We start from the raw sequence: 55,274 nt of genomic DNA, 5'->3' as shown, positions 1-55,274 counted from the left end.
TGGCGGAAAAGGACGGCGGCATCAGCCTCGCCAAGATCGCGCCCAAGGCCCGGGTGTATTGAGGATCGAACATGGTCGAACTGACGCTCCCCAAGAACTCGAAAATCCAGCAAGGCAAGTCCTGGCCGAAGCCGGACGGCGCCACCAACCTGCGCGAATACCGCATCTACCGCTGGTCGCCGGACGATGACGAGAACCCGCGCATGGACACCTATTTCGTCGACATGGACGATTGCGGGCCGATGGTGCTCGACGCGCTGCTGTGGATCAAGAACAAGATCGACCCGACGCTGACCTTGCGCCGCTCCTGCCGCGAAGGCATTTGCGGTTCCTGCGCCATGAACATCGATGGCTCCAACACGCTTGCCTGCACCAAGGGCTGCGACGACATTTCCGGCGCCGTCAAGGTCTATCCGCTGCCACATATGCAAGTGGTCAAGGACCTGGTGCCCGACCTCACCAATTTCTACGCCCAGCACGCCTCGATCGAGCCGTGGCTGAAGACGGTGTCGCCGGAGCCGGCCAAGGAGTGGCTGCAGAGCCATGAGGACCGCGAGAAGCTCGACGGGCTCTACGAGTGCATATTGTGCGCCTGCTGCTCCACCTCGTGCCCGAGCTATTGGTGGAACGGCGACCGCTATCTGGGCCCGGCAACGCTGTTGCAGGCCTATCGCTGGCTGATCGATTCCCGGGACGAGGCCAAGGGCGAGCGGCTCGACAATCTCGAAGACCCGTTCCGGCTCTATCGTTGCCACACCATCATGAACTGCGCGCAGACCTGCCCCAAGGGGCTGAATCCGGCAAAGGCGATCGCAGAGATCAAGAAGATGATGGTGGAGAGAAGGGTTTAGCGACAGGCAACTGACGATGGGCGGAAGGCTTCGGTAACCTTGAGGCATTGCGGCAGTGTACGCAGAAAACCGATTTCTTGGAGTTGAGTAGCCGATCCAATGAGTGATGACCTTCCTATCCTTTCCCCCATCGAAGCCCGCGTGCTCGGCTGCCTGATCGAGAAGAAGGAGCTGACGCCGGACGTCTACCCAATGACGCTCAATGGCGCGCATGCCGCGGCCAACCAGAAGACGGCGCGCGAGCCGGTGATGTCGGTCGAGCTTGTCGAGGTCAGGCGGGCGCTGAGCCAGCTCGAGCAGAAGGGTCTGGTCCGGCAGGCCTTCGCTTCGCGCGTCGAGCGCTACGAGCATCTGGTGGCACAGCGTTTCTCACTGACTTCGGCTCAGATCGCGCTGATCGGCCTGATGCTGTTGCGCGGACCGCAGACGGCGCATGAACTGCTGGCGCGGGCCGAGCGCATGGCACGGTTTTCGTCGATCGACGCGCTGCGCACCGATCTCGACCTGCTGATCGGCCGCAAACCGCCGCTGGTCATGCTGATCGAGCGCGGACCCGGCCAGCGCGAGGAGCGCTTCATGCACCTGCTGAGCGGGACACCACAGATCGCGACTAACGCCATGCACCATATCCCGCCGGCCGCCTCGCCTGGCTGCGCGAGCGCATCGAGGCGCTCACCGGCGAAGCGCGCACCTAATCTTTCGTTTGAAGAGGCCTCTTCAGCCCAGCTTGGCGTCGAGCGACACCTTGATGGCGCCGAGCGCCTTTGAGACCGGGCACTCGGCCTTGGCCTTCTCGGCCAATTCCTTGAACTTGGCCGCATCGATGCCGGGCACCTTGCCGACCAGCGTAATGGCGCTGCCGGTGATGCCGGTGCCGGGAACCAGTGTCACCACGGCCTTGGCGTCGAGTTCGGTGGCGGGCGTGCCGTTCTCGGCCAGGAAGTGCGAAAGCTGCATGGCGTAGCAGCCGGCATGCGCAGCGGCGATCAGCTCTTCCGGATTGGTGCCGGATTTGCCGCTCTCGTCCTCGAAGCGCGCCTTGAACGAATAGGGCGTGCCCTTCAGCGTCCCGCTCTGGCTGTCGATCGTGCCGTTGCCCTCTTTCAAATTGCCTTTCCAGACGGCATTTGCGGTGCGGTCCATGAAGTCCTCCTTGGTTGTCGTGACTTTGTCCTGGGTGAGCCCGGCGTCCGGTCAACTATAGCGCGCGCGGACACGAAGGCCACCGCGCTCTTTGGGCAACCGCATGATGTCGCGGCGGCGGCCCCAATTTCTTTAAAAAAATGCGGGTGCAAAAATGTCGACTTCGATCCGCCCCGGCCGTCCTGCGGGCGGCCACGCTAGTGATGGCCGGATGGAGGCTCGTATGAACAACCTGTTTTCTGCTCATTGGACAAGCACCGGCCGAAAGGCCGGTGAACGCGAAACCGACTGGTCGCACCTGCCGCCCTCCGGCTTCGGCCGGCTGCTGGTGGCGATCGTCGTCATCGGGATTGCGGTATGCCTTCTCGATCATGCGGACAAAGGCCCGGCTGACAGCTTGATCGCCTCATCCTATGTTTCGTCATCACAAGGGATATAGACATGAAATATGTTTGCCTGGTCTACGGCGAGGAAAAAGACCTCCATGCGATGACACCGGAGCGATTGGCCAAGCTCGACGCCGATTCGATGGCTCATGACCGGTCACTGGACCAACGCGGGATACTGATCATCGCGCAGGCGCTGCAATCGGTGAAAACGTCGAAAACCGTGCGCAGACGCAAGGGCAAGAGGCTGGTTACCGACGGCCCGTTCGCCGAGACCAAGGAGCAGTTGCTCGGTTTCGTCATGATCGAGGCGGAGGATCTCGACAAGGCGCTGGAGATCGCCGACGAGATTCCGCTGGCTGAAATCGGCACCATCGAAGTGCGGGCGATCTACAACGTGCCGGGATCATAGACGTGTTTTGTGCCTCGCCGTTTGCGACGGCGCCGCCGCGCCGGAGCGCTGACGGAGCGAGGCGAGGTTTCTTCGCCGGGAGAACTCTTGCGTGTTGAAGCACGGCAAGAGTTCTCCTATCGTCGCCGGGGCTTTGGGGGATTTCGACATGCCTTTCCTGATTGCTGTCCTTGGCATCGTGGGAGCGGCGGCGTTGTGGTGGTATCGGATGAAGGCCATGAACGAGGCCGCGCGTGACGTCGCCGACGTCATCGGCCGGGTCCAGGGCTCCGTGCGCCGCAAGAAACTGCGCAGGCAGGCGGCCCTGTCGCCGCTGACGGCGATCGACGATCCGGTGGTGGCCGCTGCGACGCTGATCGCATCCATCGTCTCCGAAGATGGGCCGATCCTGCCACAGCGCGAAGCCGTCATCCGCGCTGTGATCTCCGAGATCGCCGACAAGAAGAAGACCGACGAAGCGGTGATCTACGCCAAATGGGCGGCCTCACAGATCGATGACACGACTGTCGTCATCGACAAGCTGGCGCCGTTCCTGCGCCAGCGTCTCGATGTGGCCGAGCGGAACGATCTCCTGCGGATGGTCAATCGCGCGGCCCAGGGCGGAGAGAAACGCCTTGTTATATCCGATCAGAGAATATTGCGGCTGCGGCAGAAGCTCGGCTTCGAAGTGAATTGAGCGACAACACTCGGGGCGTTCAAACGCCGAACCGCGTTATCTCGTTCTTTTAGGTAACTCTAGACGGAGAACCGTTCACGCTCTTCCCGGCCGGGATTGCCTTAGATCGCCTCGCCTTTCAGCAGCCTGGGCGTCCCGGCGGAAAGTCCAGACGCCTGCCGGATGAAAAAATCCTTCAGCCTCGGCATCCGTTCGACGAGGCCAAGGCCGATGTCGCGTGCGGCCCGCAGCGGACCGATGTCGTTGGAAAACAAACGGTTCAGCACATCGGTGGTGATGCCCATCTGTACCGTGTCGAAACGGCGCCACTGCTGGTAGCGTTCGAGCACGTCGAGCGCGCCGATGTCCTGGCCGAGCCGGTCGGCCTCGACGATCACTTCAGCCAAAGCGGCGACATCCTTGAAGCCGAGGTTAAGGCCCTGGCCGGCGATCGGGTGGATGCCGTGGGCGGCGTCGCCGGCAAGCGCGATGCGCGGCGCGACGAAGGCGCGGGCAAGGGTCAGGCCGAGCGGCCAGGCGCGCGGTTTGTCGGCGACCCGTATCTCGCCGAGCTTCAGGCCGAAGCGCTGTTCAAGTTCGTGCTCGAAGACGAGATCGTCGCCTTCCACGAGCGTTTTCGCATCTTCCGCGCGTTCGACCCAGACGATCGACGAGCGGTTGGTGCCGTCATCGTCCGGTTTGAGCGGCAGCGTGGCAAAGGGGCCGGCGGGGAGGAAATGCTCCTCGGCGCGGCCATTGTGCGGACGTTCATGCGCCACGGTGCAGACGATGCCGGACTGCCCATATTCCCACTTCACGGTCTTGATGCCGGCCATGTCGCGCAGCTTCGAGTTGACGCCGTCGGCGGCGACCAGCAGCCTTGCCTTCAGCGTCGCACCGTCGGCAAGATGCATTGTGATGCCGGTGCCGTTGGTCTCGAAGCTTTGCACCGCGACGCCTTCGATGATGTCGATGCCGAGTTTTTCGGCGCTGGCCCGCAAGGCGCCGTTCAAGACCTTGTTGGCAACCATATGCGCGAAAGGTTCGCCCGGCGCCACCTCGCCGTCGAACGTCAGGAAGACCGGACGGACCGGATCGGCGCTGCGCGAATCGGTGATGATCATCTCGGTGATCGCCTGTGCCTGCGGCGCCATCTCGGCCCACACGCCGAGTTGGTCGAGCATGCGGCAGGCGGCCGCGGCAATGGCGGAAGCGCGGCCATCCCTTTGCCAGGCGCCAGCGGGCGCGGCATCGACAAGGGCGACGGCAAGGCCCGGCCGGGCCTGCTTCAGCGAGACGGCGGCGGCGAGGCCGACATAGCCTGCGCCAGCGACGAGAACATCGAGCCCGGATCTGGTCTTGGCGTCCGTCTTGCGTTCCATTGTCGTTGCTCCTTGCGCGCCAGCCTGGGCCTGCGCCCTTGACGGCTCGTTGTTCCTGTCGGAAACCGCCATAGCAATTTTGAGGCGAGGTCACAAAACATGACGGCGGCCATGGACGAGCTTCTCGGCATTCTCGACCTCGAGAGGCTGGAGCACAATCTGTATCGTGGTCGCAGCCCCCAGGTGGAATGGCAGCGCGTTTTCGGCGGCCAGACCATCGCCCAGGCCCTGGTTGCGGCGCAACGCACCGTACAGCCCGACCGGTTCGTGCATTCGCTGCACGGCTATTTCATGCGGCCCGGCGATATCAAGGTGCCGATCGTCTATGAGGTCGACCGCATCCGCGATGGTGGCTCCTTCACCACCCGCCGCGTGCTGGCGATCCAGCACGGGCAGGCGATCTTTTCGCTGGAAGCCTCGTTCCAGGTCGACGAAAAGGGGCTCGAACATCAGTTCGCCCTGCCCGACGACGTGCCACCGCCGGAAGGCTTGCAGACGCAGCGGCAGCTGCTCGAGAAGGCCGAGCGGGTACCGGAGGCGGTGCGCCGCTTCTGGGCGCGGGAGCGGCCACTGGAGCTCAGGCCGGTCAATCTCCAGCACTATGAAAGCCGTGATAAGCTGCCGCCCCGGCAGAATGTCTGGATCCGCCTTGCCGGACCGGTTCCGGACGACCGCGCGCTGCAATCGGCGCTGCTCGCCTATCTCTCGGACATGACGCTGCTCGACACGTCGACCTTCGCGCATGGGCGCGGGCTGTTCGACCCCGATATCCAGGCGGCCAGCCTTGACCACTCCATGTGGTTCCATCGGCCGCATGCGCTCGACGGCTGGCTGCTCTATGCGCAGGACAGCCCGTCGAGCTCGGGATCGCGTGGTTTCAGCCGCGGCACTCTCTATGCGCGCGACGGCACGCTGATCGCCTCGATGGCGCAGGAAGGGCTGATCCGGCTCCGGCGCTGAGGCGGCCCAGGATGGAGATTGTTCGCCGCAGCTCCTTGTTTGAGCACGAGCGTTTTGAGATCCCAGCCCGGACGCCCGTAAAATGGGCGTTTTTTAAAAATTGCATCTTTTTTAGGCAACTGCCTGGCCGCTGATCCAGACATCTGATGGCTGCAGCGGCATCAAATCCATTGTTTACAATCAGTTAACACCCTGCCTCGGCAATTGGCACGGAGCTTGAATTGTGCCGGGCACTCTCCGGCTCTCCTTGGGATCGGTGAAGTCGTGCAAACGCGGGGGACCGCAACAGCAAAAGGGTGAAACCTTATGAAAATCGTGATGGCAATCATCAAGCCGTTCAAGCTCGACGAGGTACGCGAGGCGCTTACCGCAGTCGGCATCCAGGGCCTGACCGTCACCGAAGTCAAAGGCTACGGGCGTCAGAAAGGGCATACGGAAATCTATCGCGGGGCGGAATACGCGGTCAGTTTCCTGCCAAAGATCAAGATCGAGGTCGCGGTCAGCGCGGACATGGTCGACAAGGCCGTGGAAGCCATCACCGCTGCCGCCAAGACCGGCCAGATCGGCGACGGCAAGATCTTCGTCTTCGGCATCGACCAGGCGGTGCGCATCCGCACCGGCGAAACAGACACCGACGCGCTTTGAGCGGCGAACACGTATTCCAATGGAGAGTTCAATGAATATTCCTTCCACCTTGAAGACGACGGGACGCGCCGCCCTTTTGGGCTCGCTCGCTCTCGCAGCGTTGGGCACGGTCGCCGCCTTCGCGCAGGAAGCGGCGCCGGCCGCGGCCGCTCCGGCCCCCACTCCGGTGCTCGACACCGGCAACACCGCCTGGATGCTGACCTCGACGGCGTTGGTGCTGATGATGACCATCCCGGGCCTGGCGCTGTTCTACGGCGGCATGGTGCGCAACAAGAACGTGCTCGCCACCGTCATGCAGAGCTTTGCCATCACCTGCCTGGTGACGGTGCTGTGGTTCATGTTCGGCTACTCGCTGGCCTTCTCCGACGGCGGCGGCATGAACGCCTATCTCGGCGGTTTCTCGAAATTCTTCCATCAGGGCATCACCACCTCGACGCTGTGGGCGCCAGGCGTGGCGAACATTCCTGAATTCGTCTTCTCGATGTTCCAGATGACCTTCGCCATCATCACGCCTGCCCTCATCGCCGGCGCCTTCGCCGAGCGCATGAAGTTCTCGGCGCTGCTGATCTTCATGGCGCTATGGCTGCTGGTCGTCTATGCGCCGATCGCGCATTGGGTCTGGGGCGGCGGCTTCCTTGGCGCGGCCGGTGTGCTCGACTTCGCCGGCGGCACGGTCGTCCACATCAACGCCGGTGTCGCGGGTCTGGTCTGCGCGCTGGTTCTCGGCAAGCGCGAAGGCTACGGCACCACCAACATGGCGCCGCATAACCTGGTCTATTCGGTGATCGGCGCTTCGCTGCTGTGGGTCGGCTGGTTCGGCTTCAACGCCGGTTCGGAACTGGCGGCTGACGGTCTTGCCGGCGCCGCCATGCTCAACACCCAGGTAGCCACCGCCGCGGCGGCACTGGCCTGGATGTTCGCCGAATGGATCGTCGCCAAGAAACCCTCGGTCCTCGGCATCATCTCGGGCGCCGTTGCCGGTCTCGTCGCGGTGACGCCGGCTTCCGGCTTCGTCAACCCGACCGGCGCCTTCATCGTCGGCATCGTCGCCGGCGTCGGCTGCTACATCTCGGCGGTCAAGATCAAGCACATGTTCGGCTATGACGACTCGCTGGATGCGTTCGGCGTCCATGGCGTCGGCGGTGTGATCGGCGCTCTGCTGACCGGCGTGCTCGCCGACCCGGCGATCAACAGCCTCGGGGCGGGCGCTTCCATCGGCAAGCAGCTCTACGGCATTGTCTTCACCATCCTGTGGACGGCGATCGCCACCTTCGTGATCCTCTACATCGTCAAGGCGCTGGTCGGTTTGCGTCCGAGCACCCAGGAAGAGGTCGAAGGCCTCGACATCTCCCAGCATGGCGAAGTGGTGCCGTAAGGCCAGCTCTGCCTACGGGCCGGTGGACCCTCCTCCCACCGGCTCCCTATCTCTACGCAGTTCCGAACGGAAAACCGCTGCACACTTTTCCCGGAATCGCTTTGAAAAGATCCCGTCGTGATGCTCTCGAAAGGAGTTCACGCATTGAGGCCCGGATCATTCCGGACCTCTTTTTTGGCAAAACGTTCCGGCAATGCCGGCAGTCGGGCAATCACGTTCGCGTGATTGGCCTTTGGGAAGAAACATTCACCGCATCGGTTCCGAACTGTGAGCAACGACCGCCATTCCGGCGTTCGTTACGAACAACAGGGAAGGAACCGTTTTCATGAACTTCAGGACCATCTGCCTTGGGGCACTCGCTCTTTCCATGGTCGGCGGCGTGGCATTTGCCGGCGCTCTCGATGAGCCCGACAACATGGCGCCGTTCTTCACGGATACCAGCATGAAGACCATGAAGCCGATGGCGGAATTCAAGACCGCTTTCATGGCCATGCCGAAGGAGAAGCACGAAGCCATGAAGAAGGAATGCAACGACGCGGCGATGAGCAAGCCGCATGCCGAATTCTGCGCCAACGTCCAGGCGCTTGGCGGCGCCAACTGAGCCGAGGACGCGATCGGGCCGAAGCCTGATCGATTTCCTGTCACAAACGAATGATGGCGGGCAAGGTGCCCGCCATTGTTGTCAACATGGCGCCGTATGACCGCTCACTTCTTGGGCCAGCCAGATGCACTAGTAGCCGGTCTTTTAGGATTTGTGGGCGTAGGCGGGGCTGGACGATCTATGGAGCGCGGAGGCGGTGGATTTATACCGCCTTTGCGCTCGTACCCCTCTTCGAGTTTGATGCCGTAAGCACGGTTCTCAGAGGTCTTTGGCGGTACGGCTCTATGTGACATCAGCAATAGCCTCCGGGCGCATTGGTTGGATGGGGAACTCGATGTGGAGTCCCTCTGGGGCTCTGGCTATATATAATCTCGGAGGCGAAGATATCAGGTTGCCTTCAAAATCGTAAATGTCAACTTCGGACAGTACCAGTTCACGGAGTTTCTCGGTCTCTGAAAAAACCGATACCCAGCCCGAATAGACGACCCTATTCGCGAAATCGCGAATGTGGACAAACTGAACATCGGCAGAGTCCGAATTAAAAGTGAATTCCCAAACGTCCTCGTCGCCATATCGCTTGGTAGCGCGAACGCCTTGAAGGATGCGGGTCAAGATTTTGTAATTTACGGCGTAAAGCCAAATGATTGAGGCAGAAAATCCTATCAATATCGCCCAAAGGGTCTGGGTCACCATACCTCGGGTAAGGACATTCTTATCAGCCGCGTTGGCAAGGTCGATCATTTCAAAAGGTGCATTCAGCAACAGAAACAACATGTACGTTGCCGCATACGAGGTAAGGCCAAACAAGACCGCCCGAATACCGAACTCGAATTGGGATTGGTCTCTTTTGCTGCCATATGCGGAGTCGATCCTTGCCCAAAGGACGCCGGGCAGCAGCAAGATAGCGAGCTGAATAAAGAACAAACTTGGCGTCATTGTAAGCCTTCACGATATGTGAGTTTTAAACACCTATCACTTCGCGAATTGTTCGAATAGTTCTGTGGGAGACATGGTCGCTTTTTAAAAGCTCTGCGAATAAGAGACGTGAGATTGCCTTGAGCCGGGCACGCGGGAAGCGGCAAGAGCAGGCAAACTTCCTGAGTTGAAGATGTCCTCTTCGGCGGCCGCGCCCATGGTTAATGCGCCCTTAACCTTCCCGCCGCTAGTCTTGCCTCCGAATCTGCCGGAGTGCGCCATGCGCTCGGGCCAGGCAATCACTGACGGGGAAATGCATGCGTTCAGGGGCTTCAGCACCGCTCGCGCTGACCGATACGGGGCACGGCATCCAGGCTTTCGCGCGGCGCCAGGTCGGCCGGCTCGCGGGCGCCGGGCTGTTCGCTCTGACCGCCTTTGGCGTCGCCAGCCTGGCAACGTGGAACGTTGCCGATCCAAGCTTCTCGCACGCCACCAACAACATCGTCACCAACGCCATGGGTTATGCCGGCGCGGTCTTCTCCGACCTCGCCATGCAGTTCTTCGGTCTTGCCGCCGTCGCGGCGCTGGTTCCGGCTGTTATCTGGGGGTACCTCCTGTTTTCGGCGCGCGGCGTCGACAGGCTTCCCAAGCGCGGGCTGTTCTGGTTCGGCTTCGCGCTGCTGGCCGCCGCCATCGCCGGCTGCGTGGTGCCGCCCAAGACCTGGCCGCTGCCCACCGGCCTCGGCGGCGTGTTCGGCGACATGGTGCTCAGGATTCCGGGCCTTCTTACCGGCGGCTATCCGACCGGGCTGATCGCCAGCGTGCTCGCCATATTGATGGCCGCGCCGGCGCTGTGGCTGTTTGCCTACGGTTCGGCGCTGATCGGGCGCAAGAATGGCTTCGCCGTCATGGAAGAACCGGCCGTGCCCGAGCGGCGCGAGGACGACCTGTTGTTCGACAATGACGATGATGAAGGCAACGAGGGCATATTGGCGCTCGGCGCAATCACCCATTGGTGGCTGTCGCTGCGCGCCTGGATGCACCGCCGCGCCGTGCGCCGCAGGCAGGAGCGCGACGAATACGGGCCGGAGATGGAGCCGCGCGCCAGCGCCTGGCGCCGCGCCGCCGAACGGGTCGAGTCGGCCGAGTTCGCCGAGCAGCGGATGAGCCATGATGGCCGCGCCCGCGTCGAGCCTGAATTCTTCGCCGCCATGGTCAATGACCGCAGCGTTTCCGTCGATCCGGCCGATGACGACGTGTTCGGCGATCGCTTCGACACTGACGGGGAAGATGCCGACTTCGACGATGAACCAGTCGTCCAGCGCCGCGCCGCTCCGACCGCCAAGGTCCAGCAGTTCCGCTCCGATGCCGCCACCCGCGTCGAAGCGCCGGCGGCGCGCCCCGTGCCAGGCGCCCGCGTCCAGCGCGAAGCGCAGACATCGCTGATCGGTTCGGAGACATTCGAAATGCCGTCGCTGCATTTCCTCTCCGAGCCCAAGAACGTGGCGCGCGATCCCAGCCTGTCCAAGGATGCGCTCGAGCAGAACGCCCGCCTGCTCGAAGGCGTGCTGGAGGATTTCGGCGTCAAGGGCGAGATCATCCATGTCCGGCCGGGTCCGGTGGTCACGCTCTACGAACTCGAGCCCGCGCCGGGTATCAAATCGTCGCGCGTCATCGGCCTCTCCGACGACATCGCCCGCTCGATGAGCGCGATCGCCTGCCGCGTCGCCGTGGTGCCGGGCCGCAACGCCATCGGCATCGAACTGCCGAACGCCAAGCGCGAGACTGTGTATCTCCGAGAGATCATGGCCAGCCGCGATTTCGAGACCACCAAAGCCAAGCTGGCGCTGGCGCTAGGCAAGACCATCAATGGCGAGGCGGTCATCGTCGATATCGCCAAGATGCCGCACGTGCTGGTCGCCGGCACCACCGGCTCGGGCAAGTCGGTCGCCATCAACACCATGATCCTGTCGCTGCTCTACCGGCTGACGCCGCAGGAATGCCGGCTGATCATGATCGATCCGAAGATGCTGGAACTCTCGGTCTACGACGGCATCCCGCATCTTCTGACGCCCGTCGTCACCGATCCGAAGAAGGCGGTGGTGGCGCTGAAATGGACCGTGCGGGAGATGGAAGACCGCTATCGCAAGATGTCCAAGGTCGGCGTGCGCAACATCGACGGCTTCAACGCACGCGTCCAACTGGCGGAGAAGAAGGGCGAGAAGATTTCGCGCACCGTGCAGACCGGCTTCGATCGCCAGACTGGCGAGGCAATCTACGAGACGGAGGATCTCGATCTCGAGCCGATGCCCTATATCGTCGTCATCATCGACGAAATGGCCGACCTGATGATGGTCGCCGGCAAGGACATCGAAGGCGCGGTGCAACGCTTGGCACAGATGGCGCGCGCCGCCGGCATCCACGTCATCATGGCGACGCAACGGCCGTCGGTCGACGTCATCACCGGCACGATCAAGGCCAACTTCCCGACGCGCATCTCCTTCCAGGTGACGTCGAAGATCGACAGCCGCACCATCCTTGGCGAGCAGGGCGCCGAACAGCTGCTCGGCATGGGCGACATGCTCTACATGGCCGGCGGCGGCCGCATCCAGCGCGTGCACGGCCCGTTCGTCGCCGACGAAGAGGTCGAAAAGATCGTCGCGCATCTGAAGCTGCAAGGCGTGCCGGAATATCTCGATGCCATCACCGAGGATGACGACGAGGACGATGACGAACCGTCCGGCAAAGGCGGCGGCAGCGGCGGCGGTGGCAATTTCGAAGATTCCGACGACCCATACGACCAGGCGGTCGCCGTGGTGCTGCGCGACGGCAAGGCTTCCACCAGCTATATCCAGCGGCGGCTCGGCATCGGCTACAACCGCGCCGCCTCGATCATCGAGAAAATGGAGAAGGAAGGCATCGTCGGCCCGGCCAATCATGCCGGAAAGCGCGAGATCCTGGTGCCGACCGAAGACGACAAGTTCTGATGGTGAGGATGCGGCGGCAACTTTGAACCTTCTGGCGCGTTCAAGCGACGGCGCAGTGTTCGCCGCGCCAAATTTCAGCCCAACTGGGGGTTCAGGACAGCGGCAAATCAGGAATCAGATGAGAGTGACCGACATGAAAAATGATCTTTCCGCGCTCAGCGATTTTGCTCCCAGCCGGCGCCAGCTGCTTGGCCTCGGCCTGTCGCTTATGGGTGCCGCAGCTTTCAATGTGGCGCCTGGATTCCAGTTGCTGGCCTCGGCACAGGCGGCCGTCCCGCCGGCCGCGCAGAAGATCGCCGATCATTTTTCCTCGGTCAAATCGATGAGCGGCGAATTCGTGCAGTTCGGCCCCAAGGGCGAGCAGACCGGCGGCAAGTTCTTCCTGGAACGGCCGGGCAAGATCCGCTTCAACTATGACGGCGCGTCGAATTTCCGGGTGATCTCGGATGGCAAGTCGGTGGTCATCCTCAACAAGAGGCTCAACACATCCGATCTCTATCCGCTGTCGAAGACGCCGCTGAAGCTTTTGCTCGACGACCGGATCGACCTCTCCGGCGATCGTGTCAAAAGCGTCAAGCAGGAAGACGACCTCACCACCATCCAGCTCGCCGACAAATCGGTGTTCGGCAATTCGAAGATCACCATGATGTTCGATCCGAAATCCTACGAACTGCGCCAGTGGACGATCACCGACGCGCAGGGCAAGGACACCACGGTGATGATCTTCAACGTCAAGGAAGGCGTCAGCTTCGCCGCCGATACGTTCGCCATCGATTATGCAGCCAATCGCGAGCTGAATACCAAGACGAGATAGCTTTCCTCGATCTGGGGAAGCTTTTCGTGCAGCGTCAGCGCCGCCCGGCTGTCGCCATCGGGCGTGGCGCCGACTTCTGCAACTGTTGCAATGCTTGTCTTTATGGCGTGGGGCTGGCAGTAGTTCGGCGATCTTTCGCCGGACCCGCCAAATGCCCTTTTCCATTGCCTCCTGGAACATCAATTCCGTTCGCCTGCGCATGCCGATCGTCGAGCGCCTGCTCGATGAATACGCGCCGGATGTGCTCTGCCTGCAGGAAACAAAAGTTCCCGACGAGCTGTTCCCCGAAAAGGCCTTCCGCAAGCTCGGCTACGAGCACATCACGTTTCATGGCCAGAAGGGCTATCACGGCGTGGCGACGGTGGCGCGGCGGCCGATCGAGATGGTCGAGAAGCGCCGCTTCTGCGAGATCGAGGACAGCCGGCACCTGTCGGTGAGGGTGCAGGCCGGCGGCAAGGCGATCCTGCTGCACAATTTCTATGTTCCGGCGGGCGGCGACGAACCGGACCCCGAGATCAACAGGAAGTTCAGGCATAAGCTTGATTTCGTCGCCGAGATGAATGCCATCCGCGCCGAGCACGACGCGGTGTCCGCCTCGGTTCTGGTCGGCGACCTCAACATCGCGCCGCTCGAGCACGATGTCTGGTCGCACAAGCAATTGCTCAACGTGGTCAGCCATACGCCTGTCGAAACCGAAAATTTCGAGGCGATGCGGCTGGCCGGCGGCTGGGTCGACCTGATGCGGCTCAACGTGCCGCTTGAACAGAAGCTCTATACCTGGTGGAGCTATCGCGCGCAGGACTGGGAGGCATCGAACCGCGGCCGGCGGCTCGACCATGTCTGGTCATCGCCAAATCTGGTGCCTGATTTCGCAGGCTACGAGATCCTGCGCCCGGCGCGCGGCTGGGAAAGGCCGTCGGATCATGTGCCTGTCATAGCGCGGTTCGATCTGGATTAGGCGTACCCTTGGTTCGTCATTCTAGGGTCTGCGCCGCGTTGCTGCGCTCCTTGCTTCGCCCCAGGATAACGAAGGTCATGCGGTCGCGCCAATTTCGCGGATAGGAAGCTGCGCCTCACTCCGAAAACCGTGGCGCCAGCTTCTCGATACGGCTGATCATCGCCTGAAAATCCTCAAGGATGCGCTGGTGTAACTGCACCGCCAGCTCCGGATATTCCTCCAATATGCGGCGGAACATCTTGCGGCTGAGCCGAATCACTTCCGAATCGATCTCGGCCGACGCGCTGGTCAGCCGGTTGGTGTCGGCGATCAATGCCAGCTCGCTCAGCATGGTGCCGGGGCCGGCCGTGCCGATCGGGACACGTTGGCCATCCTGCTCGCGATAGAGCACGATGCGCCCGCTGACCACGATGTAGGCCGAATCGGCCTCGTCTTCCTCGCGGTAAAGCTTGTGGTCTGCTTGCAGCAAGGTGGTCTCGGCGCCGAAGGCGAGCAGACGCAGTTGTTCCTGCGTGAAGCCCTCGAAAAGCCTCACGGCGGACAGGATGCGGATGTCGTCATCCAGCGCCATCTCTAGCTGCGTCCCCGAACGGTCAGTCCAATCCCTCCTTTACGAGCCGATCCTGAATCCCCTCCAACAGGATCGCACCCGAAAACGGTCCCGCCCAGACCGCTTATTGGATAATGAAATGTTTAAGGAACCAGCTTGTAGCCGCCGCTTTCTGTCACAAGAATTTCCGCATTGGAAGGATCACGCTCGATCTTCTGGCGTAGTCTGTAGACATGGGTCTCCAGCGTGTGGGTGGTGACGCCCGAGTTGTAGCCCCAGACTTCCTCCAGCAGCACGTCGCGCGTCACCACCTTCTGGTCGGCGCGATAGAGATATTTGATGATCGAGGCTTCCTTTTCCGTCAGCCGCACCTTGCCGCCGCGCGGATCGATGAGCAGCTTCTGGCTAGGCTTGAAAGTATAGGGCCCGACCGAAAACGTAGCATCCTCGCTCTGCTCGTGCTGGCGCAACTGTGCACGAATGCGCGCCAGCAGCACAGCGAAGCGGAATGGCTTCGTCACATAATCGTTGGCACCGGCTTCGAGCCCCAGAATCGTGTCCGAATCGGTGTCGTGACCGGTCAGCATGATGATGGGCGCCTTGTAGCCGCCCTTGCGCAGGAGCTTCACCGCCTCGCGGCCGTCCATGTCGGGCAGGCCGACATCCATGATCAGCAGATCGACGAGGCCGCCGCGCGCCGCGGCGACGCCTTTTGCCGCAGTCGATTCCTGCAGCACGTCGAATTCCTCGTAGAGGGACAATTGCTCGACCAATGTGCCGCGCAGGTCGTCATCGTCGTCGACAATCAGGATGGTGCGTGAAGTCATGGATCAATCCGTTGTTTTGAAAAGAAAATTCAGTTGACCGCTGCCTGTTTATGCGGAAGCTGACCGGGACAATAGCCGATCACAGTGATTTGTTCCGTGGCACGATCATACAAGAAAAAACGCGATCGCAATGCAGCCGGCGCAATTTTGCCAAAAGGGCTGCGTGTGCTGACCGTGCGGGCGAGGCCGGGCCGCCCAAGCCAGGGCCTGCTGCAGGCCGGAAAGATGGTGTTTGCGTGCGCGCTGGGGCGCGGCGGCATCTCGGCCGACAAGCGCGAAGGCGACGGCGCCACGCCGCTTGGCGCCATGCGGATCCTGTCGGGCTATTTTCGTGGCGACCATTTTTCCGGCGGCCGCAAAAGCCGGCTGGCTATGGCGCCGATCGGGCCGGATCTCGGCTGGTGCGAGGTGCCTGACGACCGCAACTACAACCGCCCGGTCAGGATTCCGTACGGCGCCAGCCACGAACGCATGCGGCGTGACGACAGGCTCTACGACGCCTGCCTGGTGCTCGACTGGAACATCGCGCCCCGCCGCCGCGGGCGCGGCAGCGCCATCTTCTTCCACCTGGCGCGTCCCGGGTTCACGCCGACGCAAGGCTGCGTGGCGGTGACCGCGCGCACCATGACGCGGCTTTTGCCGCTGCTGTCGGATCGAACGGTGGTGAGGGTGGTGAGATAGGGGAGTAGGGGAGTAGGGGAGTAGGGGAGTAGGGGAGTAGGGGAGTAGGGGAGTAGGGGAGTAGGGGAGTAGGGGAGTAGGGGAGTGGCTCCGTGCTACCCGACTTTCCCTACTGCCGTATTGCCTTACTCCCCTATTCCCTTCCGTTCCGGCTGCTGCCAGCCAATGTCGAGAAGCCCGAGCCGGCCCATTTCGCGGTCCATGGCGCGGGCGATGTCCTTGCGGGCGGCACCGACATCGCGCAACTGGCGATCGGACAGGTCTTCGACGTTCTGGTGCGGAAGATTGACGGCGACCCTGGCATGACGCAGCCAGTCTAGGGTCGCGGTCAGCCAGGCCGGCCTGACATGAACAGAGTTGAGAGCGATGTGTGACATGGCGCGATCCGTTCGTCCTGACATCAAATTCTGTTTGATGGTGCTTCGATGCTCACATCATGCCCGATTGAAATCCGGGGAGGAAACGAGTAGTTTTTTCCAGATCATCAAGTTTTCTTTGAGGATTAGGATGCCATGGGCCGCTTCGGCAAGGTAACGCTCTGATGGCAAGTCCGCTGCCGGGAACGCGTGCGTTGAGGACGCTCGAGGCGGCGGCTCGGCACCTCAATTTCACCCGCGCCGCCGACGAGCTCGGCCTGACGCCGGCCGCGGTCAGCCATCAGATCAAGGAAATCGAGGATCAGCTCGGACTGGTGTTGTTTACCCGCACCAGCCGCACGATCCGGCTGACCGAGGCGGGCACGGTGCTGTTCGAAGCCGCGACCGACACGCTTGACCTGCTCGGCCGGGCCGTCATGCGAGCGCGCAAGACGGCACGCGGGACGGAATTTCTGAAGGTGACGCTGGACGCGCAGTTCGCGACGAAATGGCTGATGCGGCGTGTCGAGGATTTCCGCAAGCAAAGGCCGGGCATCGAGCTCAGATTCGACATCGCCTACGGATTGCGCGATTTCGAGCTTGACGATGTCGATGTCGGTATCCGTTTCGGCGCCGGAAAATATCCGGGGCTCTGCGCGCACCGCCTGTTCGACAACATCATTATTCCGGTATGCAGCCCAAGTCTTTTGGCATCCGGGCCGCCCTTGCGCGAGCCGCGCGATCTCTTCCACCACACGCTTGCCCATATCGAATGGGCGCGGCAAGGCGTGACGTGGCCGAACTGGCGCATGTGGATGGCGGCGGCCGGCGTCGACGATTTCGACGACAGCCGCACCATCGTCTTCGGCACGTCAGCCGATGCGGTTCAGGCGGCGCTGGAGGGCAGCGCGGTGGCGCTCGCCGATTTCGCCATGGTGGCCAACGACCTTTCCGAGGGCAGGCTGGTGCGGCCTTTCGAACTCGGCATCAAAGTCGCGCCCGAATACGCCTATTTCCTGGTCTACCCCCAGGCGATGGCCGACGATCCTCGCATCGTCGCCTTCCGCGAATGGATCCTCGAGGAAATGGCCAAGACACGCACCACGGACACGGCGTAGCCGTCGCGCCAAATCCGAAACTCCCGTTCAGGACCGGGCGCTATGGCCGAAGATCATCCGGGTGTATTTCTTCCATTTCCATTGCAGCTTGCTGTACAGGAGCGGACGCGATTTTCCGGCCACTGAAGTGTGAAACGCTCCGTTTTCGCTGCCTTGTTCGGCAATCGGCCGCTCGAACCACAGCATTTCAATTCCCAGTTCGCCATCCATGTGTTCGATCTGGTGGTCGATCGGCCAAGATATCCTGTTCTCGGCAATCCAGGCGCAGCGGGCTTCCGCGACGGGGCGGGTGATGAGGTAGGAATCGGCGCATCGGGCGTGGAGCGCCGGATAGAGCTTGCGGCCTTTTCGCAATTTCCAGCTCGGCGTGTAATAATTGCTGCCATTGCCGAGATAGATGACGGCCTTGCGCAGGGGGTCGCCGAGTTCGGCCAGCCCTTGCCGGAACCCGGCGACAAAATCGCGGGCCAGAAACACGTCATCCTCGAAAACCAGGCAATACGGCAGGTCGGTTTCGAGGAAGTCGCGCCATATGCCGACGTGTTTGAGCGCCAGCGAGACGCGCGCCGGATGGACAAAGTCGGGAGCGATCAATTCGCTGCGTATCTCCGGGGTGATGTCCGGCTGGTCCCAGTCGGTGTAGAAGTAGACCGGCACGCCGCGCCGCTCGAATTCCTTGACGATGTGCCGGCGCCGGTCGTCATAACCCTGCTTGACGTGACAGATCCGGGTGAACACCAGGTCGCGAGGGAATTCTCCCGGCATCAATGCACCACCACTCATTCAGCTTGCCGCGGCGCCGAACCAGCCGATGATGGCGCCGATGATCAACAGCACGCCGAGCCAATGGCCGCCGTCGATAAGGGTCAGGTCCCAGCCGAAATTCTCGTAGCGATGGTTGACCGAGAGCGTGGTGGCGACGAATCCGAGCCAGAGCACGAAGCCGAAGACGAGACCGGCGAGCCATGTCGGCTCACCGCCGGTCAATGCGCCGACGACCAAGGCCATGACGAGCGCCATGACCAGTTCGGCGATGAAGCTGATGGCGAAGGGCAGCAACGACTTTTTCATTGTCGCCGGATCGATTTTGGCGGCCTTGAGCCACGGCTTGCTCAAGCCCATGTACCAGGCGGCGCCGAACAACCACGCGGCGACGGCGGCGGCGATCACCGCCAGCCAGTTTACTGCTGAAAAGTTCATGTGCTTCCCCCTCCGATGCAGATTTATGGAAACGCCTGTTCGGCGATGGCGTCAAGCCGAACGCCGGCACTCCATCGCCAGACGGTCGTGCGCTTGGTCTCGGCGTCCTCGAGCGCCCGCGTCACCGGCACTTCGTAGACATCGAGCGGCTCCAGCCCCGATCGCGGCAAGTAGGATCGGCCGGGATCGCCGACCAGGATGTCGGCACCGCGCCCTTTGAGAGCCGAGAACCACGGCATCAGCCGGTCCGCGAAAGGCTTGTCGTAGAAGACGTCTCCGGCCAGGATCACATCCCAGCCCGTGTCGGTCCCGATGCAGTCCGTGCCGAGGAATTCGATCCCGACGCCATTGGCTTGCGCATTGAGCCGGATCGCGGTCGCACAGAACGGATCGATATCGGCGGCGATCACCTTGGCGGCACCGGCCTTGGCGGCGGCGATGGCGACAAGGCCGGAACCGGAAGCGAAGTCGAGCACGCGCTTGCCCCACACCGTGGCCGGATTGTCGATGACATGGCGGGCGAGACCCTGGCCACCGGCCCAGGCAAACGCCCAGAAAGGCGGCGGCAAGCCGATTTCGGCCAGCTCGTCTTCCGTGCGCAGCCACAGATCATGCGCTTCATCGGCGAGATGAAGCTCGATCTCGGGCACATGCGGCGGCGCCATCAGCGCCGTGTTGTCGAGAATGAACTGCTTCGCGCCGGTTGGCGTCAGCACCGTCACGGGGCAGGTATCAGGCCGCCCATACGGCAGACTTCCTTCCATTCGGCCGGCGTCACCGGCTGAACGGAAAGCCGTCCGAGCCGGACCAGCGCCATGTCGGCAAGCTTCGGATTGGCCTTGACCTGTTCCAGCGTCGGCGGGTTGGGCACGTCCTTGAAGGCGCGGATGTCGACGCATTCCCAGCGCGGATCGTCCGATGTGGTGTCCGGATGGGCCAGCGCGCAGACCTCGGCGATACCGACCACGTTCAGCCCCTCATTGGAGTGGTAGAAGAAGCCGAGGTCGCCGATCTGCATCGCCTTCATGTTGTTGCGCGCGGCGTAGTTGCGCACGCCGTCCCACTGCGTGCCGGCCTTGCCCTTGGCCTTCAACGCCTCGAAGGAGAAGACCGAAGGTTCGGATTTGAACAGCCAGTAGTTCATGTCTTTGCTCCCTCCTTGCGGTTCGCCTGCCGGCGACCGGAATTAACTAGCCGCCGGCTTGTTGAACGTCCAGTTCCACTGGCGGACTTCGACGCTCTCGAACAGGCCGGCCTTGGCGTAGGGATCCGCGGCGGACAAGGCTTGTGCAGCGGCCAGATCGGGAGCCTCGACGACCACGAGGCTGCCATTGGGCTTGCCTTCGGCGTCGAGGAACGGACCGGCAAAGGCGAGTTTCTTGTCGCCGTTCAACCCTTCGAGAAAGGCTATATGCTCAGGCCGCGTGTCGAGACGCACCTGCAGGGTCGCGGGCTTGTCTTTGCAAATCAAAGCAAAAAGCATGGTCTTCCTCCCGGGGATGGATCAATCGTTGGTTTCGGTTTTCAGCGGCCGCGTCATCAAGGCCGTCACTGCCTGCCGGATGGTGATGGTGCCATCCAGTATGGCTGCGGCGGCGGCGATGATCGGCGCGTCGATGTTGCGCTCGGCGGCGATGCGGGCAGCGATCGCGGCCGTCGGCACGCCCTCGGCCAAGGGCAGTCCGGAAAGCGGCTTGCCTTGTCCGAGCGCCAGGCCATAGGCGAAATTGCGGGACTGGGTGGACGAGCAGGTGAGCATCAGGTCACCGAGGCCGGAAAGGCCCATCAGCGTTTCCGGCCTGGCGCCGAAGGCTGCACCGATGCGGCGCAGTTCGACGAAGCCGCGCGTCACCATGGCGGCCTGGGCGCTGGCGCCGAGCCCGGCGCCGGTGACCGCGCCAGCCGCGATGGCGAAGACGTTCTTCAAGGCGCCGCCGATCTCGACGCCGATGAGATCGTCGCTCGAATAGCAACGCAGGTTTTCGGCGGAAAAGCGGGCGGCGAGCTCGGTGGCCAGGCCTTCGTCGCGGGCGGCAACCACCACCGCTGTCGGCAGGCCGCGGGCGACATCGATGGCGAAGCTTGGGCCGGACAGGGCGGCGACGGGGTTCTGCGGCAAGATCTCTTCGACGATTGCCGACAGCAAGGCGCCGGTATCGCGCTCGATGCCCTTGGCGCAGAGAACGAGCGGAATGCCGGCCGGCATATGCTCCTTGGCGACCGTCAGCGTTGCCCGCAGCGACTGCGCCGGCGTCACCGCCAGCACGCAATCGGCACCGTCGAGCGCGGCTTGGATGTTGCTCGTCGCCACGATGCCGGCCTGGAGCGCTATGCCCGGCAGGTAGCGTGGATTTTCGCCGCGGTCGATCGCGGCGACGGTCGCCGGGTCGCGGGCATAAAGGCGGACGAAATGGCCGACGCGCAGCATGGCCATCGCCAAAGCGGTGCCCCAGGCCCCGCCGCCGAGCACGGCAACACGCCAGCCGGTTGGAACAGTGTCGCTGCCGCTCATGTCTCCTTCGATCCTGCTTGCCTCGATCATGCCTCCCTTGATCATGCTTTGGCTCCACGCCGGCCGGAGCCGACCATCGGCGTCGAGACGCTGTCCAGCGGCCAGCGCGAGCGCGGCACGAAATCGAAACCGTTCTCCTGCGCCATACCTTCGCGCAGCCGTTCGATGCCGGCCCAGGCGATCATCGCCGCGTTGTCGGTGCAAAGCTTCAGCGGCGGCGCGACGAAGGCGAAGCCGTCCTCGGCGCAGAGCCGCTCCAATGTCGCCTTGATCGTGCGGTTGGCGGCGACGCCGCCGGCGACGACCAGCGCCGGGTTTTTCGTGCCGGGAAATGTTTGGCTGAAACGCGCCAGGGCACGCGCGACGCGATCGGCAAGCGCATCGGCGACAGCCGCCTGGAACGAAGCGCAGATATCGGCGACGTCCTGGTCACTCAGGGGCTCGATGGCGGTCGCGGCCTGGCGCACGGCGGTCTTCAAACCGGAGAAGGAAAAGTCCGGCTGGGCCGAGCCCTTCATCGGACGCGGAAAGGCAAAGCGCGAGGGACTGCCGGTTTGTGCCGCCTTCTCGACATTCGGGCCGCCGGGATAGGGCAGGCCGAGCATCTTGGCCGTCTTGTCGAAAGCTTCGCCGAGTGCGTCGTCGATGGTGGTTGCCCAGCGCTGATAGTCTCCGACGCCGCGCACGGCGAGGATCTGCGTATGGCCCCCGGAGACCAGCAGCAGCAAATAGGGGAAATCGAGCCCGTCGGTCAGCCTGGCGGTCAAGGCGTGGCCTTCGAGGTGATTGATGGCGATCAGCGGCTTGTCGGCCGCGGCGGCGATCGCCTTGGCCGTCATCAGCCCGACGATCAGCCCGCCGACAAGGCCAGGGCCGGCGGTGGCGGCGATCGCGTCGATATCGGCAAGTGCGGTGCCCGAATCGGCCAGCGCCGCCTCGATGATGCCGTCCAGCGCCTCGACATGGGCACGCGCCGCGATCTCCGGCACCACGCCGCCGAATGCGGCATGTTCCTCGATCTGGCTGAGCACGATGTTGGACAGGATTTGCGGCGCGGAATCGCCGTCGACCGCCACGACGCTGGCGGCGGTCTCGTCACAACTCGTCTCGATGCCCAGGACGCGGATCAATTCGTCGCTATCTCCGAAGATTGTATCGCGGAGCTTTCCCCTTTAGGAGAAACCCCGGAAGACCTCGCTCGCCGGGGGTTATCACGGACTGCGCGCCATGCAAACAACCTTGAAAATCGGAACACGCGGCAGCCCGCTGGCGCTGGCACAGGCGCATGAAACGCAGGCGCGGCTGATGGCCGCCCATGGCATGCCGGCGGAAGCTTTCGAGGTCGTCGTCATCTCGACCAGCGGCGACCGCATCCAGGACCGGCCGTTGTCGGAAGCCGGCGGTAAGGGCCTGTTCACCAAGGAGATCGAGGAAGCGCTGCTCGCCGGCAGGATCGACATCGCCGTGCATTCGTCGAAGGACATGCCGACGCAACTGCCCGATGGTCTGGAACTCTCTGCCTTCCTGCCGCGCGAGGACGCGCGCGACGCCTTTGTCGGCAAGGCGGCGAGGGCCATCGCCGACTTGCCGCATGGGTCGAAAGTCGGCTCGTCGTCGCTGCGGCGGCAGGCGCTGATCCGCAGGATGCGGCCCGATCTGGACGTCGTGATGTTCCGCGGCAATGTACAGACGCGCCTGCGCAAGCTGGATGAAGGGGTCGCCGCCGGGACGATCCTCGCCTATGCCGGGTTGAAGCGGCTCGGGCTGGAGCACGTCGTCACCGATCTGATGCCGCTCGACATCTTCCCGCCGGCGCCGGGCCAAGGCGCGATCTGCATCGAGAGCCGCATGGGCGATGGCGACGTCGAAAAAATGCTGACCGCTATCCACGATGTGCCGACCGGCCAGGCGCTGGCCTGCGAGCGCGCCTTCCTCGCAGCGCTCGACGGTTCCTGCCGCACGCCGATCGCCGGTTATGCGGCGATCGAGGCCGGAAAGCTCAATTTCGCCGGGCTGATCATCTCGCCCGACGGCACCCAGTCGCACACGGTCGAACTGCAAGGGCCGGCGCGGGAGGCCGCCCGTATCGGCGGGGAAGCAGCCCGGACGGTGCGGGCCAAGGCCGGCGAAAAGTTCTTCGACGGCTGGCTCTGAAATGCTGCGCGTTCTGGTGACCAGGCCGGAACCGGGGGCGTCGCGCACGGCGCGAAAGCTGCGGGAGACAGGCTTTCAGCCGATCGTTTTGCCCCTGACCGAAACGACGGCTTTGCCGGTCGAGGCCCGATCGGTTCCAGGCGACGCCATCGCCGTTGCGGTCACCAGCGCCAACGCCGTGCGCCATGCGCCAAGGGATATAGTCACGGGACTCGCCACTCTGCCTTGCCATGCCGTCGGCAAAAGGACGGCGGAGGTCGCCCGCGAAGCGGGTTTCCTGTCGGTCGCGGAAGGTCCGGGCGATGCCGAGGCACTGGCCGACAGCATGGCTGCTGCATTTTCCGGCAAGACCGTCGCCTATCTCTGCGGGCGCGTGCGGTTTCCAGTCTTCGAACAGACGCTGAAGGCGGACGGCGTTCGGATCCAAGCCGTGGAGACCTATGACACGCTGGCGGTTGCTTATCCGGATAAGGCCGTCGTTGAGCGCCTGTCCGGCCAACCTGTCGACGCGGTGCTGCTCTATTCGGCCGTGGCGGCTGCCGCGATGCGCGGCTTGATCGGGCGGCCAGCTCTACAAGGTCTGTTTGAAGAGACGCGGTTCCTCGCGCTTTCAGCGCGCATCGCCGCCGCCTTTGACGACAGCACCGGTAACGAAATCCGTATTGCCGCGCAGCCTGACGAGGAGGCGCTGCTGGCACTTTTGCGGGCGCGGCCCTGAGCCGCGTCATCACACCGCCCCTTTTCACCGCTTGGTGATGTGCTAGACCCTTTCTAACCATTCAAGCGCCACCCGGCGTTGAGACGAAGCGAATTTTGCGGAGCCCAGGCATGGTCAAGACGCCGAAGATGCGACACTCGAAAAGCCGCCGCGACCCGGTGACTATCGACCTCGATCCGGGCGCCGTCTCACGCATCGCCGACGAGGATGCCGCCGGCGATGAGGCCAAGACCGACGAGGCGAAGGCCGAGGAAGCCGCGAACGCCTCGCAGCCGGAACCGCCGGAAGAACCGGTCCATGCCGACCAGACCGATCTTGAGCCATGGGAGCACGCCGCGACGGGGGGTGACGCTGAAGCGCCCGCGGATGCCGGGACCAAGGCCGTCGAGCCGGAACTGCCCTATCCCGGTTCGGACGTGCCGCCCAGCCGCGCCGCGGCCTCCGACTACGATTTCGAGGACGCGACCGCCAAGACTGGCGAGGCCAAATCGGCGGGAAAGTCGGCAGCGGGAAAGGCCGATACGTGGAGCGAACCGATGGCAGCGCAGCCTAAGCGTGGCGGCATCAACGGCATCGCGGCCGGCATTATCGGCGGTGTCATCGCGCTGGTCGGCGCCGGCGGCCTGCAATTCGCCGGCCTGCTCGGCGCGCCGGGCTCCGGCTCGGGTGTCTCGCTCGACGGCGTCAACGGCGAGATCGCCGCGCTGAGGACCGAAATCGCAGGCTTGAAAGAAGCCGGCGGCAACAGCGATGCGTCGGCCAAGGTTGACGGCCTCTCGGCGGCACTGGATCAGGTCAAGGGCGATGTCGCGGCGCTGAAATCGGCGGTCGAATCCGGTGGTGCCGGCGACAATGCCGGGCTTGCGGCACTTGGCGATAAGGTCCGGCAGATCGAAACGGCGGTCGCCGCCCTCGGCAAGGCCGGCGGCACGGCTCCGGTCGATCTTGGCCCGCTCAACGAAAGGCTGGCTGGGATCGATGCGCAGGTGCGGTCGGCCGGCGAGGCTGTAAAATCACAGGATGGCCGGCTCAGCGCGCTCGAACAGTCGGTGTCGCAGCTCTCCGGCAAGGTCGAGGCGCAGGCGGGACAGCCGAAGATCGCGCTCGCCATCGCCGCTTCGGCGCTGAAGGCGGCACTCGAGCGCGGGGCGCCATTCTCGGCCGAACTCGAGACCTTGGCCGCTATCTCGCCTGACGCGCCGCAACTCGCGACGTTGCGCGGCTACGCCGAAAAGGGCGTTCCCACGCGCGCCGAGATCGCATCGCAGATGGATGCCGCCGCCAATGCCATGGTCGCCGCCGCGACGCCGGCCGACGAGAATGCCGGCTTCCTGCAGAACCTGCTGTCGAGCGCCGAATCGCTGGTCAAGGTCAGGCCGATCGGCGCCGTCGAAGGTGCCGGCGCGCCGGAAACCGTCGCGCGCATGGAGGTGGCGGTCAACCAGGGCGACTACGCCAAGGCGCTCAGCGAATATGACACGTTGCCTGAGCCCGCGAAGGCCGCCGGCGCCGATTTTGCCGGCAAACTGAAGGCGCGCATCGAGGTCGAAACCCAGGTCGACGCGCTGATCTCCGGCGCGATGAAGGCGTGAGGGCAACATAATGATCCGCCTGCTCGGCTTCCTCATCGTCGTTTTCGCGCTCGGGCTGGGCTTTGCCTGGCTGGCCGACCGGCCGGGCGACATGGTCATCACCTTCAGCGGCTATCAATACCAGGTTAGCCTGATGGTGGCGGCGGTCGCCGTCGTTGCCGTGGTCGCCGCGGTGATGATCCTGTGGTGGCTCGTCAAGTCGCTGTGGAACAGCCCCTACACCATCTCGCGCTATTTCCGCGTGCGTCGCCGCGACCGTGGTTACCAGGCGTTGTCGACCGGCATGATCGCGGCCGGCGCCGGTGACGGCGCGCTGGCCCGCAAGAAGACCAAGGAAGCGGCCAAGCTGATCCGTTCCGACCAGGAGCCGCTGATCCATCTCCTGGAGGCGCAGGCGTCGCTGCTCGAAGGCGACCATGAAGGCGCACGGCAGAAATTCGAGAGCATGCTCGACGATCCTGAAATGCGGCTGCTCGGCCTGCGCGGCCTATATCTCGAAGCCGAACGCCTCGGCGACCGCAATGCGGCGCGCCATTATGCCGGCCGCGCCGCTGTGGTGGCGCCGCAACTGGCCTGGGCAGCCGAATCGACACTCGAAGAGCTGACCGCGCGCGGCGACTGGGACGGCGCCCTGAAACTGGTCGATGCGCAGAAATCGACACGTCAGATCGAGCGCGATGCCGCCAACCGCAGGCGGGCGGTGCTGTTGACCGCCAAGGCGCAATCGCTCGCCGACAGCGACCCCGCCGCCGCCAGGACCGCGGCGATCGAGGCCAACCGGCTGCAGCCTGATTTCGCGCCTGCCGCGGTTGCCGCCGCCGCCGCGCTGTTCAAGCAGAACGACGTGCGCAAAGGGTCGAAAATCCTGGAAGCCGCGTGGAAAGCCGAGCCGCATCCGGAGATATCCGAGCTTTATACCCATGCACGGCCAGGCGATGCCGTGCTCGACCGCCTCAACCGGGCGAAGAAGCTGCAGGAGATGAAGAAGAACCACGCCGAATCATCCATGACGGTGGCACGCGCCGCGCTCGACGCGCAGGACTTTTCCACCGCCCGCCGCGAAGCCGAGGCCGCGATCCGGATGGACCGGCGCGAAGGCGCCTATCTGCTGCTGGCCGATATCGAGGAGGCCGAGACTGGCGACCAGGGCAAGGTGCGGCAGCTCCTATCGAAGGCGGTGCGGGCGCCCCGCGATCCGGCCTGGGTGGCCGACGGTGTGGTTTCCGAGCGCTGGGCGCCGGTTTCGCCGGTTACCGGGCGGCTCGACGCGTTCGAATGGCGCGCGCCGATGGAGCGTCTTGGGCAACTGATCGACAGCCGCGACGATGCGCCGGATATGGCGATACCAGCTATCGAAGCGCCAGCCGGCCCGGCACGGGAGAAGCCGGCCGAAGTGATCGATCACGCTGCTCCGGGCAATGAAGGCAAGGAAGCCCGCGAAGACCATGTTACGCCTGTGACCGCCGCGGCTTTTGCGGCCGTGCCGGCCGATGCCGAGGCCGTCGAGCCCGCGGAGGAACTCGCACGCTTGCCGGACGACCCCGGTGTCGATCCGGACGACGAGGCGGAGAAATCGTCGCGTCGGTTTCGCTTGTTCTGAATTGGGCCGGCTATCGCGCCGCTGGGAATGGATCGATGTTCGAACGTGTCTTGTCGTTTCTGAGAGATTTGCCTGCGGGCGCCGGCGCCCGTCCGAGCGCGGACGATCCGCGCGTTGCGGCATCGGCGCTGCTCTATCACGTGATGAACGCCGACGGCGTGCGCCAGGATGTCGAATGGGAACGGCTCAAGACCGTGCTGGCGGAGAGCTATTCGATCAGCGGCGACGAACTCGATGCGTTGGCCGCCGCCGGCGAACGCGCCGACAACGAGGCGATCGACCTCTATGCGTTCACCAGCGTGCTCAAGCGCCATCTCGACGCGGATGGGCGCAAGGCCTTCATCGGCCTGATGTGGGAGATCGTCTATGCCGATGGCGAGCTGCACGAGCTGGAGGACAACACGGTGTGGCGCGTCGCCGAGCTGATCGGCGTCGAGCGCCGCGACCGTGTCGAGGCGCGACGCAAGGCGGCGGCGCAAGTACCTGACGCCCGTGGAACATCAAACGACGAATAAGGTTGCGCCTGCCAATGCCGCCAAAGCCGAGCTCGAAAGCCAAGGTCCTGATCGTGCTGCATCAGGAGAATTCGAGCCCCGGACGTGTCGGCCACATGCTTCTCGAAGAAGGCTTCGATCTCGACATCCGCCGGCCGCCGCTCGGCGACGTCTTGCCGGAAACGCTGGACGGGCACGCCGGTGCCGTGGTGTTCGGCGGGCCGATGAGCGCCAATGACGAGGACGAGTTCGTCCGCCGCGAGACCAACTGGCTGGAAGTCCCGCTCAGGGAGAACCGGCCGATCCTCGGCATCTGCCTCGGCGCGCAGATGCTGGCCAACCATCTCGGCGGCAAGGTCGAGGGGCACGGCGAAGGGCTGGTCGAGATCGGCTGGTATCCGCTGAAGGCGACCGAAGCCGGCCAGAGACTGATGCACTGGCCCGAGATGGTCTACCAGTTCCATCGCGAAGGCTTTTCGCTGCCCAGGGACGCGACCTTGCTGGCGACTGCCGAGACCTATCCCAACCAGGCGTTCCGATACCGCGACAATGCCTGGGGCATCCAGTTCCACGGCGAATTGACCAGGGTGATGATGCAGCGCTGGGTGGTGCGCGGCGCGCATCGTTTCGAGTTGCCGGGCGCGCAGCCCGGCCGCGATCACCTCGGCGGGCGGCTGATCTGGGACATGCACCTGAAGCGCTGGCTGGACGAGTTTTTGCGCACGATTTTCGGCAGGCCGGCCGTGCGATAGGCGTCAGTTTCGTCCGTTGAGGTGACGAACCTTGCGCAGTTGCGGGAACAGCACCATCCACAGCCCGGCGACGGCGATCGCGCCGACACCGCCGATCACGACCGCCGGAACCGTGCCGATCAGCGCCGCCATCGTGCCGGCGCGGAACTCGCCGAGCTCGTTGGAAGCGCCGACGAAGACCTGGTTGACGGCGTTGACGCGGCCGCGCACGTGGTCGGGCGTCCACAGCTGGATCAGGGTTTCCCTGATGTAGACGCTGAACATGTCGGTGGCGCCAAGGAAGGCCAGTGCCGCGATCGACAGCCAGGTGATGGTCGACAGGCCGAACAACACGGTGAAGGCGCCGAATGCCGCGACGAAGCCGAGCATGATCATGCCGGCGTGATTACGGATCGGATGGCCGGCCAGCCAGATGGCGACGCAGATGGCGCCGACGCCCGGCGCCGAGCGTAGCAGGCCGAGGCCCCAGGGACCAAGTTGCAGGATATCGCGGGCATAGATGGGCAGCAGTGCCGAGGCGCCCGACAGCAGCACCGCGAACAGGTCGAGCGAGATGGCGCCAAGCACGATCTTCTCGCCCCAGATATAGCCGAAACCGGCAAACAGCGTCTGCATCGTCGGCTTGGCGGTCTCGCTGCGTTGCGCCGGCCGTGGAATGGTGAAGATCAGCACGCCCGCCACCAGCATCAGCATGGCGGCGGTGCCGTAGGCTACTTCCGCCGATACGCCATAGAGGAGGCCGCCTGCAACCGGGCCGACAATGGTCGCCGTCTGCCAGGCCGACGAGTTCCAGGCGATGGCGTTGGCGAAATCCTGCGGCGGCACCAGGTTTGCGAACAGCGAGGCCGATGCCGGGCCGAAGAAGGCGCGGGCGACGCCGAACATGGCCAGCACGACGAAGATCGGCAGCGGACCGCCGATGCCGCGCAGTGTCATAAGCAGCAGCGTGAGCGCGCAGATCGCCTCGATCAGCACCGCCAGCGCCATGATCAGCCGGCGGCCGAAGCGATCGGCGACGACGCCGGTGACCAGCACCAGGAACAGCGACGGCAGGAACTGGACGATGCCGACGAGGCCGAGATCGAGCGGGTCGCGGGTCAGGTCGTACATCTGCCAGCCGACCGCGACGGACACGATCATGGTGGCGAATGTGGTGAGGAAGCGTGCCGCCCAGTAGCTTAGGAAAGCGCGGTGGCGAAAGGCGGCATAGCGCTGGTCCGGGAAGGTCTGTTCGGCAGTCATGGACAAGCGCCCCATTGCGATGGCGTCAGAGCGTCCGAAGTACGCTCCACGTTTTCAATCTTCGCCAGCGGGGCACTTCCCAGATGGGCGCTGTTCCGGCCAAGGGAATTTCAGCAAAGTTCGTGGCGGCGATTTGCGCCAAAAACGCTGCCGGATCAAGGAATTTTCGACTTGCGGGGAAGGCCGCACGGAAATTTACTGCCTCAGCGCCGCCGATATGGCGTCGAGGCCGCCCCTCAATTCGGCTTCCGTGGGCCAGCCGAAGCCGACACGGAAGAAGCGCTTCGGCATTTCGAACCAGTGGCCGGGTCCTACATAGGTGCCATGGTTTTCCAGCAGGTTCCGGTAGAACCGGTCGAGATCGAAGCCGGCATCGACGTTGAGGCGCGGGAAGCCGACGACGCCGCCTTCAGGCCGCACCCAGTCGGCCAGCGGCTCGCGATCGATCCATGCCTGGACGATGTCGCGGCGCTTTGCCATTTCGGGCAGCAGTGTCGCCAGGAACGCATCCCGGCGCTCGAGCATGCCGCGCGCTATGCCCTCGTCGATGACGCTGCCGCAAATGCCGATCTGCTCCTTGGCGGCAAGGAACGTCTCTTGAAGGGTGGCATCCCTGGTGACCAGCCAGCCGATGCGGATGCCGGGAATACCGAAGGCCTTGGACAGCGAGGAGACGCTGATCGCCTTCGTGCTCAGCGAGGCCGCCGTCGGCAGGCGCCTGCCATAGGAGAGATCGCGATAGGTCTCGTCGACCAGCAAATGGCAGTTCGTGCTCTCGGCAAGAGCGACCAGCGCGTCGAGCCCGGCCCGGCTCATCATCGTACCGGTCGGGTTGTGCGGACAGGTGACGCTGATCAGCCTGGTGTTCGGGCGCATCGCCGCCTTGACGCGCTCGACATCGATGGCGAAGTCTTCCTCGAAGGCCAGATCGACAAAGCTGATGGCGCAGCCGATCGCCCGTGGGGTTTCGATGTTGGTGGCGTAGTTGGGCCTGATGACGACCAGATGATCGCTGGCCGACAAAAGCGAGGTCGAGACGATGAACAGCGCGCCGGCGGCACCAGCGGTGACCAGCACATCATCCGGCGTGACGCCGGCATCCTGCGCCGCGATCAGCGCGCGCAATTCCTTGTCGCCGCGGTGCTCGCCGTAGAACAGCGTCAGATCGGGCAGCGACAGGCCGATGTCGGACAGCTTCTGGTCGGCGATCGAGCTTTCGGAGAGATTGTAGCGGATGCGGTCGTAGCCGTATTCCTCCGGCGCCTCTTTCTCGATCACCATTCTTGCGTAGTTCATGCCTTCCCCCAGATCGCCCGCGCGGATTTGTTATTGCGCAATTCCGGAAGGAAATCGCTTCCGGGAATTGCTCCAGCCATAAAAAGCATGAAGCCTGCCAGGCGAATTCGCCGGCAGGCTCCAATCGATCCATTGATTGAGCGCCGAACGGGCTCAGGCCGAAACCTTGGCCTTCCTGCCCTTGACGGCTGGCTTCGGGGCGGCCTTGCGGCCGAGACCGATAGACTTCGCCAGCTCCGAGCGCGAGGCTGCGTAGTTGGGAGCAACCATCGGATAGTCAGACGGCAAACCCCATTTGGCCCGATAGGCGTCGGGCGTCAGGCCGAAATGCACGCCGAGATGGCGCTTCAGCGATTTGAACTTCTTGCCGTCCTCGAGGCAGATGATGAAATCCGGCGTCACCGATTTCTTGGGATTGACCGCGGGAACCTGCGGTACGCTCACCGGCGCGGCCGGCTTGCCGAGCCCGCTGATCGAGGCGCTGACGCTGGCGATGAGGTCCGGCAGGCCCGAGACGGGCAAGCGGTTCTTTTCGACGTAAGCGGACACGATATGGGCGGTTAGTTCGAGAAGGTCGATGTCTTTGCGAGCGGGGTTGCTGTCGTCTGTCAATCTATGTCCTCCGTCTATGGCGCACCGCTTCGAAAATCGGGATCGTTTTCGAAGGGTCGATGCGCAAACTCAAATGCTGAAGCGTCTTTCGCGTAGCCCTCGGGGGCCGCGTCGTTTTGTAGTATGGCGAATTCCTAGTCGGCAAATCTGCGCAAGGCAATCATTCAGCGCGGCGTCACACGTTATTTTGAACAACTATACTAAACTGTAACAATTCAGACGATCAAGGCCTTGTCTCGCCACAGACGAAATCCGCCTTCGAACGCACGCGTGTTATCGCCGCGCCTGGAATCGGCCGGCAAGGTGTCGAGCTTGTCGACATTGCCGCCGCCAATGACGACGTAGTCGGGCTGCATGGCGGCGCGCAACCGTTCGACGACGTCGAAAACATATTTGCGCCATTTCTTCTTGCCGCGTTTTTCAAGGCCGCGTTCGCCAACATAATCCTCGAAACTCTTGCCGTTCTTATAGGGAAGGTGGGCGAGTTCCATCGGCTGGGCGACATTGTCGACGATCATCGCCGCACCCAGCCCGGTTCCCAGGCCGAGGAACAGCATGCGCCCGCCCTCGTAGCTGCCGATGGCCTGCATCAGCGCATCGTTGACCACCTTGACCGGCTTGCCGAACTGCGGCGAAATCGAAACCGGCCCAGCCCTTGCCGAGATTGGCGGGGTCGAGCAGCGGCCTGTTGTGGTGCACCGGGCCGGGGTAACCCATGGAGATGACGTCGAAGGACAGGCCCTCGGCGAGCTTCTTCACGGTGTCGGTCATCTGCTGCGGCGTCAGGCCGGGCCCGGAATCGGCGCTGCGCTCCGCGCCGCCGGCGCTGCTGAGGATCTTGACATGCGAGCCGCCAATGTCGATCGAAAGCACGACCTTGTCGGTGCCCGACGCTGCTTGCTTCACCGACTTGGCCATTGCGTCACCTCCACTCACGCCACCGGGTCGATCCAGCCATTGGGCGGCCCGAAGCCGGCCATGGCGTCCGCCGGCCCCCATGTCCCCGGCTCGTAAAGGTGCGGTGGCGTGGTGTCGCCAAGCACCGGGCCGACGATGCGCCAGGCAAGCTCGGCTGCATCCTGCCTGGTGAAGAGCTGTCCATTGCCGTTCATGGCGTCGCCGATCAGCCGCTCATAGGGCGGCATGTCGCCCTTGCTGTCGTCGAGTGCCGTCAGTTCCACCTGCTCGCCGATCATGTCGTCGCCCGGCGCCTTGCGTTGGGCGCCGATGGCGATCATCACCTGCGGGTCGATGCGGAAGCGGACATAGTTCTGGTCGGCGGGCTTGATCGGGTCGAAGACGTCGAGCGGCGGCCGCTTCAGGCGCACCACCACCTCGGTGACATGCACCGGCATGTTCTTGCCGGCGCGGATGAAGAACGGCACGTCCTGCCAGCGCCAGGTATCGACGGAGAAGCGCACCGCCGCGAAGGTCTCGACCGGCGAGTTCGGCGCCACGCCGGGCTCGGTGAGATAGCCGGCGAACTGGCCGCGCACGACATCGTCTTTCGTCAAGGTGCGGATCGCCCTGAGCACCTGTACCTTCTCGTCGATCAGATCGTCGGCGGAGCGGCCGACAGGCGGCTCCATGGCGAGCAGCAAGAGAATGTTGAGCAGATGGTTCTCGATGACGTCCCTGATGCAGCCGACATCGTCATAGAAGCGGCCACGTCCTTCGATGCCGAAATCCTCGGCCATGGTAATCTGCACGCTTTCGACGAAATTGCGGTTCCAGATCGGTTCGAGCAAGGAATTGGCGAAGCGGAAATAGAGCAGGTTCTGGATCGCTTCCTTGCCGAGATAATGGTCGATGCGGAAGATCGATTGTTCGTCGAACACCAGGTGCAGCACCCGGTTCAGCCAGCGTGCCGATTGCAAATCGTGGCCGAAGGGTTTTTCCACCATCAGCCGCGCGCCGTGCGCGGTGCCCGATTGCTCAAGTCCCTGGACGACGGTCTCGAACATGGTCGGCGGCACCGCCATGTAGTGCAGCGGCCGCTGGGCGCTGCCGAGAGTGCTCTTCAGCTTCTCGAAGGTGGCCGGATCGCGATAATCGCCGCTGACATAGCGCAGCAGGGAGGCAAGCTTGGCGAAGACCTCCTCGTCGATCTTGCCGAGCGCGTTGACGATGCCGTCGCGGGCACGCGCCTGCAATTGCTTGAGGTCCCAGGCATCGAAGGCGACGCCGATCACCGGTTCGGTGAGCGTTCCCTTGGCGACCATCTGGTAAAGTGCCGGGAATATTTTCTTATGGGCGAGGTCGCCGGTCGCCCCGAAGAGCACCAGCGTGTCGGACCGTTCCTGGCTCATTGGCGTGTCTCCCTTGCCGCCGTCATGAGCCGGCCTTCGGCTTTTCGAGATGGCCGCCGAAGGCGTAGCGCATCGCCGAGAGCAGCTTGTCGGCGAATTCGGATTCGCCTTGCGAGGAGAAGCGGTCGAACAGGGCGGAGGACAGAACCGGCGCCGGCACGCCGGTGTCGATCGCCGCCTTCAGCGTCCAGCGGCCTTCGCCGGAATCCGAGACCCGGCCGCCGAAATTCGCCAGCGAAGGATCCGACTTGAGCGCACCGGCGGTCAGATCGAGCAGCCAGGAGCCGATGACGCTGCCATGGCGCCAGACCTCGGCGACCTCGGCGAGGTCGATGTCGAACTGATAGTATTCGGGGTTCTGCAATGGACTGGTCTCGGCATCGGCGGTGCGTTTGACCTTGCCGGCATTGCCGGCCTTGAGAATGTTCATGCCCTCGGCATACGCGGCCATGACGCCGTATTCGATGCCGTTGTGGACCATCTTGACGAAGTGGCCGGCGCCGCTCGGACCGCAATGCAGATAGCCGAAGGCAGCGGTGCCGGCGGCCTTGTCGGGCGAGGCTGCGCCGGCATCGGCGCCAGGCGCCAGCGTGGCGAAGATCGAATCGAGGTGCTTGACGGCATCGTCGGGCCCACCGATCATCAGGCAGTAGCCGCGATCGAGGCCCCAGACGCCGCCGCTGGTGCCGACATCGACATAGCTGATGCCTTTGGCCGCCAGTTTTGCCGCCCGGTCGACGTCGTCGTGATAGTAGGAATTGCCGCCGTCGATCACGATGTCGCCCGGCTCCATCAGCGCCGCCACCTGGTCGACGATCTTGCCGGTGATCGCGGCCGGCAGCATCAGCCAGACGCAGCGCGGCTTGGCGAGCTTGCCGACGAATTCCTCCATCGACGCCGCCCCGGACGCGCCGTCGGTCACCAGCGCCGCGACGCTGGCGGGATTGATGTCGTACACCACGCATTGGTGGCCGTCGCGCATCAGGCGCCGGACCATGTTGGCGCCCATCCGGCCCAGTCCCATCATTCCGATCTGCATGGTTTCGTCCCTGTTTCCTTGAGATTTTCTGGGTTAGTCGAGGATGGACCTACTGGCTATCCCGATCGCCTGACACGACGGAGAAGTCGACATTCTCCCAATCGCCGGTTGCGGGCCAGAAAAAAGTGAAGATCAGCGTGCATCGGCAGGCGCCTCGGCGGGCTGGTCCGTGTCGCCGGGCGGCCGGTTCTTGATCGGGACATAGCCGTCCTTCGGCGAGCCGGCGTCGGCGCTGTCCGGTGGGGCGATGCGGACGTAGTAGCCCTCGACGCCTGCCGTCTTGCTGATTGCCGTGGCGGTGACATAGGTCCAGCGCTCGACCTTCCAGACATCGGCGGTCTCGCCGCTCTTGGCACTTGACGTCCAGCGCGCCGGAATGCCCGGTGCGCCCGGGGGAACAATCGGCGTCGCTGCCATGCTTCGGTCTCCTGCATGCATGCCTAGCCCATCAACCAAAGCTATTTCAATCGTTGCACTGCAAGTTGATCGGCAGGCTCTTACGCGGGACAACCCGGGGTAACGGGTTCCTTCGGAGCTTTCGCCGGCGCGCTGTTGATGGAGCATTGGACGGAAAAACCCGCCTGTGCGGCGGGTCCGTGGCGCAACTCAGCACCATGGAGGAATATCTACCATAGCTGCACTCACCCTGTCAAGAAAAAATTCCTATCCTGAAAAGGCAGCCGGTACAGCCGGACTGTCGCCAGGCCTTTGTCGACCCGGGTTCTGAGCCCCTGGGCTTGCACGGATTGCCAGTTGACAGGCTGCCAGCCTTCTGCATTTGTCCGACAATAGATAAAAAACAGGAAGCCAGGACCAAGTTTCATCAGCAAGCAGCACGACCAGCAACTCTTGGGAGGAGTATGACATGAAGAAACTGTTCGTTTTAGGAGCCCTCTGCGCGATGCTCGCCTCGGGCACGGCACTTGCCGACACCAGCGGCAAGAAGATCGCGTTCTCCAACAATTACGCCGGCAATTCGTGGCGGCAGGCCATGCTCGACAGCTATGGCATCGTCACCAAGAAGGCGGTCGACGACAAGATCGTCGCCGCGGCCGACGTCTTCACCACCGCCGACAAGGAAGTCCCGACGCAGGCCGCGCAGGTGCAGAACCTGATCCTGCAAGGCTATGACGCCATCGTCATCAATGCCGCTTCGCCGGACGCGCTCAACGGCGCCATCAAGCAGGCCTGCGACGCCGGCATCGTCGTCGTTTCCTTCGACGGCATCGTCACCGAGCCTTGCGCCTACCGCGTCGTCGTCGACTTCAAGGACATGGGCAAGCAGGAAGTCGAGCAGATGGCCAAATTCCAGCCCAAGGGCGGCAATCTGCTGGAAATCCGCGGGCTGGCCGGCACGTCGATCGACGACGCCATCCATGCCGGCATTCTCGAAGGCGTTGCCGCCCACCCCGAGTTCAAGATCGTCGGCTCGGTGACCGGCGACTGGGACCAGACCACGGCGCAGAAGGCGGTCGCGACCATCCTGCCGTCGCTGCCCGACATCGTCGGCATCGTCGACCAGGGCGGTGACGGCTACGGCGCGGCGCAGGCCTTCGCCGCAGCCGGCAAGCCGCGCCCGACCATCATCATGGGCAACCGCCAGGACGAGCTGAAGTGGTGGAAGGAGCAGAAGGACAAGGACGGCTATCAGACCTGGTCGGCCTCGATCGCGCCCGGCGTGTCGTCGCTGGCCTTCTGGGTGGCGCAACAGGTGCTCGACGGCCGCAAGGACATTCCGCACGACCTGCTGGTGCCGTATCTGGCCTTCACCCAGGACAATTTCGAGGCTGCCCTGCCGAAAATCAAGGAAGGCGGGGTCGCCACGCACGAATACAGCCAGGAAGACGCCATCGCGGCCATCAAGGCCAACATCAAGTAGCATGGCGTTGGCGTTCCTACCGTGAGCGGATATCGTTGAGCATGGCTGAAGGGAATGCCGACATCATCAGACTGAACGGCGCCGAAAAACATTTCGGCGCCGTTCGCGCGCTTGGCGGCGTGGATTTCCGTGTCGGGCCTGGGGAATGCGTCGGCCTCGTCGGCCATAACGGCGCCGGCAAATCGACGCTCATGCACATGGTGGCGGGCACGCTGGCGCCCGACAGCGGCACGGTCGGCGTGCATGGCGAGGCCGAGGAGAACTACTCGGTGTCGCGGGCGCAGCAACTCGGCATACGTTGCGTTTTCCAGGAATTGTCGCTGTGCCCCAATCTCAGCGTCGCCGAGAACACGCGCATCAATCACGCTTCGCTGCGCGGCTTCGGCTGGCGGCGCAAGGCCGCCGAGCTGATCGCCGCCAAGCTCGACGAGATCTTTCCGGGCCACAGCATCTCGGCGGCGGACATCGTCGGCGATCTCTCGATCGGCCGGCGCCAGATGGTCGAGGTTGCGCGCGCCTTCACCGTCACCCAGGACCGGCTCGACCTCGTCATCCTCGACGAGCCGACATCGTCGCTCGACGCGCATACGGCCGGCCAGTTGCTGGCTTTCGTGCGCCGCTTCGTCGCCAGCGGCAAAAGCTGCATCCTGATTTCGCATGTGCTGGGCGAAGTGCTGCGGAACGCCGACCGCATCGTGGTGATGCGCGATGGCAAGGTGGTTGTCGCCGATGCGGCCAGTGCCTTCGACCGCGACCGGCTGGTGACGGCGATGGGTGGGGCGGAAGCACGCCAGAAGATCGCGGCGCAAGCCGCTACGGCCAAACCCGGCGCCAGCCCGCTGCGGGTTCGGGCGCGGCCTGCCGCGCAGAAGGACGGCGCCGACCTTGTCGCTTGCGCCGGCGAGATCATCGGCCTTGCCGGCCTGGCCGGCCATGGCCAGACCGACCTGCTGCTGGCGATCTTCCGCGCTGCGTCGCGCGCCAAGGCCGGCATCCAAGTGACCGCGCCGGTGGCGCTGGTCGCCGGCGACCGGCAGGCGGACGGCATCTTTCCGCAGTGGTCGATCGCCGAGAATATCGGCATCCGCTCGCTGGCGCGTTTGCGCAACGGCCTGCTGATTTCGCCGCAGCGCGAGGCTGAGCTTGCGCAGTTCTGGCAAAAGAAGATCGGCATCCGCACGCCCGACATGAACAACAACATCTTTTCGCTGTCGGGCGGCAACCAGCAGAAGGCGTTGTTTGCCCGCGCGCTAGGCTCGGATGCGCAGATCGTGCTGATGGACGATCCGATGCGCGGCGTCGATATCGGCACCAAGCTCGAGGTCTACGAGCTCGTGCGCAAGGAGGCTCGGCAAGGCCGCACCTTCCTTTGGTACACCACGGAAACCGAAGAGCTCGACAATTGCGACCACATCTACGTCTTCAAGAACGGCCGTATCGTCGCCAATCTGCGTCGCGACGAACTGACCGAAGAGAAGATCATCCAATCCTCCTTCGGCGATGCGGCCTGAGATGACGGCCGCCAGCATCGACACCACCGCCAAGACCTCCGCCGAGCGCGGCGCGCTGGCGCGTGCCCGCCTGCTGCGCGGGCTGCTGCCGGCTTTGTCGCTGGCGCTGGTGCTGCTCGCCATCGCCTGGCTCAACCCGCGCGCCATCAGCTATTTCGGCTTCAGCCTGATGCTCAACCTGGCGATCCCGATCGCCCTGGCGACAATCGCGCAGATGTTCGTCATATCGGGCAATGAGCTCGACCTGTCGATCGGCACCTTTGTCGGTTTCGTCGGCTGCGTCACCGCGACATGGCTGAAGGACGCGCCGGTCATCGGCGTCGCCATCCTGCTCGGGTCGATCGGCGTCTATGCGCTGCTCGGCGCGCTGATCCACCTGCGCAACCTGCCGTCGATCGTGGTGACGCTCGGCATGAGTTTTGTGTGGCAGGGGCTGGCTATTCTCGTGCTGCCCAAACCGGGCGGCAAGGCGCCGGACTGGCTGCTGGCGTTCATGGCGTTCAAACCGCCTCTCGTTCCGTTTCCGATCATTGCAGCGTTGCTGATCGGCCTTGTCGTTCATTTCGGACTGATGCGCACCTCCTATGGCGTGATCCTGCGCGGCTCCGGCGGCAATCCGGCGGCGCTCGGCCGCGCCGGCTGGTCGCTGCTCAAGACCAAGATCGTGCTGTTTTCGCTGGCCGGCCTGTTCGGCGTGCTGTCCGGCATGGCGCTGATCGGCATCACCACCTCGGCCGACGCCAACATAGGCAACGGCTACACGCTGCTTTCGATCGCCGGCGTCATTCTGGGCGGCGGCGAATTCGTCGGCGGCCGGGTGTCGCCGATCGGCGCGGTGATCGGCGCGCTGACGCTGGCGCTGGCCGCGTCGCCGCTGCTCACCTTCATGCACATTCCGCCCGACTGGCAGGTGGCCGCCAATGGCGCCATCCTGATCATCGTGCTTGCCGCGCGGGTGCTGATCAGCCGCAGGGAGAGGTGAGCCAGTGGTGTTGGTGAAGACCCTGCTCGGCAGGCCCTGGATCTGGTCATTCCTCGGCGCGCTTCTGGTGTGGCTGGCGACCATCGCCTTCACCGGCGGCTATGGCGGCGGCGGCATGGTCACGGCAGCGCTGTCGCTGGCGGTGTTCACGGTCATTGTCGGCGTCGGGCAGATGTTCGTCATCACGCTCGGCCCCGGCAATGTCGACCTGTCGTTGCCGGCCAATATCGGCCTTGCCAGCGCCGTCGCCATGAAGGTGATGGACGGCAATGACTCGATGATCGCGGTCGGGCTGCTGGCGGCGCTCGCTACGGGTGCCGCGATCGGCGTCGCCAACTATCTGCTGATCTGGGCGCTGCGCATTCCGCCGATCATCGCCACCTTGTCGGCCAGCTTCATCATCCAGTCCATCGACATCAGCTATGGGCGCGGGCTGCAGATCAAGCCGCCGCCGGGCTTCGCCGATTTCGCCAACCGGCAGGTTCTGGGCATCCCGGTGCTGGCGATCCTCACAGTGCTGTTCACCATCGGCGCCGCGATCGCGCTGCAACGGATGATCTATGGCCGCTCGGTGCTGGCGATCGGCCAGAACATCCGGGCCGCGTGGCTGGCCGGCGTCAATGTCGGCCGCATCCGTTTCCTCACCTACACGCTGTCGGGCGCGCTCGGCGGCATCGACGGGGCGCTGCTCGCAGGCTATTTCCGCGGCGCAAACGTCGACATCGGCAACGAGTACCTGCTGGCCTCGATCGCCGTCGTCGTCATCGGCGGCACGTCGGTGGCCGGCGGCAAGGCCAACGTGCCCGGCGTCTGGGGCGCGGCGCTGTTCCTGGTGCTGCTCTTGACCATGCTCAACACGTTCGGCGTCAGCGCCGGCGTGCGGCTGCTGTTGACCGGGCTGATCATCGTCGGGGTGATCACGGCCGCGGGTGGACAGAAGCCGCTGCGCTAGGTGTGATGGCGAAAGGGCTGGCGCTGGCGGGACAGCACCAGGCACTTCAAGACCGGTAATCATTATGCCAGGCCGGCATCCGGTTCCCATCCGCGTCATGGCGCTGTAAATCCCGTTCGCGCGGCCGCAAGCCGTTCGCCATTGCTGGGAGGTTTTGCGTGTCCGATTTCCTGAAGCTCAGCCGGGACGGCGATGTCGCCATCGTCACCATCGACAATCCGCCGGTCAACGCGCTGAGTTTTCATGTCCGCGAGCCGCTGATGCAGGCGGTGGTCTCGTTGCGCGACGATGTTTCGGTCGCGGCCATCGTCATCGCTTGCGCCGGACGGACCTTTGTCGCCGGTGCCGATATCACCGAATTCGGCAAACCTGTACAGCAGCCCGACCTGCGTGCCATCGTGGCCATGCTGGAGACCATCGCCAAGCCGACCGTCGCCGCCATTCACGGCACCGCGCTCGGCGGCGGGCTGGAACTGGCGCTCGGCTGCCATTTCCGCGTTGCCGATGCCGGCGCCAGGCTCGGCCTTCCCGAGGTGAAGCTCGGCCTGTTGCCGGGCGGCGGCGGCACGGTGCGGCTGCCGCGCCTTGTCGGCGCGGTGAAAGCGCTCAGGATGATCGTTTCCGGTTCGCCGATCAGTGCGGCCGAGGCGCATGGAGCAGGCCTGGTCGATGCTGTCTTCGACGGCGATCTGACCGCGCATGCCGTGAACTTCGCCCGGGAGATAGCCCGCAAGGGTGGTCCCTTCACGCCGGTGCGCGATCGCAATGACGAGCTCAGGCAAACCGACCTGGCGGCCTTCGACGCCGAGGCGGCGGACCTTGCCAAGAAGGCGCGCGGGCTCGAAGCGCCGCTCGCTTGCGCACAATCGGTGCGCAACGCCGTCACGTTGCCGTTCGAGGAAGCGCTGGCGATGGAGCGCGCGCTGTTCGCCAAGCTCGTCGCCAGCGACCAGTCGCGGGCGCAGCGGCATCTGTTCTTCGCTGAACGTGAGGCGGCAAAGATCCCCAAGGATGTCGTCAGACGCAGGATTGCGCGGGTCGGCGTCATCGGCGCCGGCCCGATGGGCGGCGGCATCGCCATGGCCTTCGTCAATGGCGGCTATCCCGTGACCTTGCTGGAAACCAGCTATGAAGCGCTGCAGCGCGGGCTGGCGACGATCGACAAGAACTATGCCGTCTCCGTCAGTCGCGGTTCATTGAGCGAAGACGGCAAGCAGCAGCGGCTCGCCCAGTTCAAGGGCTCCACCGATTATGCCGATCTGGTCGATTGCGACCTGATCGTCGAGGCGGTGTTCGAGGAAATGGCGGTCAAGAAGGAGGTGTTCGGCAAACTCGACGCGGTGGCCAGGCCGGGTGCGATCCTCGCCACCAACACCTCCTATCTCGACATCGACGAAATCGCCGCCTCGACCTCGCGGCCGCAGGATGTGCTCGGCCTGCATTTCTTCTCGCCGGCCAATGTCATGAAGCTGCTGGAGATAGTGCGGGCCGACAAGACCGCGCCCGATGCGCTGGCCACGGTGGTCGACCTGGCGCGCAAGATCGGCAAGGTGGCCGTCGTGGTCGGCGTCTGCCACGGCTTCGTCGGCAACCGCATGCTGGCCGCGCGTGGTGCCGAATCCGAGGCGCTTCTGCTCGAAGGTGCGACGCCAAGCCGGATCGACCAGGCGTTCACCGATTTCGGCTGGCCGATGGGGCCGTTCCAGATGAGCGACCTCGCCGGCCTCGACATCGGCTGGCGCAACCGCAAGGCGCGCGGCCAGACGGCAGTGATCGCCGACAGTTTGTGCGAACAAGGGCGCTTCGGCCAGAAGACCGGCCGTGGGTTCTATCTCTACGAGGCTGGCGCGCGCACACCGGTTCCGGACCCGCAAGTCGAGGCGCTGATCCGCGACAAGGCCGCTGAGAAGGGCATCGCACCACGCGCGATCGGCGCCGAGGAGATCATCGAGCGCACGCTCTACCCCATGATCAACGAAGGCGCGAAGATCCTCGAGGAAAAGATTGCCGCCCGCGCATCCGATATCGATGTCGTCTGGGTCAACGGCTACGGCTTTCCCGTCGGCAAGGGCGGCCCGATGTTCTGGGCTGGCCTCGAAGGGGCGGCCAAGATCATCGAGCGACTCGAATATTGGCACCAGCGGACGGGCAAGGATGTTTTCAAGCCGGCGCCGCTTCTGAGGCGGATGGCCGAGACTGGCTCGTGGGAAGCTGGCTCGACAGCGTGATCGAGCGCCATCGGCAAGCGGTCGGGGCGTGGCCTCAGACCAACGACAGTTTCCAACGTGGCTGAGACGATCAATTTTCGAAGTCGGCGCCGCCCCTCATCGCCCTGCCGGGCACTTCTCCCCGTATAGTAACGGGGAGAAGGGGCTGCCCTCAACCTTGGCGCCCTTCTTTCGAGGCTGGTGGTTGGCGAAAGCGGCAATGAGAGCGCCCCTCTCCCCGTCACTATACGGGGAGAGGATGCCGGCAGGCAGGTGAGGGGCGGCGTCAACCGTCGGAAAAGGTGATGGGGCGAATTCGAATCAGAAGCGATCGCCTTGCCAGGTGGTGGCGGGGATTGGAGGAGCTATCTTATCCGCGCGTCGATGATTTCGACGAAGCGGGCGAAAAGGCCGGCCTGCGACTTGATCTTGAGCTTGCGGTAGATGTTGCGGCGGTGGACCTTCACGGTTCCCGGCACGATGCGCATGGCCCTGGCGATCGACTCGGTGGAATGCCCTTGCAGCACCAGGTCGACGACATGCTTTTCGCGCGGCGTCAGCGACAGGCTTTTCCAGATATGGGCGCGGTCGAACTCGTTGACGACCGCCAACGCCTCGTCCTGCTTGGCCTCGACCGGCTCGTCGACGGGAAGAGCAGGCCAGCGCAAGCGGGCGAAGGCGACCACCGCCGGCGCCATATCGCGCAGCAGCCTGGCGTCGGCGGTTCCGAACGGACCTGAAGCGCGCAGCCGCATCAGCGACAGCACCAGTGCGTCCTTGCCCGGCAGCGGTACGAAGAAGCCGACCTCCTCGGCCAGCCTGGTCTGGCTGTAATAGGAACGAAAATATTCGCTGGCGTAGAAACGGTCCGGCGCGAGTTCGCGCATGCGCCAAAAGCCTTCCTTTCGCTCGACCGCCGCGTGGTGGAACGGATCGAGCAGATAAGGCCCTTCCTGGTAGAGGGCGACAAAGACGTGGCTCTCCGTCGGCGAGAACGTCTCGAACAGCAATAGCGGGCGTGAGGCGCCGCGATAGCCGAAGATCACGCAGTGATCGAAATCGACATGCTGCCGCAGCCAATCGACCAACGCATGGCCGAAGAGATCGCCGCTCGTCTCCCGCGTCGCCGCGACAAGCGTGGCCAGCCGGCTGTATTCATCGCTGCGGGTCAATTCATACCCCTCTAAACGAGAAAATAGATCAGATATACCACCGGTGAGGTATATACTAGCCGCCATTGGCTCTGGTAGCGTCTTGAGATTGCCCTGGGGAGTCCGCAGCCTTGACCGCAGTGCCCGACATCGAGTTTCGCGGCGTCACCAAGCGCTATGGCGCGGTGACCGCGGTCAGCGGCATCGATCTCGCTGTGCCGCCCTCCGCCTTTGTCGCGCTGCTCGGACCGTCCGGCTGCGGCAAGACGACCTGCCTGCGCATGATCGGCGGGTTCGAACAGCCAAGCGAAGGCCAAGTGTTCATTCGTGGCCAGGACATGGCCGGAACGCCGCCTTACAGGCGGCCGGTCAACATGGTGTTCCAGCAATATGCGCTGTTTCCGCATCTGGATGTGGAAGACAACGTCGCCTACGGCCTGCGTCAGGCGCGGCCACGGCTGTCATCGCGCGAGATCGCCTCCAGGGCAGGCGAAGCGCTCGAAATGGTGCGCCTCGCCGGCTATGACAGGCGCAAGATCCACGAACTGTCCGGCGGCCAGCAGCAGCGCGTCGCGCTGGCGCCCGCGCTGGTCAACAAGCCGGCCGTGCTTTTGCTCGACGAGCCGCTGGCAGCGCTCGACAAGAAGCTGCGCACCGACATGCAGATCGAATTGCAGAACCTGCAGCGCGAGATCGGCATCACCTTCGTGCTGGTCACCCACGACCAGGAGGAAGCGCTGTCGATGAGCGACTTCGTCTGCGTCATGAATGGCGGCCGCATCGTCCAGCTCGGGCAGCCAAGCGAGATCTATGACGAGCCCGCCGACCTGTTCGTCGCCGATTTCGTCGGCAAGACCAATCTGTTGAGCGGCAAGGTCGCCGGGCATTCGGGCGAGCTGGTGGACATAGCGTTGGCCGACGGCACGGTCATTGTGGCGCGCAAGCGCACCGCCTTGCGGAATGGCGAGACCGTTTCGGTCAGCCTGCGCCCCGAATCGCTCAGTCTCGGCGCCCCGGAAAGCGGCCCGTTCAAGGGCGTCGTCCGCAACCGCATCTTCCTGGGGTCGACAGCGGAGTACGCGATCGAGGTTCAAGGCATCGGAACGCTGCTCGCCAAGGCCGATCATGTGACCGGCCACGGCAACCTCTTCAAGCCGGGTGAACCCGTCGCCATCGGCTTTGCCACCGGGACGCCGCTTGCGTTTCCGGAGACCAAGAATAACGGGACCAACCAGAGGGTAAACAAACATGTCGAAATCATATCGTGATGGACTGCCGATAAGCCCTGAGAACTTTGTCGACCAGCTGATGCGTCTGAAGCGCGGCTCGATTGGCCGACGCGACTTCCTTGGCCTCACCGGCCTCGGCATCGCGACGGCGGTGATGGCGCGCGAGATCGGCATCATGCCGACGCCGGCCTTTGCCGCGGAAAACCTCGGCGACCGCATGTCGATCGCAACCTGGCCGAATTATCATGACCCGGCGACGTTCGAGAACTTCAAGAAGGACACCGGCGTCGCCGTCGAGGTCAACGTATTCGGCTCCAACGAGGAGATGCTGGCAAAGCTGCAGGCCGGGGCCTCGGGCTGGAGCCTTTTCGTGCCGACCAACTACACGATCTCGACCTATAAGAAGCTCGGCATCATCGAAGCACTCGATATGGCGAAGCTGCCGAATTTCGACGGCTCGCAGGAAGACCCGCGCTTCACTGGGGAAGGCACGATCGATGGCACGACCTATGCCGTGCCGAAGAACTGGGGCACCACCGGCTTTGCCGTGAATACCAAGAAGCTGACCAAGCCGATGACCAGCTGGAAGGAGTTCTGGGACACCGCCATGGCGGAAGGCGACAGCCGCACCATGGTGCACGACTATCAGCTGACCACGATCGGCAACGCGCTGAAATATTACGGCTATTCATTCAATTCGCTGAAGCCCGACGAACTCGCCAAGGCCGAGGAATTGCTGCTCAAGGTCAAGCCGCATCTGTTCGCGGTTTCGTCGGATTACCAGCCGGGGATGCGCGCGGGCGATGCGTGGATGACGATGTGCTGGACCAATGACGGTGCGCAGCTGCATCGCGACATTCCCGAGATCGCCTATGTGCTGGGCAAGGAAGGCGGCGAGATCTGGACCGACTTCTACGCCATTCCCAAGGATGCGCCGAACAAGCCGGCCGGCTATGCCCTGCTCAACTATTTGATGAACCCGCAGGTCGCGGTCAAGGAGCACCTGGCCAATGGCGCGCCCTCGACCGATGCGCGGGTCAACAAGCTGCTGCCCAAGGAGGTGCTCGACAATCCGATCCTCTATCCGGCGGCGGACCTTCTGACGCCGCTGGAATTCGGCGCGGCGGCAACGCTGACCGATCCGGGCCGTGCCGAACTGATGGCGCGCTTCAAGTCGGCCTGAACAAAGCGGGCCTCAAACCGACGCATACAAACTTGACCGGCGGGTTTAGACCCGCCGGCACCGGGGCGAATCTTTCAATGCGTGGCAATGTCCTTCGCAAAAATCTGCTGACGGCCATGCTGCTCGCTCCGGCGACGGCGTGGCTGGTGGTGTTTCTGGTGCTGCCATTCATCGCCATCGCCGTGTTCAGCGTCGGCGAGCGAGCACCGGAGGGCGGCTACCAGGCCGCCTTTACGCTGGCGCAATACGCCAATCTTCCGGCGCGGGCGACCGCCTTCTGGAATACGATGGTGCTGGCGCCGGCAGGGGCGCTCGCCTGCCTGCTGGTCGCCTATCCGGTTGCCTATTATCTTGCCCTCCGCGCGCCGGCGCGCTGGCGGCTGATCTTGCTGGCGCTGGTCGTCATTCCGTTCTGGACCAGCCTTTTGATGCGGACCTACGCCTGGATGTACATTCTGGGCGGGCGCGGCATCCCGGCGCTGCTCGCCTTTGTCGGCATCGAGGATGTCAGGCTGATCAACACCCCAGGCGCCGTCCTGCTCGGCATCGTCTATGGCTATCTGCCGCTGATGATCCTGCCGATCTATGTCAGCCTCGAACGGCTCGACCGAAGGCTGCTGGAGGCCTCCGCCGATCTCGGCGCGACACCGCTTTCGACTTTCCTGGGCGTAACCCTGAAACTGTCGCTGCCGGGCGTGATGACCGGCTTCTCGCTGGTGATGATCCTGCTGCTCGGCGAATATCTTATCCCGACGCTGCTTGGCGGCGGCAAAGTATTCTTCATCGGCAATGCGCTGGTCGATCTGTTCCTGCAGTCGCGCAACTGGCCGTTCGGGTCGGCGATCGCGATCACGCTGGTGCTGGTTTCGGTGGTGGTGCTGATCGCCGCCAACCGCATCTCGACCCGCGTCTCGGGCGCCCGCCGGGTGGACCTGATCTGATGCGCGCCTTCGTCATTGCCGTCTTCGCCTTCCTCTACCTGCCGATCGCGCTGGTCGTGCTGTTCTCCTTCAACGCCGGTCATCATGCCAGCGAGTTCACCGGCTTCTCCGTGCAATGGTATGGCAAGGCGCTGGCAAACCCGTTCCTGGTCGAGGCGCTGAAGAACAGCCTGTTCATCGCCACCACCAGCGCCTCGCTGGCGGCGGTGTTCGGCACGGCGGCAGCCCTTGGCCTGGCGCGCGTCGGGGTGCGGACCCGCGCTGTGTTCGACGCGCTGCTCGGTGCGGCGATCGTCGTTCCTGGCGTCGTCATCGGCATTTCGACACTGGTTGCGCTGGTCCAGCTGTTCGCGGTGGTCAATCCGTTCCTCGCCTCGATCTGGCCGGACGACCAGCCGCCGCGCCTGTCGCTGGGCTATGGTTCGATCATCGCGGCGCATGGCCTGTTCTCGATGGCGCTGGTGACGATGATCGTCGGCACGCGCCTCGGCAGCCTCGACCGCAATCTGGTCGAGGCTTCGAGCGATCTCTACGCCACGCCGCTGACGACGTTCCGCTCGATCGTACTGCCGCAAATCATGCCGGCGGTGGTTGCCGGCTTCCTTCTGGCCTTCACCTTCTCCTTCGACGATTTCATCGTCGCCTTCTTCGTCGCCGGCGCCCAGACGACGCTGCCGATCTATGTCTTCGCGTCGATCCGGCGCGGGGTGACGCCGGAAATCAATGCCATCGCGACGATCGTGCTCGTCGCCTCCGTGCTGCTCGTGGTGCTTGCCCAATGGCAATTGCGCCAGCGCAAACCGTCAAACTGAAAGCCGCATCATGATCCTCAAAGACCGCATCGCCGTGGTGACAGGCGCTGGTTCCGGCATCGGCCGCGCCGGCGCCATGATCATGGGCAGGGAAGGCGCCGTGGTTGTCATCGCCGACAGGGATCATTCTGCCGGCGAGGCAACGGCGCTGGACATCCGTATAGCGGGTGGGCGGGCCGAGGCGGTTGCCACCGACGTCGCGGATGACGCGGCGGTCGAGCGGCTTATTGCCGGCACGCTCGACAAGCATGGGCGTATCGACATCCTGCACAACCACGCCGGAATCCAGGTCGGCGGCACGCTGACCGAAGTCGAGACCGGCGGCATGGATGCCTCGTGGCGGATCAATGTGCGGGCCCAGTTCCTCGCGGCCAGGCTGGTCATGCCGTCGATGGTCGCACGCAGCGGCGGCGTCATCCTCAACACGGCCTCCAATTCGGGCGTGTTCTACGACCGCGAGATGATCGCCTACGCGACGTCGAAACATGCGGTGGTGGCGATGACCCGGCAGATGTCGCTCGACTATGCCAAGCACAATGTGCGCGTCAATGCGCTCTGTCCGGGCTGGGTCGACACGCCGTTCAACGAGCCGTTCATCGCCCAGATGGGCGGACGGGAAGCGATCGAAAACTACGTGCGCACCAAGATCCCGATGGGGCGCTGGGCCATAGCCGAAGAGATTGCCGAAGCGATCCTGTTTCTCGTCTCCGACCGTTCCTCCTTCATGACCGGTCAGGCGCTGGTGATCGACGGCGGCGAAAGCATCGGTTGAGATCCCTGGTTTCATCCGCCGACGTTCCCTTTTCAACGCCTTTCCGATCCTTTCCTGCGGTTTTCACGATGCCCCTGGCCGGTCGCTAGGACTATGGTCTGACGGGCATGGGACTTCAGTGCCATGCAGCCCCGGTGGCGCCGATCGCTGTTTAAAATCAGCCGGTTAGCCGGGCGGCTTGCCGGATGCTCGCGTATTGCGACCGCATTTGTCTAAAGTTTACCCCATAGAATTAGCGGTTTCTCATAGGACGCTGCTTCAGCAGTTGTGCGAACACGGCGAATCCCGAGGAGACCACGATGACAAACCGCAAAACCCTGTTGGCGGCGCTTGCCGCATTGTCGCTTCTGGCGTCTCCGGCACTCGCCGGAGCCGGCGGCAACGGGCATGGCGGCGGCAATGGCGGTGGCCATAGCGGCGGTAACGGCAATGGTGGCAACCACGGCAACAGCGGCGCTTCGCACGGCAAGTCCTCCTCGGCCCGGGGGCAGGTAGCCAAGGCGGAAAAGACCAACACCACGGTCGATACCACAAAGGTCTCGTCCGTGCCCAAGGACAAGAACATCCATGCCAAACTCGGCCGGCTGAACTCGCTGCAGCGCAACATCAACGCCTACATGAACTCCAAGAGCAAGAAGTTCGCTGCCATTCAGGCTTTCGTGACGCAATCCGCGAAAGCCAAGGTCGCCCAGGCCGCGGCTGCCACGGCCGCCGCTACAGCGGCCGCCGCCCAGGCCGAGCTGGATTCGCTGAATTCGCAGCTGGATGCGCTGACGTCGCTGACGGCCGATCAGATTGCCGCCATGACGCCAGAACAGCAAGCGGCCCTGCCTGGGCAGATATCGGCTCTGGAGGCCGAGGTCACAGCCCAGCAGGCCGTGGTTGCCGCCGACAATGCGGCGGCCGCCGATGCCGAAGCCGCGGCTGCCGAGGCAGCGGTTGGCACCGATGATACATCGCTCGACGCGGCGCTGACGGACATGGCTAACAAGCCCGTCGACGCAGATGTCACCGCCTGGGCCCAAGGCGTCCTTGCCGGCAAGATCGACGAGACGGCCGCGGCAATGCAACCGACGCCGTAGCATCGCCGGCTGAGACGTCGGCAGCCGTCAAAGCCGATGTCGCGCGCTGGTCGGCGGCATCGCAGGCTTCACACGTGCCTGCGGCCGCCGGCCTCGCGGAACCAGCTGTCGGGATAGGGATACCACCATTCCTGGATTGCCGGTTTGTGGTCGATGATCACCATCTTCGAGCGGCGGAAGGCGTCGAGTCCCTGGCGCCCGAGCTCGCGGCCGAGGCCCGAGGCCTTCCAGCCGCCGAAAGGCAGAGCGTCATTGTCGATCAGCGGGTTGTTGACCCAGACCATGCCGGCTTCGAGCCGCTCGGCGGCCTCATGCGCTTCGGCCAGATCGGTGGTGAAGACCGAGGCGCCGAGCCCGAACGGGCTGTCATTGGCTAGCCGGATCGCCTCGTCGAAATCCTTGACCCGGCAGATCGCGGCAACCGGCCCAAAACACTCCTCGCGCACGATCGCCATCTCCGGGGTGACGCCGGTCAGGATCGTCGGCTCGTAGAACCAGCCGATGTTGTGTGCGGGCGGAACGCGGCCGCCGGCGACGGCCTTGGCACCGTGCGCGATGGCGTCGTCGACCAGGCGCATGACCTTGGCCCTCGCGGCCTCGCTGACCAGCGGGCCGATCTCGCTTCTGTCCATGCCGTTGCCGATGCGCAGCGCCCGCGTCTTTTCGGCGAACAGCTCGACGAAGCGGTCATGCACGGCATCGACGACGAAGAAGCGCTCGGCCGAGGTGCAGACCTGGCCGGTCAGATGGAAGGCGGCGGTGACGCTGCCGGCCGCCGCTATGTCGAGCGGGGCGTGCTGGCTGATGATCAGCGGGTCGCTGCCGCCGGCTTCGATGACGCAAGGCTTCATGCGTTCGGCGCAGGCCATTGCAACCGCCTTGCCGGCGGCGACGGAGCCTGTGAAGGCAACGGCATGGGTGCGGTCGGAAGCGATCAGCGCCTGCGCGGTTGCCGCACCGCCGGGCAGGCAGGAGACGAGGCCTTCGGGCAGCGAGCCGAACACAGTCATGTAGTCCAGCGTCGACAGCGTCGTCGCCTCGGCCGGCTTGATGACGCAGGCATTGCCGGCGGCGAGCGAAGCCGCAACCGTCCAGCACATCAGCAGAATCGGGAAGTTGTACGGCATGATGTGGACGGAGGTGCCGTAGGGCTCGTAGCGGGCATACTGGAACGAACCGGCCTGCGTCGTGCCGGCGATCTTGCCGGCATCGTCGCGTGCCATCTCGGCGTAGTAGCGGAAGATCGGCGCGCAGTTGGCGATCTCGCCGATGGCTTCCGGATAGGGCTTGCCCATCTCGCGCACCATCAGCTCGGCGCAGCGAGTGAAGTCGGCCGCCTCGATGGCGTTGGCGACGGCATGCAGGTGTTTTGCCCGGCTCTTGGCGTCGAGTTTTTTCCAGCTTGCCTGCGCCTTTGTCGCTGCTGAGAGCACTGCGTCGATCTCGCTATCGCTGGGTGCCGAGATGGCGCCGACCGTTTCCAGCGTCGCCGGATCGATCACCGGTTTGGTCGCGCCGGCCATCGGCCGGTAGTCCGGATTGACGAAGAAGGTCGGGCGGTCAGGGGAGAAATGCATTTTCGTCCTCCTCCACGTATGGAGCCTTTTTGAGAATTCGCCCTGCCGAGTCAGATGGCGTGGCTTTCGAGAACCGGAGCGCAGCGGACATTTGGGTCCGTGAGCACCGGAAGCGCAGAAAGCTGCGCCAGGTGTCCGGCAGGGCAGAATTATCGGAAAGGCTCAGCGGATCATGTAGACCTTCTTGATGGTCTCATGGACGGTGCAGACGCCCTTCCAGTCCTGCGGAAAGAACGCCGCCGTGTCCGGCTCGATCTCGATCACTTCGCCGGATTCATGAACATAGGTGCAGCGCCCTTCGAGGAAGTGGCAGAACTCGTCACGGGTGACGTGGCAGTGCCATTTGCCCGGCGTGCAGACCCACAAGCCGCATTCCGAGCGGCCTTCCGGCCCCTTGTAGAGCAGCTTGCCCGAAGTGTGGGATTCGCCCTCGATCATCGTCGGGATGACGCCCCAGTCGACGAGGTCTGACATGGCGAGCGGGGATTTCATGATCGGTGTCGTCATATGGATTTCCCTGGAATGGCCTTGTTGCTCAGCGGCCCATGAAGGCCTTGGTCAGTGTTTCGGTGCCGGTATGTCATCAAACTGTGAGGATCAGGCCAGCATGTAGACGTTGCGCATGGTCTCATGCACGGTGCATTCGCCCGTCCAGCCGGCCGGGAACATGGCCACGGTCCCAGCCGAGATTTCCATCACTTCGCCGGCATCCGACCGGTAGGTCGCGCGGCCGGCGATGAAATGGCACAATTCATCGCGCGGGATCGCCAGTCGCCAACGCCCGGGCGTGCAGACCCAGATGCCGGATTCCGGCTGGTTGTTGGGGCCTTTGTGCACGAGCTTGCCGGCGGAGCGCGACGCGCCGTCAAGCGCGTCCGGCTGGGCGCCCCAGTCGACGAGGTCGGTGCGGGTGGAGGCTTGGTGGAGATGCGGGGCGGAGGAGGTCATGGGCGCGCTCCACAATTATGCAGCCGAACGCCGATCCGTCGCCGCTCTACGAGGCCCCCCTCTGTCCTGCCGGACATCTCCCCCTCAAGGGGGGAGATTGGCAGCTTCGTGGGTGGCGCTATTTCAACAACTTTGGCGATTGGCGAAAGCCTCGGTGACATCCAATCTCCACCCTTGAGGGGGAGATGGCCGGCAGGCCAGAGGGGGGCGCCTGGGCTCGATATCTCAATCACAGCAGCGCCTCCAACAACCCCGCCGCCTTCTCCGGGCCGTTCTGCGCGCGCATCTGCGCCGACGTCCTCGCCAGCTTTGCTTTCATCGCCGGATCCGTCAGGCAGGCTTCGATCTTGGCGATCAGCTCGGCATCGTTCCAGTCATAGCGCGGCATGCCGAAGCCGTGGCCCGTCTCCTCGACCCTTGTCGCGTTGTCATGGCCGTCCCAGACATAGGGCATGATGATGGCGGGCTTGCCGAAATAGAGGCATTCGGTGAACGAGTTGTTGCCGCCATGATGGATGACCGCATCGACCTGCGGGATGACCGAAGGTTGCGGGAACCAGCTGTCAACAATGACGTTGGCCGGCACGTCGGTGTACTGGTCCTTGTAGCCGCCGACATTGACCAGCGCACGGTAATGCGTCTTGCCCAATGTCGCGATGATGCGCTTCAACAGGTCGACATCGCCGGCACCGAGACTGCCGAACGAGACGTAGAGCAGCGGCCCGTCATTGTTCCCAGCGAAGTCTGGCACCGTGTAGGGCTTTTCCTGCCGCACGCAGCCTTCGAGATACTGGAATTTTGCCGGGTCGAGCGGATGGCGTCGCTTGAACTTCGCCGCTTCGGGATAGAGAAGCAGATTGAGATAGGGCGAGGCTTCGAAGAACTGGCCGATCGGATAGGGCGCCTCGTCGTTGGCGGTGAGGAAGGCGTTGAAATCGTCGTGGATCGGCTTGATCACCGTGTTGAAATGGTCGCGGTAGCGCTGGTGGCCGGCATGATCGTTCTCGCCGCAGCCCGACAGATGCGGGGGGATGTCCTCGTCCTCGATCTCGTTTTCCGAGCAAGAGATGACGCGCACCCACGGCTTGCCGAACTGCTTGATCGCCGGGAACAGGATGACGTTGTCGACGCAGATCACGTCAGGCTTGATGGCGGCCAGCACGCGCGGCAAATCCTTCTGCGCCCATTTGGCGCTGTCGACGATCGCGGTCCAGCAATCCTTCACGTAATTGTCGATCTGGTCATAGGGCGATTTGCGGAAGTTCGGGATATGGCCGTTGATGAAATCCTCCCAGAATTTGGCCATCTGTTCGGGCGGCATCGGTTCGGAGAGGTTCACCGGATGCGCCTCGAAACCGTAGCCCTTGTAGACGTCGACGAAGCCCGGATCGGACAGGAAAACGGCCTTGTGGCCACGCGCCTCGACGGCTTGCGCGATGCCGACGGAATTGAGCGCCGGGCCGTAGGCCGCTTCGGGGAAAACCGCGATCGTCTTCTGCGCCATCAGGCTCTCCTTCACTCTGCGAAAATTCTGACGTCGGCGGCGTCCCAGCCGAGTTCCACCTGGTCGCCCGACGAAACCGGCCTTCGGTCGGCGGCGTCCGCAGTGACGCGCACCAGGAACGGCTTTGGCGACAAGGGCGTGCGGACATGCAGTTGCAGGTCGAGCCCCTGATAGGCCAGCGCCTCGACCGTGCCAGTGGTGCGGTTGGCGGTCTCACCCGATGGGAACAGCCGGATGCGCTCGGGTCGCACCGACGCGACGGCGGAAGCGCCTGACGAGAGCGTGGCGGGAAGCTTGCCGGCGATGCGCGCGCCGTTGGCGGCCATAACGCCATCGGCGGCGGCCTTGCCCGGCACGAAATTCATCACGCCGATGAAGTCGGCGACGAAGCGGTCGGCGGGGTGCTCGTAGATCGCGTGCGGCGTGTCGCATTGCAGCAGCTTTCCGTCCTTCAGCACCGCCATGCGGTCAGCCATCACAAGCGATTCTTCCTGGTCGTGGGTGACAATGACGAAGGTGATGCCGACCTCGTGCTGCAGGCGCTTCAACTCCAGCTGCATGGCGCCGCGCAGTTTCTTGTCGAGCGCGCCGAGCGGCTCGTCGAGCAGCAGCAGCCGGGGCCGCTTGACCAGCGCCCGGGCGAGCGCAACGCGCTGCTTCTGGCCGCCGGACAATTGCTCCGGTTTGCGATCGGCGAAAGGGACGAGTTCGGTCGTCGAGAGAATAGCATCGACGCGGGAGCGGATTTCGTTGGCCGGCAAACGCTCCATTTCGAGGCCGTAGGACACATTGGCCCTGACGCTCATATGCGGAAACAGCGCATAGGACTGGAACATCAGGTTGACCGGCCGCTTGTTGGGCGGGGTTCTGGCGATGTCGCGGCCATCGAGCAGGATGCGGCCGCTATTGGGCGTCTCGAAACCGGCCAGCATCCGCAGCAGCGTGGTCTTGCCGCAGCCCGATGGGCCGAGCAGGGCGAAGAACTCATTCTCGCGGATATCGAGCGAGATACCGTCGACGGCGGTTACCCGGCCGAAATTCTTCGACACATGATCGATGGCCAGCAGCGTGCGCGGGTCGCTCATTGGCCAATGATCCCTCGATTGAGCCGCTGCGACAGGGTCAGCGCGGTGATCGAGACCGCCATGACGATCGTTGCCAGCGCGTTGATCTCCGGCGTGATGCCGAAGCGGATCATCGCGTAGATCTGCATCGGCAGCGTGGTCGAGGCACGACCGGCGCCTGCGGTGAAGAAGGCGATGATGAACTCGTCGACCGACAGCGTGAAAGCGAGCAGCGGGCCGGCGCAACACCCCCGCCCCCGGACCCGCCAAGTTACCCCCCCGCAGGGGGGGGTTGGGGGTTGGCCGCCGGGGGCGGCGGGCACGGCCCAAGACCAAAAGAAAAA

At 63.9% G+C, this 55,274-nt stretch carries 57 protein-coding genes and 2 pseudogenes (1 of these 59 running past the window's edge); 32 read left to right on the top strand and 27 right to left on the bottom strand.

All coding sequences use genetic code 11. The features are described from left to right. The 3 genes from sdhA to NKI49_RS16565 all read left to right on the top strand — a co-directional run. Positions 1-62, top strand: partial view of a succinate dehydrogenase flavoprotein subunit gene (gene sdhA / locus NKI49_RS16575; RefSeq protein ID WP_352602933.1) — the 3' end only. It extends 1,774 nt beyond the left edge of the window; the window shows 62 of its 1,836 coding nt (coding positions 1,775-1,836); the start codon falls outside the window, past its left edge; the stop codon is at positions 60-62. A 9-nt stretch (positions 63-71) separates the two neighbouring features. After that, the gene (locus NKI49_RS16570) at positions 72-851 is read left to right on the top strand and encodes a succinate dehydrogenase iron-sulfur subunit (protein ID WP_352602931.1); all 780 of its coding nucleotides are present in this window, start codon (positions 72-74) and stop codon (positions 849-851) included. Between the two features lie 99 nt (positions 852-950). Next, a complete protein-coding gene (locus NKI49_RS16565; RefSeq protein ID WP_352602929.1) occupies positions 951-1,619 on the top strand; it encodes a YceH family protein in 669 nt (222 codons plus the stop codon). Here NKI49_RS16565 and NKI49_RS16560 read toward each other — a convergent pair. Then, a complete protein-coding gene (locus tag NKI49_RS16560) occupies positions 1,569-1,994 on the bottom strand; it encodes an OsmC family protein (RefSeq protein WP_352602927.1) in 426 nt (141 codons plus the stop codon). The genes NKI49_RS16565 and NKI49_RS16560 overlap by 51 nt on opposite strands. 223 nt (positions 1,995-2,217) lie before the next feature. Between NKI49_RS16560 and NKI49_RS16555 the strand changes: the two genes are divergently transcribed. The 3 genes from NKI49_RS16555 to NKI49_RS16545 all read left to right on the top strand — a co-directional run bounded on the left by NKI49_RS16555 (position 2,218) and on the right by NKI49_RS16545 (position 3,468). Continuing rightward, positions 2,218-2,433, top strand: a complete 216-nt coding sequence (locus NKI49_RS16555) for a hypothetical protein (protein WP_352602925.1) — start codon at positions 2,218-2,220, stop codon at positions 2,431-2,433. Positions 2,434-2,435: 2 nt separating this feature from the next. Continuing rightward, entirely contained in the window at positions 2,436-2,792 is a 357-nt protein-coding gene (locus tag NKI49_RS16550; protein WP_352602923.1) for a YciI family protein, read from the top strand. Between the two features lie 148 nt (positions 2,793-2,940). Next, complete coding sequence (locus NKI49_RS16545) at positions 2,941-3,468, top strand: hypothetical protein (protein ID WP_352603066.1); 528 nt, start codon at positions 2,941-2,943, stop codon at positions 3,466-3,468. 101 nt (positions 3,469-3,569) lie between these two features. Here the strand turns inward: NKI49_RS16545 and NKI49_RS16540 are convergent, their stop codons facing one another. Further along, complete coding sequence (locus tag NKI49_RS16540) at positions 3,570-4,829, bottom strand: ubiquinone biosynthesis hydroxylase (protein WP_352602921.1); 1,260 nt, start codon at positions 4,827-4,829, stop codon at positions 3,570-3,572. Positions 4,830-4,928: 99 nt separating this feature from the next. Between NKI49_RS16540 and tesB the strand changes: the two genes are divergently transcribed. From tesB to NKI49_RS16520, 4 genes are all read left to right on the top strand, one after another. Continuing rightward, positions 4,929-5,789 (top strand): acyl-CoA thioesterase II, encoded by an 861-nt coding sequence (tesB, locus tag NKI49_RS16535; RefSeq protein WP_352602919.1) that lies wholly within the window; start codon positions 4,929-4,931, stop codon positions 5,787-5,789. A gap of 306 nt (positions 5,790-6,095) precedes the next feature. Beyond that, the gene (locus NKI49_RS16530) at positions 6,096-6,434 is read left to right on the top strand and encodes a P-II family nitrogen regulator (protein ID WP_013528889.1); all 339 of its coding nucleotides are present in this window, start codon (positions 6,096-6,098) and stop codon (positions 6,432-6,434) included. A gap of 49 nt (positions 6,435-6,483) precedes the next feature. Continuing rightward, positions 6,484-7,809 carry an ammonium transporter gene (locus NKI49_RS16525; RefSeq protein ID WP_502899524.1) on the top strand — a complete coding sequence of 442 codons (1,326 nt, stop codon included), beginning with the start codon at positions 6,484-6,486 and terminating at the stop codon, positions 7,807-7,809. A 325-nt stretch (positions 7,810-8,134) separates the two neighbouring features. Continuing rightward, the gene (locus NKI49_RS16520) at positions 8,135-8,410 is read left to right on the top strand and encodes a hypothetical protein (RefSeq protein ID WP_352602914.1); all 276 of its coding nucleotides are present in this window, start codon (positions 8,135-8,137) and stop codon (positions 8,408-8,410) included. Positions 8,411-8,692: 282 nt separating this feature from the next. On the opposite strand, the gene NKI49_RS16515 is transcribed toward NKI49_RS16520, so the two are convergent. Further along, positions 8,693-9,346 (bottom strand): DUF6338 family protein, encoded by a 654-nt coding sequence (locus tag NKI49_RS16515; protein WP_352602912.1) that lies wholly within the window; start codon positions 9,344-9,346, stop codon positions 8,693-8,695. 296 nt (positions 9,347-9,642) lie between these two features. Between NKI49_RS16515 and NKI49_RS16510 the strand changes: the two genes are divergently transcribed. The 3 genes from NKI49_RS16510 to NKI49_RS16500 all read left to right on the top strand — a co-directional run bounded on the left by NKI49_RS16510 (position 9,643) and on the right by NKI49_RS16500 (position 14,084). Further along, positions 9,643-12,312: a DNA translocase FtsK gene (locus NKI49_RS16510; RefSeq protein WP_352602910.1), complete on the top strand. Its 2,670-nt coding sequence runs from the start codon at positions 9,643-9,645 to the stop codon at positions 12,310-12,312. Positions 12,313-12,445: 133 nt separating this feature from the next. Then, complete coding sequence (locus NKI49_RS16505) at positions 12,446-13,126, top strand: outer membrane lipoprotein carrier protein LolA (protein ID WP_352603064.1); 681 nt, start codon at positions 12,446-12,448, stop codon at positions 13,124-13,126. Between the two features lie 151 nt (positions 13,127-13,277). Further along, entirely contained in the window at positions 13,278-14,084 is an 807-nt protein-coding gene (locus NKI49_RS16500; RefSeq protein WP_352602908.1) for an exodeoxyribonuclease III, read from the top strand. A gap of 115 nt (positions 14,085-14,199) precedes the next feature. On the opposite strand, the gene NKI49_RS16495 is transcribed toward NKI49_RS16500, so the two are convergent. After that, positions 14,200-14,655, bottom strand: coding sequence for a cyclic nucleotide-binding domain-containing protein (locus NKI49_RS16495; protein ID WP_352602906.1), 456 nt, complete (start codon positions 14,653-14,655; stop codon positions 14,200-14,202). A gap of 122 nt (positions 14,656-14,777) precedes the next feature. Next, positions 14,778-15,461, bottom strand: a complete 684-nt coding sequence (locus NKI49_RS16490; protein ID WP_352602904.1) for a response regulator transcription factor — start codon at positions 15,459-15,461, stop codon at positions 14,778-14,780. A gap of 84 nt (positions 15,462-15,545) precedes the next feature. On the opposite strand from NKI49_RS16490, the gene NKI49_RS16485 reads away from it, so the two are divergent. Further along, entirely contained in the window at positions 15,546-16,142 is a 597-nt protein-coding gene (locus NKI49_RS16485; protein ID WP_352602902.1) for a L,D-transpeptidase family protein, read from the top strand. 125 nt (positions 16,143-16,267) lie between these two features. Here the strand turns inward: NKI49_RS16485 and NKI49_RS16480 are convergent, their stop codons facing one another. Further along, the gene (locus NKI49_RS16480) at positions 16,268-16,519 is read right to left on the bottom strand and encodes a hypothetical protein (protein WP_352602900.1); all 252 of its coding nucleotides are present in this window, start codon (positions 16,517-16,519) and stop codon (positions 16,268-16,270) included. 164 nt (positions 16,520-16,683) lie between these two features. Between NKI49_RS16480 and gcvA the strand changes: the two genes are divergently transcribed. After that, complete coding sequence (gene gcvA, locus NKI49_RS16475) at positions 16,684-17,616, top strand: transcriptional regulator GcvA (RefSeq protein WP_352602898.1); 933 nt, start codon at positions 16,684-16,686, stop codon at positions 17,614-17,616. 27 nt (positions 17,617-17,643) lie between these two features. Here gcvA and NKI49_RS16470 read toward each other — a convergent pair whose 3' ends face one another. From NKI49_RS16470 to tsaD, 7 genes are read right to left on the bottom strand one after another with little or no spacing between them, the layout of a single operon-like run. After that, on the bottom strand, positions 17,644-18,381 hold the full coding sequence (locus tag NKI49_RS16470) for a glycosyltransferase family 25 protein (protein WP_352602896.1): 738 nt from the start codon (positions 18,379-18,381) through the stop codon (positions 17,644-17,646). Between the two features lie 18 nt (positions 18,382-18,399). Continuing rightward, complete coding sequence (locus tag NKI49_RS16465) at positions 18,400-18,816, bottom strand: DUF1761 domain-containing protein (RefSeq protein WP_352602894.1); 417 nt, start codon at positions 18,814-18,816, stop codon at positions 18,400-18,402. 23 nt (positions 18,817-18,839) lie between these two features. After that, complete coding sequence (locus NKI49_RS16460) at positions 18,840-19,580, bottom strand: class I SAM-dependent methyltransferase (protein WP_352602892.1); 741 nt, start codon at positions 19,578-19,580, stop codon at positions 18,840-18,842. Beyond that, positions 19,535-19,960, bottom strand: a complete 426-nt coding sequence (locus tag NKI49_RS16455) for an EVE domain-containing protein (protein ID WP_352602890.1) — start codon at positions 19,958-19,960, stop codon at positions 19,535-19,537. The genes NKI49_RS16460 and NKI49_RS16455 overlap by 46 nt, the downstream gene beginning before the upstream one ends. A 42-nt stretch (positions 19,961-20,002) precedes the next feature. Next, complete coding sequence (locus tag NKI49_RS16450) at positions 20,003-20,299, bottom strand: YciI-like protein (RefSeq protein ID WP_352602888.1); 297 nt, start codon at positions 20,297-20,299, stop codon at positions 20,003-20,005. Positions 20,300-20,320: 21 nt separating this feature from the next. Next, positions 20,321-21,328: an NAD(P)H-dependent glycerol-3-phosphate dehydrogenase gene (locus NKI49_RS16445; RefSeq protein WP_352603062.1), complete on the bottom strand. Its 1,008-nt coding sequence runs from the start codon at positions 21,326-21,328 to the stop codon at positions 20,321-20,323. Between the two features lie 41 nt (positions 21,329-21,369). Continuing rightward, on the bottom strand, positions 21,370-22,455 hold the full coding sequence (gene tsaD / locus NKI49_RS16440; protein WP_352603060.1) for a tRNA (adenosine(37)-N6)-threonylcarbamoyltransferase complex transferase subunit TsaD: 1,086 nt from the start codon (positions 22,453-22,455) through the stop codon (positions 21,370-21,372). Positions 22,456-22,555: 100 nt separating this feature from the next. Between tsaD and hemC the strand changes: the two genes are divergently transcribed. The 6 genes from hemC (at position 22,556) to NKI49_RS16410 (ending at position 28,638) form a co-directional block, all read left to right on the top strand. Next, positions 22,556-23,482 (top strand): hydroxymethylbilane synthase, encoded by a 927-nt coding sequence (hemC, locus tag NKI49_RS16435; protein ID WP_352602886.1) that lies wholly within the window; start codon positions 22,556-22,558, stop codon positions 23,480-23,482. Between the two features lies 1 nt (position 23,483). Continuing rightward, on the top strand, positions 23,484-24,200 hold the full coding sequence (locus NKI49_RS16430) for a uroporphyrinogen-III synthase (protein ID WP_352602884.1): 717 nt from the start codon (positions 23,484-23,486) through the stop codon (positions 24,198-24,200). Between the two features lie 110 nt (positions 24,201-24,310). Beyond that, the gene (locus tag NKI49_RS16425; RefSeq protein WP_352602882.1) at positions 24,311-25,792 is read left to right on the top strand and encodes a COG4223 family protein; all 1,482 of its coding nucleotides are present in this window, start codon (positions 24,311-24,313) and stop codon (positions 25,790-25,792) included. 10 nt (positions 25,793-25,802) lie between these two features. Beyond that, the gene (locus tag NKI49_RS16420; protein WP_352602880.1) at positions 25,803-27,392 is read left to right on the top strand and encodes a heme biosynthesis protein HemY; all 1,590 of its coding nucleotides are present in this window, start codon (positions 25,803-25,805) and stop codon (positions 27,390-27,392) included. Positions 27,393-27,427: 35 nt separating this feature from the next. Continuing rightward, on the top strand, positions 27,428-27,907 hold the full coding sequence (locus tag NKI49_RS16415; RefSeq protein ID WP_352602878.1) for a tellurite resistance TerB family protein: 480 nt from the start codon (positions 27,428-27,430) through the stop codon (positions 27,905-27,907). 14 nt (positions 27,908-27,921) lie between these two features. After that, positions 27,922-28,638: a glutamine amidotransferase gene (locus NKI49_RS16410; protein WP_352602876.1), complete on the top strand. Its 717-nt coding sequence runs from the start codon at positions 27,922-27,924 to the stop codon at positions 28,636-28,638. Positions 28,639-28,641: 3 nt separating this feature from the next. On the opposite strand, the gene NKI49_RS16405 is transcribed toward NKI49_RS16410, so the two are convergent. From NKI49_RS16405 to NKI49_RS16375, 7 genes and pseudogenes are all read right to left on the bottom strand, one after another. Beyond that, positions 28,642-29,880 carry an MFS transporter gene (locus NKI49_RS16405; RefSeq protein ID WP_352602874.1) on the bottom strand — a complete coding sequence of 413 codons (1,239 nt, stop codon included), beginning with the start codon at positions 29,878-29,880 and terminating at the stop codon, positions 28,642-28,644. Between the two features lie 195 nt (positions 29,881-30,075). Further along, on the bottom strand, positions 30,076-31,176 hold the full coding sequence (locus tag NKI49_RS16400; RefSeq protein ID WP_352602872.1) for an aminotransferase class I/II-fold pyridoxal phosphate-dependent enzyme: 1,101 nt from the start codon (positions 31,174-31,176) through the stop codon (positions 30,076-30,078). Between the two features lie 153 nt (positions 31,177-31,329). After that, positions 31,330-31,788: a Ros/MucR family transcriptional regulator gene (locus tag NKI49_RS16395; RefSeq protein WP_352602870.1), complete on the bottom strand. Its 459-nt coding sequence runs from the start codon at positions 31,786-31,788 to the stop codon at positions 31,330-31,332. A gap of 215 nt (positions 31,789-32,003) precedes the next feature. After that, a pseudogene (locus tag NKI49_RS16390) lies at positions 32,004-32,706 on the bottom strand (ROK family protein). Positions 32,707-32,720: 14 nt separating this feature from the next. Next, positions 32,721-34,097, bottom strand: coding sequence for a glucose-6-phosphate dehydrogenase (zwf, locus tag NKI49_RS16385; protein ID WP_352602868.1), 1,377 nt, complete (start codon positions 34,095-34,097; stop codon positions 32,721-32,723). Between the two features lie 22 nt (positions 34,098-34,119). Next, positions 34,120-35,136, bottom strand: coding sequence for a phosphogluconate dehydrogenase (NAD(+)-dependent, decarboxylating) (gnd, locus tag NKI49_RS16380; protein ID WP_352602866.1), 1,017 nt, complete (start codon positions 35,134-35,136; stop codon positions 34,120-34,122). A 153-nt stretch (positions 35,137-35,289) separates the two neighbouring features. Continuing rightward, a pseudogene (locus NKI49_RS16375) lies at positions 35,290-35,478 on the bottom strand (hypothetical protein); the annotation flags it as partial. A 523-nt stretch (positions 35,479-36,001) separates the two neighbouring features. Between NKI49_RS16375 and NKI49_RS16370 the strand changes: the two are divergent. The 5 genes from NKI49_RS16370 to NKI49_RS16350 all read left to right on the top strand — a co-directional run bounded on the left by NKI49_RS16370 (position 36,002) and on the right by NKI49_RS16350 (position 42,688). Continuing rightward, entirely contained in the window at positions 36,002-37,015 is a 1,014-nt protein-coding gene (locus NKI49_RS16370) for an ABC transporter substrate-binding protein (RefSeq protein WP_352602864.1), read from the top strand. A 41-nt stretch (positions 37,016-37,056) separates the two neighbouring features. Continuing rightward, the gene (locus tag NKI49_RS16365; RefSeq protein ID WP_352602862.1) at positions 37,057-38,526 is read left to right on the top strand and encodes a sugar ABC transporter ATP-binding protein; all 1,470 of its coding nucleotides are present in this window, start codon (positions 37,057-37,059) and stop codon (positions 38,524-38,526) included. A gap of 1 nt (position 38,527) precedes the next feature. After that, the gene (locus NKI49_RS16360) at positions 38,528-39,508 is read left to right on the top strand and encodes an ABC transporter permease (protein ID WP_352602860.1); all 981 of its coding nucleotides are present in this window, start codon (positions 38,528-38,530) and stop codon (positions 39,506-39,508) included. 4 nt (positions 39,509-39,512) lie between these two features. Continuing rightward, positions 39,513-40,460: an ABC transporter permease gene (locus NKI49_RS16355; RefSeq protein WP_027025641.1), complete on the top strand. Its 948-nt coding sequence runs from the start codon at positions 39,513-39,515 to the stop codon at positions 40,458-40,460. Between the two features lie 158 nt (positions 40,461-40,618). After that, the gene (locus NKI49_RS16350; protein ID WP_352602858.1) at positions 40,619-42,688 is read left to right on the top strand and encodes a 3-hydroxyacyl-CoA dehydrogenase NAD-binding domain-containing protein; all 2,070 of its coding nucleotides are present in this window, start codon (positions 40,619-40,621) and stop codon (positions 42,686-42,688) included. 344 nt (positions 42,689-43,032) lie between these two features. Here the strand turns inward: NKI49_RS16350 and NKI49_RS16345 are convergent, their stop codons facing one another. Then, complete coding sequence (locus NKI49_RS16345; RefSeq protein WP_352602856.1) at positions 43,033-43,839, bottom strand: helix-turn-helix transcriptional regulator; 807 nt, start codon at positions 43,837-43,839, stop codon at positions 43,033-43,035. A gap of 110 nt (positions 43,840-43,949) precedes the next feature. Between NKI49_RS16345 and NKI49_RS16340 the strand changes: the two genes are divergently transcribed. The 6 genes from NKI49_RS16340 (at position 43,950) to NKI49_RS16315 (ending at position 49,837) form a co-directional block, all read left to right on the top strand. After that, positions 43,950-45,086: an ABC transporter ATP-binding protein gene (locus NKI49_RS16340; protein ID WP_352602854.1), complete on the top strand. Its 1,137-nt coding sequence runs from the start codon at positions 43,950-43,952 to the stop codon at positions 45,084-45,086. Further along, entirely contained in the window at positions 45,067-46,230 is a 1,164-nt protein-coding gene (locus NKI49_RS16335; RefSeq protein WP_352602852.1) for an ABC transporter substrate-binding protein, read from the top strand. The genes NKI49_RS16340 and NKI49_RS16335 overlap by 20 nt, the downstream gene beginning before the upstream one ends. 77 nt (positions 46,231-46,307) lie before the next feature. Next, a complete protein-coding gene (locus NKI49_RS16330; protein ID WP_352602850.1) occupies positions 46,308-47,171 on the top strand; it encodes an ABC transporter permease in 864 nt (287 codons plus the stop codon). Beyond that, a complete protein-coding gene (locus tag NKI49_RS16325; protein ID WP_352602848.1) occupies positions 47,171-47,983 on the top strand; it encodes an ABC transporter permease in 813 nt (270 codons plus the stop codon). The genes NKI49_RS16330 and NKI49_RS16325 overlap by 1 nt, the downstream gene beginning before the upstream one ends. Positions 47,984-47,993: 10 nt before the next feature. Continuing rightward, positions 47,994-48,755 carry an SDR family NAD(P)-dependent oxidoreductase gene (locus NKI49_RS16320; protein ID WP_352602846.1) on the top strand — a complete coding sequence of 254 codons (762 nt, stop codon included), beginning with the start codon at positions 47,994-47,996 and terminating at the stop codon, positions 48,753-48,755. 299 nt (positions 48,756-49,054) lie between these two features. Then, complete coding sequence (locus NKI49_RS16315; RefSeq protein ID WP_352602844.1) at positions 49,055-49,837, top strand: hypothetical protein; 783 nt, start codon at positions 49,055-49,057, stop codon at positions 49,835-49,837. A 68-nt stretch (positions 49,838-49,905) separates the two neighbouring features. Here NKI49_RS16315 and NKI49_RS16310 read toward each other — a convergent pair whose 3' ends face one another. The 6 genes from NKI49_RS16310 to NKI49_RS16285 form a co-directional block, all read right to left on the bottom strand. Next, the gene (locus NKI49_RS16310; protein WP_352602842.1) at positions 49,906-51,414 is read right to left on the bottom strand and encodes an aldehyde dehydrogenase family protein; all 1,509 of its coding nucleotides are present in this window, start codon (positions 51,412-51,414) and stop codon (positions 49,906-49,908) included. 162 nt (positions 51,415-51,576) lie between these two features. Continuing rightward, positions 51,577-51,921, bottom strand: a complete 345-nt coding sequence (locus tag NKI49_RS16305; protein WP_352602840.1) for a cupin domain-containing protein — start codon at positions 51,919-51,921, stop codon at positions 51,577-51,579. Between the two features lie 90 nt (positions 51,922-52,011). Then, positions 52,012-52,362 carry a cupin domain-containing protein gene (locus tag NKI49_RS16300; protein WP_352602838.1) on the bottom strand — a complete coding sequence of 117 codons (351 nt, stop codon included), beginning with the start codon at positions 52,360-52,362 and terminating at the stop codon, positions 52,012-52,014. 229 nt (positions 52,363-52,591) lie between these two features. Continuing rightward, a complete protein-coding gene (locus tag NKI49_RS16295; protein WP_352602836.1) occupies positions 52,592-53,866 on the bottom strand; it encodes a nucleotide disphospho-sugar-binding domain-containing protein in 1,275 nt (424 codons plus the stop codon). Positions 53,867-53,877: 11 nt separating this feature from the next. After that, on the bottom strand, positions 53,878-54,951 hold the full coding sequence (locus NKI49_RS16290) for an ABC transporter ATP-binding protein (RefSeq protein WP_352602834.1): 1,074 nt from the start codon (positions 54,949-54,951) through the stop codon (positions 53,878-53,880). Beyond that, positions 54,948-55,274: ABC transporter permease (locus tag NKI49_RS16285; RefSeq protein ID WP_502908780.1), on the bottom strand; the 327-nt coding region annotated here is incomplete at its 5' end. The genes NKI49_RS16285 and NKI49_RS16290, both read right to left, overlap by 4 nt.

Origin of the sequence: Mesorhizobium sp. M0587 (assembly GCF_040320945.1) — a bacterium.
Taxonomy (GTDB): domain Bacteria; phylum Pseudomonadota; class Alphaproteobacteria; order Rhizobiales; family Rhizobiaceae; genus Mesorhizobium.
Note: the sequence above shows the minus strand (reverse complement) of the source record. Positions and strands in the feature narration are given on the sequence as shown.

What these genes read in the sequence shown, in the direction of transcription:
- NKI49_RS16400 (WP_352602872.1), bottom strand. Translation starts at nt 31,176, where the DNA reads ATGAACTACGCAAGAATGGTGATCGAGAAAGAGGCGCCGGAGGAATAC.
- zwf (WP_352602868.1), bottom strand. Translation starts at nt 34,097, where the DNA reads ATGAGCCAGGAACGGTCCGACACGCTGGTGCTCTTCGGGGCGACCGGC.
- NKI49_RS16500 (WP_352602908.1), top strand. Translation starts at nt 13,278, where the DNA reads ATGCCCTTTTCCATTGCCTCCTGGAACATCAATTCCGTTCGCCTGCGC.
- NKI49_RS16510 (WP_352602910.1), top strand. Translation starts at nt 9,643, where the DNA reads ATGCGTTCAGGGGCTTCAGCACCGCTCGCGCTGACCGATACGGGGCAC.
- NKI49_RS16470 (WP_352602896.1), bottom strand. Translation starts at nt 18,381, where the DNA reads ATGCCGGGAGAATTCCCTCGCGACCTGGTGTTCACCCGGATCTGTCAC.
- NKI49_RS16505 (WP_352603064.1), top strand. Translation starts at nt 12,446, where the DNA reads ATGAAAAATGATCTTTCCGCGCTCAGCGATTTTGCTCCCAGCCGGCGC.
- NKI49_RS16360 (WP_352602860.1), top strand. Translation starts at nt 38,528, where the DNA reads ATGACGGCCGCCAGCATCGACACCACCGCCAAGACCTCCGCCGAGCGC.
- NKI49_RS16445 (WP_352603062.1), bottom strand. Translation starts at nt 21,328, where the DNA reads ATGAGCGGCAGCGACACTGTTCCAACCGGCTGGCGTGTTGCCGTGCTC.
- NKI49_RS16365 (WP_352602862.1), top strand. Translation starts at nt 37,057, where the DNA reads ATGGCTGAAGGGAATGCCGACATCATCAGACTGAACGGCGCCGAAAAA.
- NKI49_RS16555 (WP_352602925.1), top strand. Translation starts at nt 2,218, where the DNA reads ATGAACAACCTGTTTTCTGCTCATTGGACAAGCACCGGCCGAAAGGCC.
- NKI49_RS16455 (WP_352602890.1), bottom strand. Translation starts at nt 19,960, where the DNA reads ATGAACTACTGGCTGTTCAAATCCGAACCTTCGGTCTTCTCCTTCGAG.
- NKI49_RS16420 (WP_352602880.1), top strand. Translation starts at nt 25,803, where the DNA reads ATGATCCGCCTGCTCGGCTTCCTCATCGTCGTTTTCGCGCTCGGGCTG.
- tesB (WP_352602919.1), top strand. Translation starts at nt 4,929, where the DNA reads ATGACGGCGGCCATGGACGAGCTTCTCGGCATTCTCGACCTCGAGAGG.
- NKI49_RS16450 (WP_352602888.1), bottom strand. Translation starts at nt 20,299, where the DNA reads ATGCTTTTTGCTTTGATTTGCAAAGACAAGCCCGCGACCCTGCAGGTG.
- NKI49_RS16490 (WP_352602904.1), bottom strand. Translation starts at nt 15,461, where the DNA reads ATGACTTCACGCACCATCCTGATTGTCGACGACGATGACGACCTGCGC.
- NKI49_RS16430 (WP_352602884.1), top strand. Translation starts at nt 23,484, where the DNA reads ATGCTGCGCGTTCTGGTGACCAGGCCGGAACCGGGGGCGTCGCGCACG.
- NKI49_RS16425 (WP_352602882.1), top strand. Translation starts at nt 24,311, where the DNA reads ATGGTCAAGACGCCGAAGATGCGACACTCGAAAAGCCGCCGCGACCCG.
- gcvA (WP_352602898.1), top strand. Translation starts at nt 16,684, where the DNA reads ATGGCAAGTCCGCTGCCGGGAACGCGTGCGTTGAGGACGCTCGAGGCG.
- NKI49_RS16405 (WP_352602874.1), bottom strand. Translation starts at nt 29,880, where the DNA reads ATGACTGCCGAACAGACCTTCCCGGACCAGCGCTATGCCGCCTTTCGC.
- NKI49_RS16320 (WP_352602846.1), top strand. Translation starts at nt 47,994, where the DNA reads ATGATCCTCAAAGACCGCATCGCCGTGGTGACAGGCGCTGGTTCCGGC.
- NKI49_RS16560 (WP_352602927.1), bottom strand. Translation starts at nt 1,994, where the DNA reads ATGGACCGCACCGCAAATGCCGTCTGGAAAGGCAATTTGAAAGAGGGC.
- NKI49_RS16545 (WP_352603066.1), top strand. Translation starts at nt 2,941, where the DNA reads ATGCCTTTCCTGATTGCTGTCCTTGGCATCGTGGGAGCGGCGGCGTTG.
- NKI49_RS16325 (WP_352602848.1), top strand. Translation starts at nt 47,171, where the DNA reads ATGCGCGCCTTCGTCATTGCCGTCTTCGCCTTCCTCTACCTGCCGATC.
- NKI49_RS16570 (WP_352602931.1), top strand. Translation starts at nt 72, where the DNA reads ATGGTCGAACTGACGCTCCCCAAGAACTCGAAAATCCAGCAAGGCAAG.
- NKI49_RS16530 (WP_013528889.1), top strand. Translation starts at nt 6,096, where the DNA reads ATGAAAATCGTGATGGCAATCATCAAGCCGTTCAAGCTCGACGAGGTA.
- NKI49_RS16310 (WP_352602842.1), bottom strand. Translation starts at nt 51,414, where the DNA reads ATGCATTTCTCCCCTGACCGCCCGACCTTCTTCGTCAATCCGGACTAC.
- NKI49_RS16370 (WP_352602864.1), top strand. Translation starts at nt 36,002, where the DNA reads ATGAAGAAACTGTTCGTTTTAGGAGCCCTCTGCGCGATGCTCGCCTCG.
- NKI49_RS16540 (WP_352602921.1), bottom strand. Translation starts at nt 4,829, where the DNA reads ATGGAACGCAAGACGGACGCCAAGACCAGATCCGGGCTCGATGTTCTC.
- NKI49_RS16295 (WP_352602836.1), bottom strand. Translation starts at nt 53,866, where the DNA reads ATGGCGCAGAAGACGATCGCGGTTTTCCCCGAAGCGGCCTACGGCCCG.
- NKI49_RS16515 (WP_352602912.1), bottom strand. Translation starts at nt 9,346, where the DNA reads ATGACGCCAAGTTTGTTCTTTATTCAGCTCGCTATCTTGCTGCTGCCC.
- NKI49_RS16460 (WP_352602892.1), bottom strand. Translation starts at nt 19,580, where the DNA reads ATGGAAGGAAGTCTGCCGTATGGGCGGCCTGATACCTGCCCCGTGACG.
- NKI49_RS16305 (WP_352602840.1), bottom strand. Translation starts at nt 51,921, where the DNA reads ATGACGACACCGATCATGAAATCCCCGCTCGCCATGTCAGACCTCGTC.
- hemC (WP_352602886.1), top strand. Translation starts at nt 22,556, where the DNA reads ATGCAAACAACCTTGAAAATCGGAACACGCGGCAGCCCGCTGGCGCTG.
- NKI49_RS16520 (WP_352602914.1), top strand. Translation starts at nt 8,135, where the DNA reads ATGAACTTCAGGACCATCTGCCTTGGGGCACTCGCTCTTTCCATGGTC.
- NKI49_RS16550 (WP_352602923.1), top strand. Translation starts at nt 2,436, where the DNA reads ATGAAATATGTTTGCCTGGTCTACGGCGAGGAAAAAGACCTCCATGCG.
- NKI49_RS16335 (WP_352602852.1), top strand. Translation starts at nt 45,067, where the DNA reads ATGTCGAAATCATATCGTGATGGACTGCCGATAAGCCCTGAGAACTTT.
- NKI49_RS16315 (WP_352602844.1), top strand. Translation starts at nt 49,055, where the DNA reads ATGACAAACCGCAAAACCCTGTTGGCGGCGCTTGCCGCATTGTCGCTT.
- NKI49_RS16290 (WP_352602834.1), bottom strand. Translation starts at nt 54,951, where the DNA reads ATGAGCGACCCGCGCACGCTGCTGGCCATCGATCATGTGTCGAAGAAT.
- NKI49_RS16300 (WP_352602838.1), bottom strand. Translation starts at nt 52,362, where the DNA reads ATGACCTCCTCCGCCCCGCATCTCCACCAAGCCTCCACCCGCACCGAC.
- NKI49_RS16565 (WP_352602929.1), top strand. Translation starts at nt 951, where the DNA reads ATGAGTGATGACCTTCCTATCCTTTCCCCCATCGAAGCCCGCGTGCTC.
- NKI49_RS16330 (WP_352602850.1), top strand. Translation starts at nt 46,308, where the DNA reads ATGCGTGGCAATGTCCTTCGCAAAAATCTGCTGACGGCCATGCTGCTC.
- NKI49_RS16495 (WP_352602906.1), bottom strand. Translation starts at nt 14,655, where the DNA reads ATGGCGCTGGATGACGACATCCGCATCCTGTCCGCCGTGAGGCTTTTC.
- NKI49_RS16465 (WP_352602894.1), bottom strand. Translation starts at nt 18,816, where the DNA reads ATGAACTTTTCAGCAGTAAACTGGCTGGCGGTGATCGCCGCCGCCGTC.
- NKI49_RS16480 (WP_352602900.1), bottom strand. Translation starts at nt 16,519, where the DNA reads ATGTCACACATCGCTCTCAACTCTGTTCATGTCAGGCCGGCCTGGCTG.
- NKI49_RS16415 (WP_352602878.1), top strand. Translation starts at nt 27,428, where the DNA reads ATGTTCGAACGTGTCTTGTCGTTTCTGAGAGATTTGCCTGCGGGCGCC.
- NKI49_RS16410 (WP_352602876.1), top strand. Translation starts at nt 27,922, where the DNA reads ATGCCGCCAAAGCCGAGCTCGAAAGCCAAGGTCCTGATCGTGCTGCAT.
- gnd (WP_352602866.1), bottom strand. Translation starts at nt 35,136, where the DNA reads ATGCAGATCGGAATGATGGGACTGGGCCGGATGGGCGCCAACATGGTC.